The organism is Streptacidiphilus pinicola (assembly GCF_003258295.1).
Taxonomy (GTDB): domain Bacteria; phylum Actinomycetota; class Actinomycetes; order Streptomycetales; family Streptomycetaceae; genus Streptacidiphilus; species Streptacidiphilus pinicola.
Map to the genome: position 1 here is coordinate 1 of NZ_QKYN01000059.1, position 56,434 is coordinate 56,434.

Genomic DNA, 56,434 nt, shown 5'->3' on the forward strand with positions numbered 1-56,434 from the left:
GCGCGCGGCGGCGCTGGCGGCCCGTCTCGAGGAGCGCGCTCGGGAGCAGGACGACGGCGGTGGTGCCGCCGTACGCGGAGGGCCGCAGCGAGACGCGGACGCCGTGGCGTCGGGCCAGACGGCTGACCACGAAGAGGCCGAGCCGGTCGCTGTCGAAGAGATCCGCCTGCTGCGCGTCGGCGATGCGGCGGTTGGCCTCGGCGATGGCCTCCTTGCCCATGCCGAGCCCGCGGTCCTCGATCTCCACCGCGTAGCCCGCGCCGACCTGCTCGCCCGCGACCAGCACCTTGGTGTGCGGGGGCGAGAACGCCGTGGCGTTCTCGACCAGCTCGGCGAGCAGGTGGGTGAGGTCGGCGACGGCCGCGCCGACGACGGAGACGCCGGGCAGCCGGCGCACGTCGACGCGGGAGTAGTCCTCGACCTCGGCGACCGCCGAACGCACCACGTCCAGCAGCGGCACCGGCTTGCGCCAGGCGCGGCCGGGCGCGGCACCGGAGAGGATGATCAGGCCCTCGGCGTGGCGACGCATCCGCGTCGTGAGGTGGTCGAGCCGGAAGAGGTCGTCCAGCTCGGCCGGGTCCTCGGTGCGGCGCTCCATCGCGTCCAGCAGGGTGAGCTGACGGTGCACCAGCACCTGGCTGCGGCGGGCGAGGTTGACGAAGACGCCGGAAACGCCGGACAGCACCTCGGCGCGTTCCACGGCCGCGGTGAGCGCGGCACGCTGCACCGTGTTGAGGGCCTCGCCCACCTGGCCGAGCTCGTCGTCGCCCGCCTCCACGACGGGCGCCTCGGCCTCGATGTCGATCTCCTCCCCGGCGCGCAGCCGCCGCATCGCGGCGGGCAGCCGGCGACCGGCCAGCTCCAGCGCGGAGTTGCGCAGGTCGACCAGCTCGACGACGAGCCCGCGGCCGATCCGCACGGAGATCAGCAGGGAGAGGACGACCGCGGCCAGACCGAAGAGGACGGCGGCGCCGTTCTTGGTCAGCACGCCGAGGCTGTAGGGGTCGGCGTTGGCGCCCGCGGCGGTGCCGGCCGCGGTCAGCACGGTGTCGAGCTGCTGCTGCACCGCGCCCGCGGTCGAGGTCCAGTCGGGTCCGGCCGCCATGACGGCGCGGGCGCCCCCGTCGGAGGCGCGCACCGCGCTCTCCAGCCGTCCGAGCGCGACGACCTGCTGACCGCCCGTCACCTGCTGGTAGGCGGTGAGGTCGCCGGGACGCAGGTCGGGCGCGGCGGACGCCTGGAAGGCCTGGCGGGCGTAGAGCGCGCCGGTGAACTCCTGGAACTGGTCCGGCGTCATCCGGCCGCCGGCCTGCCCGGCCTGCACCGCCGCGTCCTCGCGGGCGAGCATCTCGCGGGCCTGGGAGAGCTCCAGCAGCACCCGCGCGTCGGAGGCGACGGCGCTGTTCTGCACGCCGGCCAGCGCGCCGACGACGCCGAAGCCGCTGTCGACCGCTCCGGCGTAGGCCGTCGCGGCGTCGGCCCAGCCGAGCTGCCGTCCTTCGACGCGGGTGCGCAGCCCGCGCAACGAGCCGGTGGCCGTGTCGAGGGCGCTGATCCGGCCCGGCAGCGCGGCGGCGAGGCCGACCGCGTCGGGTTCGCCGCGCAGGACGTTCTGACCCATGGTGGCGACGGCCGCGTCGGTGGCCTTGGTCCGGGTGTCGTAGGCGTCCAGCCGGGCCGCGCTGGGCGCGGCCAGGTAGGAGAGGGCGGCGGTGCGTTCGGCCTGGAGGGCGGAGAGGGTCGCGTCGATCGGCTGCAGCAGGGTCTGGTCGACGTGCTTGAGCCGCACCAGCGAGTCGATCTGCTGGGCCGTGGTGACGGTGGCGAAGCCCCACAGCGCGAGCAGCGAGATGACCGGCACCATCAGCAGCGAGACGATGCGCGCGCGGACGGTGCGGGGACGCAGCCGCGTGCGCAGCGCGAGCGGGCGAATGGGGTAGGCGGTGGGCCGCCCCTCGTCGGCGGGGGGTCCGGCGTGCGCGGGACGCGGCCGCGGGGTGAGCCCGGCGGTGGTCCCGGTGGCGGCGGTGGTCTCGGCGCGGGTCGGCGCGCCGGAACCGGACGAGGTGGTCGCGGTGGTCGACGTGGGGGCCGTCACTGCGGCACCGCCGGCAGGTGACGCAGCCCCTCGGCGCTGGCGTTCGCGGCCCGCTGCTGCGCGGTGGGCGAGAGTGCGACGAACGCCGAGGTGAGGAAGAGGTAGGAACCCAGCCCGACCGCGAGCGGGAAGATGAACTGCATCAGCGTCGCGCCGTGCAGTGGCGTGTCGGCGGGCTGGACCTGCACGGACACCGCGTCCATGCCGGTGTAGTGCATGGAGCTGACGGCCAGGCCCATCACGAGCGAGGCCCCGGCAGCCGCGATCGGACCGGAGATGTTCAACCCGGCCCAGAGCGCGGCGGTCGAGGCCGCGATCGCGATGACGACGGAGAGCGCCACCGCGGCCGGCGAGTAGCCGATCCGGCCGTGCAGGTTGAGCGCGAGCATGCCGATGTAGTGCATGGCCGCGACGCCGAGGCCGGTCGTGGTGCCGCCCAGCAGCAGCGAGCGGTACCGGTGCTTGCCGTAGCCGACCGCGAACGCGCCGAGCCCGACGCAGACCATCGCGCCCAGCAGGCTCAGCACCGTCAGCGGCACGTTGTAGCGGATCTCGGTCCCCGTGACGGTGAAGCCGAGCATCGCCACGAAGTGCATGGTCCAGATGCCGGAACCGATCGCCGAGGCGCCGGTGATCAGCCAGTTGCGTTTGGCGCGCCCGGTCGAGCCGACCGCACGCACCATGCAGCGCAGCCCTAAGCCCGACCCGAGGACGGCCATCAGATACGACAGGATCGGCGTCAGCCAGCCGTATCCCAGCTCGGTCATGCTCCCCATGGCGCCCATGCGGCGTCCCCTCCGTAACGCGTGTGGCAGAACGGACTGGGACGCTACTGAGCGGATTCACCCGATTACGCGGACTCTCGCAAAAGCGCCGCATCGGTGAACGAGGTGTGCTGAACTAATGAGGCATATGCCTCGGGGTGCGGACCTACTGGAGCACGCCGACGGCGCGGGCGATGACGAGCGCGAGCGTCAGCAGCGAGATCGTCGACTGGGAGAGCATCAGCATCTTCGCCCAGCGCGAGAGCGGCATGGTGTCCGTCGGGCTGAACGAGGTGGCGTTGGTGAAGGCCACGTAGAGGTAGTCGATGTAGTACGGCTCCCAGTCCGGCCGGGCGATCCCCTCCTGCTGCATCTGCGGGAAGAGGAAGTCCGGGTGCTTGTGCACGCCGTCCGCGCGGGCGATCGGGCCGCCCCGGTCCCACTCCCAGTACCAGAGGCTGAAGGCGATGATGTTGGTCAGCCAGATCCCGCCGCCGGTCAGCAGCAGCTGGACGGGCGTGATGCCCTGGGATCCGTGCAACAGGTCGCGCACCAGCAGCACCGCGGACCAGCCGTTGGCGAGGCTGACGGCGGCGGCCAGCAGCAGGCCGAGCACGCGGACCCGGTTGCCCGACTTGGCGATGTGCCGGTGCGGGTTGGCAACCACCAGCGCGGCCATCAGCAGCAGTTCGAGCGCGGGCATCAGCCAGCGCGGGTGGATGCTGAGGCGCTCGGGCAGGAACCACTGGATGACGACGGCGACGAGCAGCGCGGCCGTCACCGACCAGCGCTGCTCGCCCTCCGTCCGCCGGAGCCACGCGGGGAGCAGCGACTCCTCGTCTTCCTCGGTCTGACTGTCGTTGTTGACGTTCTCCTGGTCGTTCACGGCGCACATTGTGCACGGTGCGCGCATGAATCCGGTCAGGGGGCGTCCACGCGGAACGGGTCGTGTTCGGAGAGCAGCTTGTCCAGGCGGGCCTGGTCGACGCGGTTGGCGTACCGGTCCTCCTCCTGGCGGTCGCGGACGACCTTGGCCAGCGTGAAGGCGGAGGTGACCAGGTACAGCATGCCGAGCCCGAGGAAGGCCCGGATCCAGCCGTCGGCATGGAGGTAGGCGATGCCCACGACCATGGCGCTGACGGCGACGGCGAACGAGATGACCGCCTGGGCGAAGTACGCCCCGGTGGTCCGCTGTCTGACGGGTGGAGTGTTGGCCATGTCGGCAGGATGCGCGCGGCCGCCCGGCCCCGCATGAGTACGGGTACTCAGATCGGCCACCCGGATCCGGCGATCGCTTCGATCGCTAGGCTCGACGTGTGAACGACAGCAGCACCCCGGCCGGGGCCCGCGAGTACCGCACCGAGGAGCTGGCCCGCGCGGCCGGCATCCCGGTGCGCACCCTGCGCTTCTACCGGGAGCGGCGGCTGCTCCCGCCGCCGCGCCGGGAGGGCCGGATCGCCTGGTACAGCGAGGAGCACCTCGCGCGCCTGCGCGTCATCGCCGACCTGCTGGAACGAGGTCACACCCTGGGCGGCATCGCCGAGCTCCTCGCCGCGTGGGAGTCCGGCCAGGACGTCGCCGAGCTGCTCGGCCTGGAGGCCGCGATCGGCGCGCCCTGGTCCCAGGAGACGGAGGTCGAGGTCAGCGTCGAGGAGCTGGCGTCGACGTTCCCCGGCGAGGTGGACGCCGACTCACTGGCGGCCTCCCTGGAGCTCGGCTACCTGCGGCACGAGGGCGACAAGCTCGTCCACGTCAGCCGCCGCCTGCTGGACGCCTCCGGCGCGCTGGTCGCGGAGGGCGTACCGCTCGCGGCGGTCCTCGCCACCGCGCGCGGCGTCCGCGCCAGCGCGGACGCGCTGGCGGACCAGTTCGTCGAACTGATCGTGGATCAGCTCCTCCCGGACCTCGACGAGCCGCTCCCCCCGGGCGAACCCACCCGCCTGGCCGAGGCCCTGGACCGCCTCCGCGACGTGGCGCGCACGGTCGTCGACGTCGAGTTCGCCCTCGCCATGGACCGCCGCGTCCAACGCGAGGTCAAACGCATCGGCACCGCCCGCCACTCGCGCTGACCGCGCGGGAGGCCGGCCGTCAGGCCGGGATGCGGTGGAGGCGTTCCGGGGTGGCGTCCGGGCGGGACTTGTGGAGGAAGGCACGGCGGAGGGCGTGGTACGGGGAGCCAGGGCCGTAGAAGTTGCGGTGCATCAGGGCGAGTTCCTCCGCGCGGTACCAGGCGAGCGGTCGGCGGACCTCGGCGCGGCGGAGGGCGACGCGCTTCGCGGCGAGGCGGCGCGGCAGGTGTGGGTCCTCGGCCACCTCCTGGGCGAGTTCGGCCACGTGGTCGGGCACGTGCTCCGGCGGGCAGGCCAGGACGCGATCGACCAGGCCGAGGTCGAGCGCGCGCTGCGTGCCGATCGGCAGCGCGTCCGCGGTGAGCCGCCGCGCCGCCTCCCGGCCGACGCGGCGCGGGAGTGTGTAGGTCCAGAACTCCGAACCGTGCAGGCCCATCAGCCGGTAGTGCGGGTTCAGCACCGCGCCGCCGCGCACCCACACCTCGTCGGCGGCGAGCGCCAGCATCAGCCCGCCCGCGGCCGCGTTGCCGCCGAGCGCGGCGACGGTGAGCTTGTCACGGGTGGTCAGGATCGCCTCGACGAGGTCGTCCATGGCGTTGATGTTGGCCCAGGACTCACGCGCGGGGTCGGCCGCGGCCTCGATCGCGCCGAGGTGGATCCCGTGGGAGAACACGTCGCGGTGCGCGCCGAGCACCAGCAGCCGGGTCGGGCGGGCGGCCGCGTGGCGGTACGCGGCCAGGAGCCGGCGGCAGTCCGTGGTGCTCATCGCACCGCCCGGGAAGGAGAACCGCAGCATCCCGACGCTGCCCTGCTCGTGGTAGCGGATCGTGGCCCAGGTCTGCCGCTTGTGGTGCGACCGCAGTGGCGCGGCGATCTCCGGCACCCCGTGCAGCAGGCCCGTCGGCGCGAGCACCGTCGCCGCCGGGGCCTTGGCCGTCGGCGGCCCGTCCGGCGCGCGGCGCGGGCGGGCCGCGCCGAGCCACACCGCGCCGTCGACCGTGGCGCGGCAGACGGCGCCGTCCCGCGTCGCGAGCAGAGTGCCCGGCACGCCGCGCAGTTCGTCCTCGGGCTGGCCGCCGTAGAGGTAGTACTCGCGGCCGTCGAGCGTGTCCAGCACGCCGGGACTGGAGTCGGCGGCGCGGAGCTTGCGGGCGACGGTGTCGGTCCCCTCCGCGGTCCAGTCGATCGCGCGCCGCTCCTGGCGGAAGTACGGCCGGGCCACCGTGGCCGCCGGGGCGGACCCCGGCACGAACCGGTGCGAGGCGAAACGTTCCACCGCACGCCGGACCGCCGCTGACGCGGCGTCGGCCAGCTCGTTGCGGTACAGGTCGCTCTTGGCTATGCCGCCGGCCTCGGCGTGCTCGGGGATGTCGAACGCCTCGGAGGCCCAGACCGGCCCCGCGTCCAGCTCGGCGACGGCCTGCAGCACCGTCACGCCCCAGCGGCGCCGACCCTCCGCCAGCGCCCAGTCCAGCGCGGACGGCCCGCGGTCCCCGGGCGGCCCGGGGTGCACGATCAGGCACGTGTACTGCGACCAGACGTCCTGCGGGACGCGGCTGGTGAGCATGGGCGCGACGATCAGCTCGGGTCTGTGTCTGTGGATCGCCTGCCGCAGTTCTTCGTCCCCTCTCGGACCGCCGCCGAGGTCGAGCGAGACGGCGATCCGGTGGCCCTGGTAGGCGAGTTCGACCGTGAGGCGCTGGGTCAGGCTGTTGAAGGCGCTGGCGTGCAGGAGGATGCGCATGGTTCCCTCCGAGTCGGACGGGGCGACGCGGCACGGACCCGCGTCCCGGATATGCCGCCGTCCCTACCCGTGCCCCGGGATCGACACGCCCCCTCCGCGCACGCGCCTGGCCGCGCGCGACCACGGCCCCGCGCTCCCACGCGCCCCCTGGCGCCGCCTTGACGTCACGCCAGGGGTGGGGAGAACAGGCCCGAGCGGTCAGGCCGTCGGGTACGGCTCCGGCTGGTAGCCACGGAGGAAACGCTCCGCGATCGCCGTGCTCCAGGGGAGGACCAGGTCGTAGAGACGGCGGGTGCGGGGCTCGCCCAGGGCGCGCCAGGGGGCGAGGGCGAGGCGGTCCGTCAGGTCCTCGATCTCCTCGCGGAGTTCGCGCCCGCGCAGGGTGAGGCCGCCGTCCTCGGTGAGCAGGTGGCGGTCGTGGAGGCGCTGCTCCGCGGCCTCCCACTCGGCGTCGGACCAGCCGCGCCGCGGCTGGATGGAGGAGCGGCGCTCGTGGCCGGTGGCGACCGCGTTGACCAGGACCTCGACCGCGTCCAGGCCGGAGGCCAGCAGCGCGGTGTTGTGGCCGTCGCCGCGCCACTCGCGCAGCGTGGTGACCGCCTGCCAGAGCTTGAGGTGGGGCGCCTCGGGGAGCGGCAGCGTGGCGTTGGCCGCGCCGAGGGGACGGCCGGCGGAGGTGCAGGCCGCCGCGGCCTCGGCGGCGAGCTCCGCCGCCTCGGCCATCTCGGCCGAGTCGAGGGCCTCCGCGCCGAGGGTGTCGCGCAGGGCCGCGTCCGCGGCGTCCAGGCGGACCGCGAGCAGCTTCTCGGGGACGCCCGCCGCGCGGACCTTCGCGGTGTTCGCCGCGACCATGCCGGGCTCGAAGTGGAAGAAGACAGCCTCCACCAGACCCTCGGAGGCCTCGCCCAGGGGCGCCGCGCGGCCGGCGAAGTACGCGCTCCAGGGGTCGAGCCCGAGGGAGCCGAAGACACCCACCGCGGCCGGGCTGAACACGAGCACCGCGTAGTAGGGGTCGAGGCCGTCGCGCATCGCGCGCGCGGCCCGCAGGTCGAACGGTCGAGTCGTCATCGCATCAGGGTAGGGGACGGAGACCCCAAGAGGTTGACTTACTAAACCTTTCTTGTCTAAAGTTTCAACACGAAACTTCAGGTACTGAAATATCTAGCCCCAGAAGGACCCAGCTCGATGAGCACCTCCCTGTCCGCGAGCGCCCCCGCGTCCACCGCGCGGCGCGGCAGCACGCCCCTGATCCTGGCCCTGGGCCTCGCGGCGATGGTCGTGTCGATGGCCCAGACCCAGGTCGTCCCGATCCTGTCGCTGCTCGCGCACGACCTGCACGCGAGCAGCTCCGGCGTGAGCTGGGTGACCACCGCCACCCTGCTCTCCGCCGCGGTCTTCACCCCGCTGCTGGGCCGCGTCGGCGACCTCTACGGCAAGAAGCAGACGCTGATCGCCGTCCTCGCGGTCATGGTCGCGGGCTCGCTGCTCGCCGCCACCACGACCTCGCTGACCCTGCTGATCGTCGGCCGGGTGCTGCAGGGCTCCGCCACCGCGATCTTCCCGCTGGCCCTGTCGATCATTCGCGACCAGGTCGCCCACGAGAAGCTGCACGGCGCGATGGCGCTGGTCAGCAGCACCCTGGCGTTCGGCTCCGGCCTCTCGCTGGTGATCACCGGCCTGCTCACCCAGGGCTCGAACCCCAACTACCACTCGGTCTTCTGGGTCTCCACCGCGCTCTCGCTGCTGGCGCTCGTCGCCGTCGTCCTCCTGGTCCCCAACCGCGGCCACGCCGCGGGCGGCCGGATCGACTACCTCGGCACCCTGACCATGGCCGGCTTCCTGGTCCTGCTGCTGCTCGGCATCTCCCAGGGTCACGACTGGGGCTGGGGCTCCGGCAAGACCCTCGGCTGCTTCGCCGGTGCCGTGGTCGTCGCGGTCGTCTGGGTGCTGGTCGAGCGCAAGGTCGCATCGCCGCTGGTGGACATGAAGATGTTCACCCACCGGCAGGTCGCCTTCACCAACCTCTCCGGGCTGTTCATCGGCTTCGCGTCGTTCGCGCAGTTCATCGGCATCTCCTACCTGGTCCAGATGCCCAAGATGCTGACCGGCTACGGCTTCACCGCCTCGGTGCTGCGCGCCTCCGTCGAGTACCTGCTGCCGAGCTCGCTGATCGCGCTGATCGCCGCTCCCGTCGGCGGCATCCTGGTCCGCCGGATCAGCGCCCGCCACACGCTGGCACTCGGCGCGGTCATCGGCGCGGCCGGCTTCGCCTGGCTGGCCTTCTCGCACGGCAACAGCCTCGGCGTGATCCTGGCCGGCCTGCTGACCGGCACCTCGATCGCCTTCGGCTACGCCTCGATGCCCGCCCTGATCGCCGCCAGCGTTCCGCTCGAGCAGACCGGCATCGCCAACGGCATCAACTCGATCTCCCGTTCGGTCGGCAGCTCGGTCGCCTCGGCGGTGGTCACCACGCTGCTGGCCTCCAAGCTGATCCACGGCCTGCCGGCCGGGGTCCCGCCGCTGCCGCAGCAGAGCCAGTTCACGCTGAGCTTCGTGATCGGCATGTGCGCCCTGCTGCTCACCGTCCCGGTCGCGCTGCTCGGCCTGACCCGCGCCCCCAAGGCGTCGTCCGCGCCGGTCGCCTCCGGTGGCGGCTCGGCCGCCGCCGAGCCGGTCCTGGACGAGCCGGTCCTGGCGGCCGAGGTCGTCGAGGCCGTCGAGGAGGCCGCGGAGGCGGAGGCGGCAGCCGTCGCCGAGCACTCGATCAAGAGCTGACGAAGAAGAACAGATCGCGTCCGAATGGCCCGTGCGGCCCCGAACTTCCAGGTCGGGGCCGCACGGGCCATTCGCACGGCACATGAATGCTTGGTGATATGCCCACGCCATATCACCCCGCCTCTTACTTGGCGATCATCCGATGAGTAGCCTCTCCCCCGTGCCATCAACCTCAGACGTCCCGGCCGCGGTCGGAAGCTTCGCGGCCATCTGGAGCCGCGCGCTCTTCCCGGTGACCCGGACCGATCTGACGCGCGATCAGCTCACCGAGCTGCTCACTCCCATGGCCGGGCAGCTGCGCGACGCCCTGCACCAGGACCGGTTCGACCCGCGACCGGCCCGCGCGATAGGCAACCAGCTGGTCCGGGGTCACTCCGACGAACCGGACGCGCTGGCCCAGACGCTCGGGGTCATGGACGCCTATCTGCTGCTCTACTTCCCACCGCCCAAACCGCTCTCCGGACCGATCGCCCGCGCCCGTTCGGCGCGCCTGCAGCACGCGGTGGCGGCCGGATTCGTGGAGGCATTGCGCGAAGCCTGAACGGGAGCCGGGCGGAAGCTGGGAGAAGCCTGAGCGGACAGATTGAACGGGGGGTTGCAATTCGCTGTCAGTGGCAGCGGTTACTGTCGTGAGCCATGCGCTTCCTGCACACCTCCGACTGGCATCTGGGCCGTTCGCTCCACCGCGAGAACCTGCTCCCGGCCCAACGCGCCTTTCTGCGGCACCTCGTGCAGACCGCGGCGGACGAGCGGGTCGACGCCGTGCTCGTCGCCGGGGACGTCTACGACCGCGCCGTGCCCAGCCTCGGGGCCGTGGAGCTGTTCGACGAGGCACTGCACGCGCTCGCCGAGCTCGCCGTCCCGGTCGTGCTGATCAGCGGCAACCACGACAGCGCGCAGCGGCTCGGGGTCGGCGCGGGGCTGGTCGCGCGCGCCGGGGTGCACCTGCGCACGGCGCCGGACCCGGCCGCCGTCGCGGAGCCGGTCGTCCTGGCGGACGCGGACGGGCCGGTCGCGGTCTACGGGCTGCCCTACCTGGAGCCCGCGCTGGTGCGGCAGCGGCTCGGCGCGCCGGAGGCGAGCCACACGGCCGTGCTGACCGCCGCGATGGACGCCGTCCGGGCGGATCTCGCGGAGCGGCGGGCGGACGGCGCGAGCGTGCGCTCGATCGTGCTCGCGCACGCCTTCGTCATCGGCGGCGAGGCCTGCGACAGCGAACGCGACATCGCGGTCGGCGGGGTGCCCAGCGTGCCGGCGTCGGTCTTCGAGGGCGTGGACTACGCCGCCCTCGGCCATCTGCACGGGTGTCAGACGATCAACGAGCGGGTCCGCTACAGCGGCTCGCCGCTCGCGTACTCCTTCTCCGAGGCCGACCACCGCAAGTCGATGTGGCTGGTCGAGCTGGGCCCGCAGGGCGAGTTGAGCGCCGAGCGGGTGGACTGCCCGGTGCCGCGCCGCCTCACCCGCATCCGCGGGGAGCTGGAGCGGCTGCTGACGGCGGACGAGTTCGACGCGGCCGAGGAGTGCTGGGTGCAGGTCACCCTGACGGACGCGGCGCGTCCGCCGCAGGCCATGGAGCGGCTGCGGGTGCGGTTCCCGCACACGCTGCAGCTGGCCTTCGAGCCGCAGGGCCGCGAGGACGACGGCCTGAGCAGCTACGGCGAGCGGGTCCGCGGGCGGGACGACGGCGCGGTGGCGCTCGGCTTCGTCCGGCACGTGCGCGGGGCGGCGGCCACCCAGGCGGAGTCGACGCTGCTGGTCGCGGCGGTGGAGGCGGCGGCGCGCGCCGCGGGCGGGGAGATCTGATGCGGCTGCACAAGCTGACCGTCACGGCCTTCGGCCCGTTCCGCGACCGGGAGCGCGTCGACTTCGACGCGCTCGCCTCCGGCGGTCTCTTCCTGCTCACCGGGCCGACGGGCGCGGGCAAGACCAGCGTCCTGGACGCCGTCTGCTTCGCGCTCTACGGCTCGGTGCCGGGCAGCCGCGGCCGGGCCGGACGCGGGCTGCGCAGCGACCACGCGGACGCGTCCGTGCTGACCAGGGTGGAGTTGGAGCTCACCCTCGGGGGCCGCCGGCTGCTGGTCCAGCGCAGCCCCGAGCAGCTGCGCCCCAAGCAGCGCGGGGCGGGCCTGACCCCCGTCAAGGCGCAGACGCTGCTGAGCGAGTGGTCGGCCGAGGACGACGCCTGGCGGCCGCGCAGCGGCTCGCACCAGGAGATCGGCCAGGAGCTGCTCGATCTCGTCGGCATGAGCCGGGACCAGTTCACCCAGGTCGTGCTGCTCCCCCAGGGCGATTTCGCCCGCTTCCTGCAGTCCGGCGCGCAGGAGCGCCGCGAGCTGCTGGGCCGGCTGTTCGACACCCGCCGCTTCGGGGACGTCGAGGCGTGGCTGGCCGAACACCGGCAGCGCTGCGAGAAGGAGACGCAGTCGGTCCGCGCCGACATCGCCGCGTCGGTGGAGCGCCTGCACGAGGCGGCCGGGGCCCCGGATCTCCCCACCCCCGAGCCGGAGACGCCGGCTGACGCCGTGTCGGCCTGGGCCGCGGCCCTGCGGGAGCAGGCCGTGCTGCGGCACGAGGTCACCGTGGTGCGGTACGGGCTCGTCAGCGAGCGGCGCGCGGCCCTCCAGTCCCGCCTCCGCGCGGTGGAGGCCCTCTCCGCCCGGCAGGAGGAACACCGCCACGCCGTCGAGGCCCTCGCCCGCCTGGCGGCGGCCGAACCCGAGCAGCGGGACCGCGAGTCCCGCCTCAAGCGCGCCGACCACGCCGCCTCGGTCGCCCCGGTGCTGCGCCAGTACGCGGAGGCGAGCCACGACGCGTCCCGCGCGGCGTCCGAACGCGAGCACGCGTTGGCGGCACTGGGTGGGCCGCCACTGGACGCCGAGGCGCTGCGCGCCGCCGAGCGGGAGGCGCTGGGGGCGGTGGGCGAGTTGCGCGCGCTGGTGGAGGCTGAGCGGCGGTTCGAGGTTGCCGGGGAGGAGGCCGCGCGGGCGGAGCGCCGGTTCGGGGCGGCCGAGGAGGCGCGGGAGGAGGCCGCCGCGTGGCTGGCCGACTGGCCCGGGGTGAGGGCCGAGGCACAGCAGGCCGTGGACGCGGCGCGGGACGTCGCCGCGAAGCGGGAGGGGCTGGACGAGAAGCTGCACGCGGCCGAGGAGCGGGCCGACGCCGCCGCGCGGCGGGACGCGTTGCGTGCGCGGCACGAGGAGGCGCAGGAGCGCCATCTGGCGCTGCGTACCCGCGCCGCCGAGGCGCAGGAGAGATGGCTCGACCTCAAGCAGCGCCGGATCGAGGGCATGGCCGCCGAGTTGGCGGCGTGGCTGCGGCCCGGCACCGCCTGCGAGGTCTGTGGCGCGACGGAGCACCCCGCCCCGGCCGTCGCCGCGCCGGACCAGGTGACGCCGGACCAGGAACGGGTGGCCGAGCAGGCGTTCCGTGCGATCGAACGTCAGGTCGCGGACGCGGGCGCCGAACTCGCCCGGCTCGCCACCGAGTCCTCCGCCGCCGAGGCGCGCGCGGGCGTCGGCTCCCGGGCCGAGCTGCTCGCCGAGGCGGCAGGCCTGCGCGCCGAGCGTGAGACGGCCGAGCGTGCCGAGGCCGCCGCGTTGGACGCCGCCCAGCGGCTGGACCGGCTGGAGCGGGAGCACGAGCGGCGCGGGCAGCAACTCGCCGCGGCGCAGACGGCCGCCGCGACGGCGGAGGAGGTGCTGGTGCGGCTCGCCGCCGAGCGCGCCGAGTTGGACTCCCGGTTGGCCCGGGCCCGCGCGGGAGCACCCTCGATCGCGGCGCGCATCGCGCAGCTGGAGCGGGAGGCGGGCGCGCTGGGCCGGGCCGCCGACGCGGTGCGGGCCTCGGCGGCTGCCACGCGCGCGGCGGAGGCGGCGCGGACCACCGCCGAGCGCGAGTGCGCGGCGGCCGGCTTCGCCGATCCGGCCGAGGCGCACGAGGCCGCGCTCTCCCCCGCGCAGACGCAGGCGCTGCGGGCCACGGTGGAGGCCCACGCCGCGCGCCTGGCCCGCGCCCGCGAGCAGGTGGGCGACCCGGAGCTCACGGCGGCGGCCGCGCTCCCCGCCGCGGACGTCGCGGCGGCACGCGCCGCCGACCGGGCGGCCGAGCGCACCCTGCTGGACGCCCACGCCGCGGAGCGCGGTGCCTCGGCGCGTCTCGCCGACCTCGCCCGCCTCGGCGCACGCCTGGCGGACGACCTCCGGCGCCTGCGTCCGTACGCGGTCGAGCTGGCCACGGCGACGGAGCTGTCGCAGCTCGTCGCCGGCACCAGCAAGAGCAACGAGCTGCGCATGTCGCTGGAGAACTACGTGCTCGCCGCCCGCCTGGAGCAGGTCGCGGCCGCGGCGGGCGCCCGGCTGCGGATCATGTCGGGCGGCCGCTACACGCTGGAGCACACCGACGCCCGGGTCCGCGGCAACGCCCGCTCGGGTCTTGGCCTCCAGGTGCTGGACGCCTGGACCGGCCAGTACCGCGACACCTCCACCCTCTCGGGCGGCGAGAGCTTCTTCGCCTCCCTCGCGCTGGCCCTCGGCCTCGCGGACGTCGTCACGGACGAGGCGGGCGGCATGCCACTGGACACCCTCTTCATCGACGAGGGCTTCGGCGCGCTCGACCCGGACACCCTGGAGGAGGTCATGTCCGTGCTGGACTCGCTGCGCGAGCGGGACCGCGCGGTCGGCATCGTGAGCCACGTCGCGGAGCTGCGGGACCGCATCCCGCAGCAGCTGGCGGTCCGCAAGGCCCGTTCAGGCTCGACGCTGAGCCAGGAGCAGGCCTAGAGTCTGCTCACCTGATACGGGGGCAACGGGGGGATCATGGACGCGATCAGCATCGCGGTCGTCGTGATGGCGGGCGGGTACGCCGTCAACGGGGCACTGGACCGGGTCCGGCGGCTGCGGAAGGACCGGCGCGAGGAGCAGGAGAAGGCGCTGCGCGGCCCGGAACCGGTCTGCGGCTGCGGGCACCACCTCGCCTACCACGACCTGCACGACGGCCGCTGCTACGCCGAGGTCAAGCGCAAGGGTGGAACCGACGGCGAGGGCAGGCCGAAGGGCCAGGCACCGGCCCAGTGCACCTGCCGCCGCTACGCGGGCCCCGAGCCGCTGGCCACTCTCTACGCCCCCGAACTGACCGCGGACGCACGCCCACCGTTGGAACCGCCGACCGCGTAGCGGGCGCGGGTCAGGATCAACATCCTCAACGCCCCCGACGGCGCCTGGGGCATCGGCGGGCGCGCGCTGACCGGTGGCGAACTGGTCTCCGTGATCACTTCCGGCGCCTGAGAAGGGGCTGTTCCCGCCGGGGCGGGTGATGCATGGTGGGTGGGTGCCGACTTCCGAGGATGCCCAGGGCCAGGCCACCCCGTGGTGGCGAAGCGCCGTCATCTACCAGGTCTATCCGCGCAGTTTCGCCGACGGGAACGGGGACGGGACCGGCGATGTCGCCGGGCTGCGGTCGCGGCTCGGCCACCTCGCCGGGCTCGGCGTGGACGCGCTGTGGCTGTCGCCGTGGTACGTCTCACCGCTCGCCGACGGCGGCTACGACGTGGCCGACTACCGTGACATCGATCCCGCCTTCGGCACCCTGGACGAGGCCGAGGCGCTGATCCGCGAGGCCCACGGCCTCGGACTGCGGGTGATCGTCGACCTGGTGCCCAACCACTGCTCCGACCAGCACCCGTGGTTCCAGGCCGCGCTGACGGCCGGGCCGGGCGCGCCGGAGAGGGAGCTGTTCCACTTCCGCGCCGGGCGCGGCGCGGACGGGGAGCTACCGCCGAACGACTGGCCCTCGCACTTCGGCGGTCCGGCCTGGAGCCGGACCGCCGACGGGTCCTGGTACCTGCACATGTTCGCGCCGGAGCAGCCGGACTGGAACTGGGAGCACCCGGAGGTCCGCGCCGAGTTCCTGAGCATCCTGCGCTTCTGGCTGGACCTCGGCGTGGACGGCTTCCGGATCGACGTGACCGACCACCTGATCAAGGAGGACGGCCTGCCCGACACGGCGGGCCACCACCACGACCCGCACCCGTGGCGGGACCAGGAGGGTGTGCACGAGATCTACCGCTCCTGGCGCAAGCTGCTCGACTCCTACCCGGGCGAGCGCGCCTTCGTCGCCGAGCTGTGGGAGCAGGACCCGGAGCGCTTCGCCCGCTACCTGCGCCAGGACGAGCTGCACACCGCCTTCAACTTCCCGCTGCTGCGCTCCCCCTGGGACGCGGGCTCGTTCCGCGAGGTGATCGACGCGACGCTGCACGCGCACGCGCTGGTCGACGCGCCGGCCACCTGGGTGCTGTCCAACCACGACACGACCCGTCATGTGACGCGCTACGGCCGCACCGACACCTCGTACGACTTCGACCGGGCCACGCGCCACGGGCTGCCGGTCGACCTGGCCCTCGGCACGCGCCGCGCGCGGGCGGCCGCCCTGCTGATGCTGGCCCTGCCGGGCAGCGCGTACGTGTACCAGGGCGACGAGCTGGGCCTGTGGGAGGTCGAGGACATCCCGGACGGGCTTCGCCAGGACCCGACCTGGCTGCGCAGTGGCGGCGTCGACCGGGGCCGCGACGGCTGCCGGGTGCCGCTGCCCTGGGAGGGCGAGGAGCAGCCCTTCGGCTTCAGCCCCACCCGCGCCTCCGCCGCGCCCTGGCTGGACGTCCAGCCGGACGGCTGGCGGGAGTTGTCGGTCGCGGCCCAGAGCGGCGACCCCGCCTCCCACCTGGAGCTCTACCGGGAGGCGCTGCGGCTGCGCCGCGCGCTGCCGGGCCTGGGCGACGGCCCACTGGAGTGGCGCCCCAGCGCGCCCAAGGTGCTGGAATTCGCCCGGACGGACGGCTTCCGCTGCGTCGCCAACCTCGGCGCGGAGCCGGTGACGCTGCCTCAGGATGCGGAGGTGCTGCTGGCGAGCGTGGATCTCACCGACGGCCTGCTGCCGCCGGACGCGGCGGCGTGGCTGCGCGAAGCTTAGACACCATTCAGGCGAGCGCTGCGCGAAGCGTAGGCCGTTCATGCAAGGAGGCCCCTGCCGCACGGGGGGACGGGAGGGGCCTCGCGCATCATCCTACGAGCTGGAGGACCGTCAATCCGCCAAATCGCCACCAGGGATCAATGAGCCATCGATCGCTGGCAAGGTTGACGGTCCCATCCAACCCGCGCTGAACTGCTACTTCGCCAGCCCCGCGCGACGCAGCGCGTCAGCCATGGCGCTGTTGATCGCGCCGCCGCCGTCACGCGGCGCCGGGGGACGACGGTCGCCGCCACCCCGCTGGCCGCCGCCACCGCCCTGGCCACCACGCTGGCCGCCCTGGCCGCCCTGGCCGCCCCGCTGACCCTGGCCACCACGCTGGCCGCCCTGGCCGCCCTGGCCGCCGCCACGCTGCTGCCCGCCGCGGTCACCACGCTCGCCCCGGTCGGCCCGCTCACCGCGCTCACGGCGCTGGCCGCCGCGCTCGGAACCGCCGCCCGACGCGCCCGTCTGCGCGTCGTCGTCCAGACGCAGCGTCAGCGAGATGCGCTTGCGCGGGATGTCCACATCCAGCACCTTCACCCGAACGATGTCGCCGGACTTCACGACCTCGCGCGGGTCCTTGACGAAGGTCTTCGACAGCGCCGAGACGTGGACCAGACCGTCCTGGTGCACGCCGATGTCGACGAACGCGCCGAACGCGGCCACGTTGGTGACCGTGCCCTCCAGCACCATGCCGGGCTCCAGGTCGCCGAGCTTCTCGACGCCCTCCTTGAACTCCGCCGTGCGGAACGCCGGACGCGGGTCGCGGCCCGGCTTCTCGAGCTCGGCCAGGATGTCCTGCACCGTCGGCACGCCGAAGGTGTCGTCGGCGAAGTCGGACGGCTTGAGCGTGCGCAGCCTGCCGCCGTCACCGATCAGCGTCTTCAGCTCGCCGCCCGTGCTGGCCAGGATCCGGCGCACGACCGGGTAGGCCTCGGGGTGGACGCTGGAGGCGTCCAGCGGGTCGTCGCCGCCGGGGATGCGGAGGAAGCCCGCGCACTGCTCGAAGGCCTTCGGGCCGAGCCGCGCGACGCTCTTCAGCTCCTTGCGGCTGCGGAACGGGCCGTTGGCGTCGCGGTGGGCGACGATGTTGTCGGCCAGCCCGGCGCCGATGCCGGAGACCCGGGTCAGCAGCGGGGCCGAGGCGGTGTTCACGTCCACGCCGACGCCGTTGACACAGTCCTCGACCACCGCGTCGAGCGAGCGCGACAGCTTGGTCTCGGAGACGTCGTGCTGGTACTGGCCCACCCCGATCGACTTCGGGTCGATCTTGACGAGCTCGGCCAGCGGGTCCTGGAGCCGACGGGCGATGGAGACCGCGCCGCGGATCACGACGTTGAGCTCCGGCAGCTCCTGCGAGGCGAACGCGGAGGCCGAGTAGACCGAGGCGCCGGCCTCCGAGACGACGGCCTTGGTGAGCTTCAGCTCGGGGTGACGCTTGATCAGGTCCAGGGCCAGCTTGTCCGTCTCGCGCGACGCGGTGCCGTTGCCGATGGCGATCAGGTCGACCTTGTGCGCGGCGCAGAGCTTGGCGAGCGTCGCGATCGACTCGTCCCACTTGTTGGCCGGGACGTGCGGGTGGATCGTGTCGTGGGCGACGACCTTGCCGGTCGCGTCGACGACGGCCACCTTGACGCCGGTGCGGTAGCCCGGGTCCAGACCGAGCGTGGCGCGGGCGCCGGCGGGCGCGGCCAGCAGCAGGTCGCGCAGGTTCGCGGCGAAGACGCGGACCGCCTCCTCCTCGGCCTCGGTGCGCAGACGCAGCCGCAGGTCGATGCCGAGGTGGACCAGGATCCGGGTACGCCACGCCCAACGGACGGTGTCCTGCAGCCACTTGTCGGCCGGGCGGCCGCGGTCGGCGACCTCGAACCGGTTGGCGATCCTGGCCTCGTAGCCGCCCGGCGCCTCCGCGTCCGCCTCGTCGGCGTAGGGCTCCATGGTCAGCTCGAGCACGTCCTCCTTCTCGCCGCGCAGCATCGCGAGGACGCGGTGGGAGGGGAGCTTGACGTAGGGCTCGGCGAAGTCGAAGTAGTCGGCGAACTTGGCGCCGTCCTGCTCCTTGCCGTCGCGCACCTTCGCCACGAGACGGCCGCGGCCCCACATGCGCTCGCGCAGCGCGCCGATCAGGTCGGCGTCCTCGGCGAAGCGCTCGACCAGGATCGAGCGGGCGCCGTCCAGCGCGGCGGCGGCGTCGGCGACGTTCTCCCCGAGATACGCGGCGGCCTCCGCCTGCGGGTCACGGGTCGGGTCGGCGAGCAGCGCCTCGGCGAGCGGCTCCAGGCCGTTCTCGCGGGCGATCTGCGCCTTGGTGCGGCGCTTGGGCTTGAACGGGAGGTAGATGTCCTCCAGCCGCGCCTTGGAGTCCGCCGCGCGGATCTGCGCCTCCAGCGCGTCGTCCAGCTTGCCCTGGCTGCGGATCGACTCCAGGATCGCGGCGCGGCGCTCCTCCATCTCCCGCAGGTAGCGCAGGCGCTCCTCCAGGGTGCGCAACTGGGCGTCGTCCAGGGACCCCGTCGCCTCCTTGCGGTACCGGGCGATGAAGGGGACGGTCGCCCCTCCGTCGAGCAGTTCCACGGCGGACTGCACCTGTGCGGGACGGACGCCGAGCTCCTCGGCGATGGTCTGCTCAATCGACAGTGTCACTCTTGGTTACCGCTCTCTCGCTGGATACGTGCGGCGCCATTCTGTCCCGGCGGGAGCGGGGAGGAAAACCACCGCGCGCCCGGGCGGGTCGCGGTGGCAGGATCGCGCCATGCAGATCCGCGAAGCGACGGACGCCGACTGGGCGTCCATCTGGCCGTTCTTCCACGAGATCACGGCGGCCGGCGAGACCTTCACCTACCCGACCGACCTCGACGAGGCCACCGGCCGCCCGATGTGGATGGTCCGCCCTCCGGGCCACGTCGTGGTGGCCGTGAACCGGTCCGGCCTGGTGCTGGGCACCGCGAACATGTACGCCAACAAGATGGGCCCGGGCGCCCATATCGCCAGCGGCAGCTTCATGGTCGACCCCGCCCACCACCACCGCGGCGTCGGCGGGGCCCTCTGCCGCTACCTCCTCGGCTGGTCCCGCGAGCAGGGCTTCCGCGGCGTCCAGTTCAACGCGGTGGCGGCCACCAACGTCCATGCGGTCCACCTGTACGAGTCCCTCGGCTTCGAGATCATGACGACGATCCCGGAGGGCTTCCACCACCCGACGCAGGGCTACGTCGGGCTGCACATCATGTACACCAAGCTGTAGGGCAGGGAGGCCTTTCCGTTCCGCGCGGCGGTCAGTCCTCATACCTCCGCAGGCCCGAGGTGTCGATGCTCCACGGGCCCACGGCGATGCGGTCGCCGAAGGCGAAGGGCACGGCCTTGCGGTACCGCACGCCGTCGGGCCCCTGCGACGGGTCGGAGTAGACCGTTCCGGCGCCTTTCCGGGGATCGACGACGAGGTAGCACGGCACGCCCATCACCGGATAGTCCCGGGCCTTGACCTCGAGGTCATTGCGCGGGTTGCCCGGGGAGACGACTTCGACGGCGAGCAGCACGACGCGACTGCTCACCCGCGCTCCGACGGAGTCGACCTCTGACTCGGGCACGACCATCAGGTCCGGCACCTTGCGGAGGCCCGTCACCGGATCCTCGGTGTCCGTGTCGGAGAACGCCGCCACGCCGGGGTCCTGCTGCTCGATCTGGCGGCGGAGCCGGATCACGTTGGCCCCGTGCTGCCCGCTGGGACTCATCATCATGACGGTGACCTGACCGTCGGTGATCTCGACCTTCCAGTGCTCCTGCTGGCGCGCGGCGACCTCGGACAACTCGTCCGCGACGGCACGCAGCCGGGAGATCTCCTCCGGGGCCAGCTGGGGACGGTCATCGGTCATGACCCAAAACTACAGAATCCGCAGAGTGGTGTCCGATCGGAGCGGGGGCGTTCGTAGTAAGGGTGAGAGGTCGCCTGCGAGGGGCGTCCCCAACAGTGCGGGAGATGAGTCGAGATGCAGTACCTGCTCAACGTGATCCACGACAGCGGCGAGAACGCCACCGAGGCCGAGCAGGCCGCGATCGTCGTGTTCAACCAGCAGATGAAGGCCGACGGGTACTGGGTCTTCGCCGGTGGCCTGGGGGTGACCGACAACGCCACCGTGGTCGACAACCGCAGTGGCGGGGAGCCGCTGGTCACCGACGGGCCGTTCGTGGAGTCGAAGGAGTACGTCGTCGGGTTCTGGATCATCGAGGCGCCGGACCTCGACGTCGCCCTCAAGCTCGCCGCCGGTGGCTCGAAGGCCTGCAACCGCAAGGTCGAGGTGCGACCGTTCCTGTGAACGTCGAGGAGGCGCTGGCCCGGGCCCAACGGGAGGAGTGGGCTCGGGTCGTTGCCGCGCTGGCCCGGCGATTCGGGGATCTCGACGTTGCCGAGGAGGCGTCCGCCGAGGCGTTCGCCGTCGCCGTCGAACGGTGGCCGGTGGACGGCGTGCCGCCCAACCCCGGGGCCTGGCTGACGACCACGGCCCAGCGTAAGGCGATCGACCGGATCCGGCGCGAGGACAAGCGGGACGCCAAACAACGGGAGGCCCGGATGTGGCAGGACGAGGCGCCCGAACCGCTCGGTGCCGTCGAGGACGAGCGGCTCCGACTGGTCTTCACCTGCTGCCACCCGGCGCTGGCCGCGGACGCCCGGGTCGCGCTGACGCTGCGGTTGCTCGGCGGGCTGACCGTGGCCGAGATCGCCCGCGCGTTCCTCGTCCAGGAGGGCGCGATGGCGCGCCGGATCACCCGGGCGAAGGACAAGATCAAGGCGGCCCGGATCCCCTATCGGGTGCCGGCCGCGGCGGATCTCCCGGGACGGGTCTCGGGGGTTCTCGCCGTCCTCTACCTCGTCTTCAACGAGGGGTACCTCGCGACCGGCCCCGGCACCGATCCCGTCCGACAGGACCTGACCGCCGAGGCGATCCGACTCACGCGCCTGCTCCGCACACTGCTCCCCGAGGACGGCGAGGTCGCGGGCCTGCTCGCGCTGATGCTGATGAGTGAGGCGCGCCGGACCGCCCGAGTCTCCGCGAGCGGCGAGTTGGTTGCCCTTGGCGAGCAGGATCGCGGGGCCTGGGACGCGGCGCTGATCACGGAGGGGCACCGGCTGGTCCGCGAGCGCCTGGCGTCCGGCGAGGCGCCGGGCCGGTACCAGCTCCTCGCCGCGATCAACGCCGTGCACACCGACGCGCGCGACGTGCGGGACACCGACTGGTCGCAGGTGGTCGCCCTCTACGACCAGCTCGTCCGCATCGACCCCTCGCCCGTCGTCGCCCTGAACCGGGCCATCGCCGTGGCCGAGCTCGACGGCCCGGAGGTGGCCATGGCCGCCGTCGACCGCCTGGACGACGCACTGACGGGCTATCACGCCTACCACGCCACCCGCGCCGACCTGCTGCGGCGGCTGGGCCGCAGCGGGGAGTCCCGCGCGGCCTACGACCGGGCGATCGAACTGGCGGGCAACACCGCCGAGGTCGCCGCGCTCACCCGCCGCCGCGACCAGCTGCCGTGAATCAGCGCGGCACGACCGCGAGCTGGCGGGACTGGGCGACCAGGCGGTCGTTGGAATCCCAGATCTCGCAGTCCTCCTCCAGGAAGCCCCCGGCGAGGTTGCGGGTGGCGTGGACGACGCGCAGCCAGCCCGGGGCGGGGACGGCGCGGACGTGGACGGTGAGTTCGACCGTGGGCGTCCAGCCGAAGAGGCCGAGGTCGAAGGTGACCGGCGGCAGCGCGTCGACGGCGAAGAGGAGCAGCAGCGGGTCGGGCGCGTGGCCGTCGGCCATCCGGAGCCAGCCCTGGATGCGGCCCTCCCCGGAGGGCTTGCCGAGCGCCCAGCCCACGTAGGCCGGGTCGAGGCGCAGGTCCAGGCGGCGCAGCAGGTCCGCGGAGGCGAGGAACTCCGGCGGGGCGGAGTCGCTGCCGATGCACTGCTCGACCGGCGGCAGCTGCGGCGGCTTCGCGCTGGTGCGCACGGACTCGTCGGCCCGCGACAGGTCGCCATAGCTCGCGAGGACCCGCAGGCGCTCGACGGTGCTGCCGTCGTCCGCGCGCTGGCGCAGCGAGGCGCTGCCGGTGGAGAGGGTGCGGCCGCTGCGGATCGCCTCGACGTGTACCTCGGCCGGGCCGGGGCGGGACGGGGAGATGTAGTAGCCGCTGAGCGAGACGGGCTGCGGGTGGCTGCCGACCTCGCCGAGGCGGTCGCCGAGGGCGCGGCCGGCGAGGGCGAGCAGCAGGCCGCCGTTGATGCCGCCGCCGATGCGCCAGCCGGCGCCCAGCTCGGCGTCGTAGACGCCGGGCCGGCCCGCACGTCTGGCGACCGCGGTGCCCTGCTCGAACTCGGTCATGCTGCGCCCCACATTCTGACCAGTGTCATAAGTTACTTAACAGTAGTTAAGCGCAACGGCTCTTCCAACGTCAAGACGGTTCTGCTACCACCTCGGCATGGTGGATATCAGCGCATACGCACTGGACAAGCGGGTCGCGGTCGTCACCGGCGCGGGCAGCGGCATCGGGCGGGCCACCGCCCGCCTGCTGGCCGCAGCGGGCGCGCACGTCGTCTGCGCGGACGTGGACGGCGTCGCCGCCGAGCGGACCGCCGCCGAGTTCGGGGGTGTCCCGGCCGAGGTCGACGTGGCGCTGCGCGAGCAGGTGGCCGAGTTGATCGAGGGCACGGCCCGGCGGTTCGGCCGCCTCGACATCCTCTGCAACATCGCCGGGATCATCCGCACCGGGCTGGTCGTGGACGTGCCGGAGGAGGACCTGGACGCCGTCTGGGCGGTCAACTTCAAGGGCACCTTCCACACCTGCCAGACGGCGGCGCGGATCATGTGCGCGCAGGGCAGCGGAGCCATCGTCAACACCGCCTCCGGCGCGGTGGACAGCGCGACGCCGGAGATCATGAGCTACAGCGTCTCGAAGGCCGCGGTGGTGCAGCTGACCAAGAACCTCGCCGCCGAGGTCGGCCGCTTCGGGGTGCGGGTCAACGCGGTGGCACCGGGTCTGGTGCGCACCGCGATGACCTCGCGTCACTACCTGCGGCCCGACGGCAGCATCGACGAGGACGCCCGCGCGGCGGCGGAGAAGCCACTGCGGCGGATGTCCCCGCTCGGCATGATCGGCGAGCCGGAGGACATCGCGCACGCCGTCCACTACCTGGTCAGCGATGCCGCCCGGTTCGTGACCGGGCAGATCCTGCGTCCCAACGGCGGCGTGGCGATGCCCTGGTGAGCCCGCGTCCGGACTACCGGCCGCGCAGCTCGCGGTAGCGGGTGGCCAGACCTGCGGTGGAGGAGTCCAACGCGTCGATCCCGGTGCCCTCGACGAGCGACGGCTCGATCCGCTTGGCCAGCACCTTGCCGAGCTCGACGCCCCACTGGTCGAAGGAGTCGATGTTCCAGATCGCGCCCTGCACGAACACCTTGTGCTCGTAGAGCGCGACCAGCTGGCCCAGCACCGACGGAGTCAGCTCGCCGGCCAGGATCGTCGTCGTGGGGTGGTTGCCGCGGAAGGTCTTGTGCGGCACCAGCTCCTCGGCGACGCCCTCGGCGCGCACCTCCTCCGGCGTCTTGCCGAAGGCCAGGGCCTGGCCCTGGGCGAAGAGGTTGGCCATCAGCAGGTCGTGCTGCGCGACCAGGCCCGGCGCCAGGTCGGCGACCGGGCGGGCGAAGCCGATCAGGTCCGCCGGGATCACCTTGGTGCCCTGGTGCAGCAGCTGGTAGTAGGCGTGCTGCCCGTTGGTGCCCGGGGTGCCCCAGACGACCGGACCGGTCTGCCACGCGACGGGCTGCCCGTCGCGCTGCACCGACTTGCCGTTGGACTCCATGTCCAGCTGCTGCAGGTACGCGGTGAACTTGGACAGGTAGTGCGAGTACGGCAGCACGGCGTGCGCCTGCGCGTCGAAGAACGCGCCGTACCAGACGCCCAGGAGGCCGAGCAGCAGCGGCACGTTCTGCTCCGGCGGAGCGGTACGGAAGTGCTCGTCGACCAGGCGGAAGCCGGCCAGCATCTCCTCGAACGCCTCCGGGCCGATGGCGATCATCAGCGAGAGGCCGATCGCGGAGTCGTAGGAGTAGCGCCCGCCGACCCAGTCCCAGAACTCGAACATATTGGCCACGTCGATGCCGAACTTCGCCACCTCGGTGGCGTTCGTCGACAGCGCGACGAAGTGCTTGGCCACGGCGTCGGTGTCGGCGTGCAGCTCGGTGAGCAGCCAGTCGCGGGCGCTGGTGGCGTTGGTGACGGTCTCGATGGTGGTGAAGGTCTTCGAGGCGACGATGAACAGCGTCTCGGCGGCGTCCAGGTCGCGCACGGCCTCGTGCAGGTCCGCGCCGTCCACGTTGGAGACGAAACGCACCGTCAGATCGCGGTCGGTGAAGCTGCGCAGCACCTCGTAGGCCATCGCCGGGCCGAGGTCCGAGCCGCCGATGCCGATGTTGACGATGTTGCGGATCCGCCGGCCGGTGTGACCGGTCCACTCCCCCGAACGGATCCGGCGGGCGAAGCCCGCCATCTTGTCCAGCACCGCGTGCACCTCGGGCACGACGTTCACGCCGTCCACCTCGACGACCGCGCCGCGCGGCGCGCGCAGCGCGGTGTGCAGAACGGCGCGGTTCTCGGTGATGTTGATCTTCTCACCCCGGAACATGGCGTCCCGGAGGGCCGCCACCTGGCGCGTCCGTGCGAGCTCGCGCAGCAGGGTCAGCGTCTCGTCGGTGACGAGGTGCTTGGAGTAGTCGACGTACAGGTCACCCACCTGGAGGGTGTACGACTCCCCGCGCTTGGGGTCCTCCGCGAAGAGCGAGCGCAGGTGCGTCTCCCCGAAGTCCGCACGGTGCGCGGCGAGGGCCGCCCACTCGGGCAGCTGGTCCAGACGGGTTCCTTCAGTCATCACGCGTCCTTCCTACGACGGGCCCGCCCTCACGGGCCCTTTCGTCCTGGACGAGCCTATGCCCTCCGAGGAAACGGAAGGTTGCGGAACGTCAGCGACGCGGGGACTTGTGCAGGTGAGACGTTGCACTACCTCAGGAGGCGCAGCCTCCAGGGGCGCGAGGAACTGCGCCCCTGGATGGTGCAATTACCGCGCCGCGGCAGTGAGCGGAAGGCTGAGGCGGATCTTGAAGCCGCCGTCTGCCGTGGGGCCCGCGGCGAGGGTGCCGCCGAGGAGCGCGGCGCGTTCGCGGAGGCCGACGATGCCGTGGCCGCCGCCAGGCAACTGGAGTTGGTCGTTGAAGGCGATCGGGCCCGCCGGAGGCGCGGTGTTGGTGACGGCCACCCGCAGGCAGTCGTCGCGCAGCTCCACGGCCACGGTCGTCGCCGCGCCGGGCGCATGCTTGCGGGCGTTGGTGAGCGCCTCCTGAACCGTCCGGTACGCCGCGCGTTCGATCGGTTCCGGCAGCAGCGGGAGGGCGTCGGAGCCGTAACCGGCGAGCTCCAGGGTCGCGCCGGCCTCGGACTCCGCGACCAGGCGCGGCAGATCGGCGAGGCGGGGCTGGGGCGCGAGCTCGGTGGGGCCCGCGCCGGCCGCCCGCAGGACGAGGATCATGCTGCGCAGTTCCTCGAGCGTGGCGACGGCCAGGCCGCGCAGCGTGCCCGCGACCTCGCGGACGCCCTCGTCCTTCGCGGTGACCTGGAGCGCGCCGGCCTGGACGGCTATCAGCCCGGCCTGGTGGGAGACCACATCGTGCATCTCACGGGCGATCCGCGCCCGCTCGCGCGCGATCACCGTCTGCGCGTGCAGCTCGCGCTCGTGGTCGCGCAGCGTGGCCAGCTCGACGATGCGGGCCTGCAGCGCCTCGCGCGTCTGCAGCAGCAACGCGAGGGCCGCGGGACCGATGGAGAGCATGACGGCATAGATCACCCGTTGGATGTGGTCGCTGGCGGACTCGGTCAGCTCCTTGCTGATCGGCCACGGCAGGTAGAGGCCCACGCCGACGACCGCCGCCGCGAACCACGCCTGCCAGGCGACGCGGCGCGAACGCGCGACGGTGTAGAGGGCGACCATCGAGGCGACCAGCGCCGTGCCCGCGTAGAGGCCGGGCAGCGTGCCGACCAGGACCAGCCGGGGGTAGCGGCGGCGGGCCAGCAGGACGGCGCAGGAGACCATCGAGGCCCAGAAGGTCCAGTCCTTCTTGCCCGGGTAGTTCAGGCCGGCGTCCAGGAAGGCCGCGGCCGTCAGGATCAGGGTGATCGCGGCGCTGCGGACGGGCTGCGGCAGGCGCATGACACGAGCCTTCACCCGCTGGCAGAACCTGGTGGCGCGGCTGCCGAAGGCGTGCCCGACCCGCTGACCGATCCCCCGCCCCGGCCAGTTCCTCACAGCTCGCTCTCCTCCAGCAGCCCCGCGCGCTCGGCCAGCACGGCGGCCTGGATGCGGTTGGTGACGCCCAGCTTGGTCAGCACGGCGCTGACGTAGTCCTTGACCGTCGCGGCGCCCAGGTGCATGCGCGCGCCGATCTCGACGTTGGACAGGCCGCGGCCCAGGAAGGCGAGCACCTGCCGCTCCCGCTCGGTGAGCGTGTCGACGGCGGCCGCGGCCGGGTGGCCGCCGTTGCGGCGGCTCTGGCCGAGGCGGCGCAGCACGGGCGTGGACAGGCAGCCGGCACCGGTGGAGACGGCGCGTACGGAGCGGGCGAGCACGTCCGGCTCGGTGTCCTTGAGCAGGAAGCCGCTGGCGCCCAGGCGCAGCGCCTGGTCGAGGTACTCGTCGGTGTCGAAGGTGGTGAGCATGGCGACGTAGGGCGGGTCGGGCAGCTCACGGATGCGGCGCAGCAGGGTCAGCCCGTCGACGTCGGGCATGCGGATGTCCAGCAGGACGACGTTCGGGCGCAGGCGGCGCACCTCGGCGACGGCCTCCACCCCGGAACAGGTGCCGACCACGTCGATATCGGGAGCGTTCCCGAGAATCATGGCCAGGCCGGACCTGATCAGCGCCTCGTCGTCGACGATCACGGCTCGGATGGGACCACTCGCTTGCGTTGGAACCACGCGCCTGTTTCCTACCTGTGTGTTCCGGCATGCGCCGACAGCGCACCTCGCGCGACCGTACCTCAGGGCACAACCTTATGAAAATCGAACCCCCGATCGGCGGTGCACCAACCGCCTGCTGGGGGTGCCGACCCCGGCTCGACCCCGACCATGATGGCCGGACCGCACGGCAACGTGCCTGGTGGCGGGCACTACGGGGGGGTGCCCGTCCATCACGGGCCGACCGTCCGCCGACGCGGAGGCGATTTCTCCGGATTCTCATTGTTCTGCCCGGATCGCCCGACCGCGCCCCGCCTTCGCGATCTTCGCAGCAGGTTCCCCGCCCACACCAGCAGCGCCCCGACGGCCAGGAACGCGAGCGTGATCAGCACCGACGAGACGACGACGTGCCCGTACCCCTTTCCGCGCGGGTCGAGGAACGGGTACGGGTACCAGTCGACGATCGGGCCGCGGATCAGCGTGTAGGGCAGGTACAGCAACGGGAAGGCCAGCCACCACAGCGCGTCCGCCCACGGCAGCGGCCGGCGCGGCGGCACGGCGAGCCAGTCGACGACGATCACCAGCGGCATCAGCCGGTGCACCACGTCGTTGACCCAGGGGATCGTGCCCAGCGCCTCGTACTGCGCGAGCGCGATGGCGTAGACGAGGCCGGTGATCGCCATGTAGAGCGTCACCGCCCCGCGCAGCAGGTCCGGCACGCCACGGCGGCCCGCCATCCCGAGGACGCCGCCGGCCAGCAGCACGAGGGTCATCGAGCAGTTGCTCAGGATGGTGAAGTAGCTGAAGAAGTTGGCCAGTGACCGGCCCGCGGTCGCCGAGTGGTAGGCCTGCACCCCGAGGGCGACGGCCGTGAAGGCGCCGAAGGCGAAGCGGATCCCGCCGACGATCCCGGGCGTCGCCCGGCCGAGTGACTGCTCCTCCACCGCTGCGCACCCCTTACTCCGCCCCCACGGGTGGGAACCGTTCGTGATCTTCGGATCATCATGTCCGACGAGCGGGTCGATTCCGGTGAAGGGAGCAGCCGACATGCGGTGGTTTCGCTGGGCCGCGCGGCGCGCCGTGCTGCCGCTGCTGGCACTCGCCCTGGCGCTGCTGCCGGTCGGGCAGCTCTGGGCGGCTGCCGCCGGGCCGGAATCGGCGGGCCGCACCCAGGGCCGCGACGCGGTCTGGCTCGGGCACGCCTGGGTCGACGGCCGCCGCACCGAGGCCGACGCGGCCGCCCTGCTCGCCCGCCTCGGCGGCGCGGGCACCGGCCACGGCGTGGGCGACCTCTACGTCCACGTCGGGCCCACCGGTGACGACGGCACGCTCGATCCGGCGCTCGCGCCGAAGGCCCGCTGGGTGATCGCGACGTTCCACCGGCTCGCCCCGGGCGTGCGGGTACAGGCCTGGCTGGGCGACGTCGTCGCCTCGGAGGGCCCCACCGGCCTCGACCTCTCCCGCGCGACCACGCGCGCCCACCTGCTCGCCGCAGCCTCCTCGCTGCTGGCCCTCGGCTTCGAAGGGATCAACCTCGACGTCGAGCCGGTCCACTCCGGCGATCCGGGGTTCCTCGCCCTGCTCGACGGCCTGCACGCGCTGACCCGCGCGCACGGGCGCGTCCTGTCCGTCGCCGTCCCGCAGACCGACCCCCTGCCGCCGCTGCGCCTCCTCGCCGGATCGCTGACGGGCCATCCGAAGTGGTGGTCCGGCGCCTACCTGGCGGCGGTGGGCCGCCGCGTCGACCAGGTGGACGTCATGGCCTACGACAGCGGCATGCCGCTGGGCTCCCTCTTCTCCGGCTACCTCGCCCAGCAGACCACCCTCGCCCTCGCCGCCGTCCCACCCTCCGTCGAGGTCCTCATCGGCCTGCCTGCCTACCGCGAGGACAACCTCGGTCACCACGCCTCCGCCGAGACCGTCCCCGCCGCCCTCCACGGCATCCGCTCCGGCCTTGCCGCCTTCCCCCTGCACGGACGCGCCTTCGGCGTCGCCCTCTACGCCGACTTCTCGGCCTCCGAGGCCGACTGGACCGCCTACCGGGAGGGTTGGGGCAGCTGAGGGGTCATCCGCTCACGCCGGAAGGTCGGCCAGGAAGTCCAGCAGCGCCTCGTTGACCTCGGCCGGGCGCTCCTGCTGGGTCCAGTGACCGCAGCCCGGGAGCACCAGGTGCGGCTTGAGGGTCGGGTAGAGCTGCGGGAGGGCGTCGATGACGCCCTCCATGCCGGGGAAGCTGCCGACGAGGTCGCGGTCGCCGTAGACGTAGAGGCCGGGAACCAGCAGCGGGAGGCGGTCCCAGGCGGCGGAGAGCTCCCAGTTCCGGTCGATGTTGCGGTAGAGGTTCAGGCCGCCGGTGAAGCCGTTCTTGGCGTACTCCTCCGCGAAGACGGCGATGTCGGCCGCCGTGGCCCAGGAGGGCAGCTGGCCGGTGTCGTCGAGGGCGCCGAGGAAGCTGCCGTCGGCGGGGAGCAGCGGCTGGGGAGGCTGCGGGTCGTTGCGCGGGTTGTCACCGCTCGCGCCGTAGAGGAAGGCGCGGAAGGTGCGCTCCGGGTCGGCGGCGAACTCGGCGTCGGCGACGCCGGGGCGGTTGAAGTAGTTCCAGTAGAAGCGGCCCTGGAACAGGGCGTCCATCACGGCCAGCGGCGGGGTCGCGCCCTGCCGCGGGAGCGGCGGCGTCACGCTCATGCCGACCACGCCGCGCACCAGGTCCGGGCGGAACAGCGCGGTCTGCCAGGCGACCGGGGCGCCCCAGTCGTGGCCGACGACGGCGAAGCGCTCCGCGCCCAGCTCGCGGGCCAGCATGACGACATCGCCGACCAGGTGCGGCAGCGCGTACGCCTCGACGGCCTCCGGCCGCTCGCTGCGGGCGAAGCCACGCTGGTCGGGGGCGACGGCGCGGTAGCCGGCGGCAGCCAGGGCCGGGAGCTGGTGGCGCCAGGAGTACCAGCACTCCGGGAAGCCGTGCAGCAGCACGACCAGCGGCGCGTCGGGATCGCCCGCCGCCGCGTAGTGCAGGTTGACGCCGTTGACCTGGACATCGTGGTGCTCGATCGCGAACAAGGCCCCGCCCCTCGTTGATGCTCCGTCAATCCGCTCCACCATAAGCGGATTGACGAAGCATGAGAACCGCGTCCAGAACCGGGGGCCGGAAGCGTGGCTCAGGCCTGCCAACCGTAGAGGCGCATCAACTTGGCGGCGACGAGCGTGAACCGGTCGAGGTCGAGGGAGGACGCCTCGCGGCGCATGCCGCCGGGGTGGACCCGGAAGACGCGTTCGAGGTTGACCCAGGAGTCACGGGCGTCGCGGTCCCAGGGGCCCTGGCCGAGGGCGACCCACTCGGCGACGTCGTCGCCGGTGCTGCGGTCGTGGCGCTTGCTGGTGAGCTCGACGGCGAGCAGCGTACCCGCGTGCTCGCGGGCGACGATCAGCACCGGGCGGTCCTTGCCACGCCCGTCGCGCTCCTCGAACGGCACCCAGGTCCAGACGATCTCGCCGGGATCCGGGTCGCCGTCGTGCCGCGGCGCGTAGCTCATGTGCACGACGCGCAGGCCGCGCGGCTCCACCTCGATCGTGGCGGTGGAGCCGTGGCGGCCGGGATTCTCTTCGTGTTCGCTGTGGTGAGAGTCAGTCAGACCGATCATCCGGACAGGCTAGCGCTCACAAGCGGAGCGGGGCCTCAGGCCTCGGCGCTGTCGGCGTTCTTGACCAGGGAGATCTCGAACTCGAGCACGATCTTGTCGCTGACCAGGACGCCACCGGTCTCCAGCGCGGCGTTCCAGGTGATGCCGTAGTCCTTGCGGCTGATCGTCTGCTGGCCCTCGAAGCCGAGACGCTGGTTGCCGAACGGGTCGGTGGCCGCGCCCTCGAAGGAGAACGGAATGGTGACCTTCTGCGTCACGCCGCGCACGGTCAGGTCGCCGGTCAGCTCCAGGGACTCGCCGTCGAAGCTCGCCTCGGTGGAGTTGAAGGTGATCGTCGGGTGGTTGGCGACGTCGAGGAAGTCGTTGTTGCGCAGGTGGCCGTCACGGTCGGCGTTGCGGGTGTCGATGCTGTCGACGTCGATCGTGAGGTTCACGGTCGAGTCGTGCGGCTTCTCGGCATCCACCGCGACCGCGCCGTCGAAGCGGTTGAAGGAACCGCGCACCTTGGTGACCATGGCGTGGCGAGCGACGAACCCGATACGACTGTGGGCCGGGTCGATGGTGTAGCTGCCGGTCAGCTCGGGCGTGATGGTGGTGGCGCTCATGATGGCCTCCTAGTCGAAAGTGGTTGAACCGTCATCTACAGAGTGCACCCGCCCTGGGTGACATGTCAACCAACGGGGGTAGAATTTGTCACATGACCACGACTCCCCAGACCGAGCCCCGCTGGCTCAGCCCCGCCGAGCAGCACCTGTGGCGCACGTTCCTGCGCATGCGACAGCAGCTCGACGCGCAGCTCGCCCGACATATACAACTCGAGTCCGACATCTCCATCGCTGACTTCTCCGTGCTGGTCGTCCTCACCGACGTGCCCGAGGGCCGGGTGCGGGTGCTGGAGCTGGCGCGCGGCCTGCAGTGGGAGAAGAGCCGCCTCTCCCACCACCTGGCCAGGATGGTGAAGCGCGGCCTGATCGAGCGCGCCGAGTGCAGTGAGGACGGCCGCGGCTCCTTCGTGCTTATCACCGACGCCGGACGCCGAGCCATCGAGGCGGCGGCACCTCGTCATGTCGAACTGGTCCGTACGCTCTTCTTCGACCCGCTCTCGGAGGAGCAGGTCACCCAGCTGACGCAGATCTCCGAACGGATTCTCGGTGCCATGGAGGGTTGCCCGGAGGCCCTGCCGGAAAGCTGAACAGGAAACCGCACGGCGGACGGACGGGACACGCGTGACCTGTGCCTCGACCGGGAAGATCCTGGAAGGGAGCGCGCAGGATGGCGAGGAAGTCGACAGCGCAGCAGACGGCCACCGGGCACGTCGAGCGCGAGCGCAAGTACGAGGGGGACGCGGCAGCGGCCCTCCCGTCGCTGACCGACGCCCCGCCACCGTCCGGCAGAGCCGGCAAGGCCGTCAAGGTAGGCAAGGTAGGCAAGCCGCAGAAGGCGCTGGCCGCGCTGCGTGCCGTCGCCGCCGACACCGAGAGCCTGCGGGCCGTCTACTACGACACCCCTGACCTGCGCCTGCTGGCGCACCGGATCACGCTGCGCCGCCGCACCGGCGGCCACGACGCCGGCTGGCACCTCAAGCTCCCCACCGCGGACGGCGCCCGACTGGAGCTGGGCCTCCCCCTCGACGCCGAGACGGACCGCGCACCGAAGATCCCCGCAGACCTCCTCGCCCGCGTCCGCGCCTACACCCGCGAGGCCCGCGTCGTGCCGGTCGCCCTCCTCGCGACCGAGCGGCGCCGCACCCTGCTGCAGGACACGGACGGCCGCGTCCTGGTCGAGCTCGCCGACGACTCGGTGACAGCGCAGGCCTTGGACCCGGCCGGAGCGGTGCTGCACGAGGAGAGCTGGCACGAGGTCGAGGCCGAACTCGTCGACGGTCTCCCCGACCTCCTCGACGCCGTCGAACACCGCCTCCTCTCCGCCGGCCTCCACCCCAGCGCCAGCCCCTCCAAACTCGCCCGCGCCCTCGGCCCTCTCCAACCCGGAGGCCCAGCGCCGACCGGGCCGCAGGCCGTCGGCGACGCCGAGGCCGGAGGTCCTGAGGGCGCCGCCGAGCGGGCCCGCCGGCCGAAGGCCGGGCGCGAGGCCGAGGCCGGGCGCGAGGCCGAGGCCCAGGCCGGGTCCCCTCAGTCCGGGCCGGAGGCCGAGTCCGGACGCGAGCCCGTGCCGGGGAGCATCGGGGCGCTGCTCGCCGCGCTGCTGCGGCAGCAGGTGGGGCAGTTGCTGGCGCAGGATGGGGAGGTGCGGCGGGATGTGCCCGATGCCGTGCATCAGATGCGGGTCTGTGCGCGGCGGCTGCGCAGCACGCTGCGGGTGCACGAGCGGCTGCTGAGGGTGGACGAGATCGCCGGGCTCGAAGAGGAACTGCGCCGGCTCGGGCACGCGCTCGGCACCGCCCGCGACCGCGAGGTCCTCGGTGAGCGTCTGCTGCGCGACCTCGACACGCTCGACCGCATCGAACGGCCCGGACCGATGCGCCGGCGGCTGCGCACCTGGTCGCGCCAGGGCTACCGGACGGCCTGGCGGCAGACCGTGCGGGAGCTGGACGGCGCACGTTACTTCGCCCTGCTCGACGCCCTCGAGGCGCTGGCCGCCGCCCCGCCGCTGCGCGGCCGGGCCGCGCGACCCGTCGCCGTGGAGGTTCGGCGACTGCTCTCCCGCGAGCAGCACCGCACCTGCCACCGGGTCGCCGAGGCGCTGGCGCTCGCGCCCGGTCACGAGCGGGACGAGGCCATGCACGCCGCCCGCCGCGCGGCCAAGCGGGCCCGCTACGCCGGGGAGGGCGCGGCGCAGCCCGGCTTCGCGGCGGCGATGAAGGCGCTGCAAGGCGTGCTCGGCGAACGCCAGGACGCCCTGATGGCCGCGCAGGCCCTCCCCTCGCTGGCCGACGCCGCCCACCGCGCCGGAGAGCCGGGCTTCGGCTACGGCGTGCTCTACGCCCGGCAGCGGGACGCGATCACCGCCGCGGACGCTGAGGTTCCGGCGCACCAGGCAGCGGCGAGTGCCCTACGGGTGAAGTGACGGGAACCGAGCTTGACCGTGACCCACCATCCGTGGAACGGCTGGTGAACTCGGGCCCGATCGGGGCATTTCTGGCTTACTGTCGCGTCACAGGCGGCGCACAACGTGCGCCACGACGAGACACGGGAGCCTCCCATGCTGGTGGATTCCTTCTCCTTCACCCACGACGAAACGGCCGCCTCGGTCGACTCCCAGGCCCAGCTGCTGGTCGAGGCGGGCTGGCGGCTGCCGCGTCCGCGGCAGCAGGACGTGAAGCCCTGCACCGGCCCGCTCAGCTGCGGCATGGCGCACGACGAGCCCGAGGACGACGACGAGCTCTTCTTCGACGCCCAGCGCGAGCGGTACTGAAGGCAGGCCCGACACCTCAACCCCTGCACAGGGGCGCGTCTGCGTGCCGGTACGCCATGGGCTCGGCCCGGTTGTGGCGTACACGCACATGTCGGCGGTCCGCGTTCCGCTCCTAGGTTCCGGGTGGCCACTCCCCCACCCCAGGAGCCCGACATGCCAACCCTCGCACCCGCCCTCAGGTCGGTCCTGCGCCGACAGAGAGCCCTCCTCGCCACCGTCAGCGCCGCCGCGCTCGCCGTCGTCGGCCTGATCGCCCTGCCGGGCGCCGCGACCGCGAACACCGGCTCGCTCACCCAGGTCAGCTCGTTCGGCAGTAACCCGGGCAACCTCGCCATGTACGAGTACGCCCCGGCCGGGCTCGCGAGCGGCGCCCCGCTCGTCGTCGCCCTGCACGGCTGCACCCAGACGGCGACCGACTACTACAACGACTCCGGCTGGGCGCAGCTCGCCGACCAGTACGGCTTCGCCGTCGTCTTCCCGCAGACGAGCAGCGCCAACAACGCCCTGTCCTGCTTCTCCTGGTTCGACTCGACCAGGGACACCCGGGGCAACGGGGAGGCCGCGTCGGTCAAGGCGATGGTCGACTACGCCACCGGCCAGTACCACTCCGACAGCAAGCGGGTCTTCGTCACCGGCCTCTCCGCAGGCGCGGGCATGACCGCGGACCTGCTGGCCGACTACCCTGACGTCTTCGCCGGCGGCTCGATCGACTCCGGTCTGCCCGCCCAGTGCGCCACCTCGCAGAGCGCGGCCTCGGGCTGCCAGCAGAACAACCAGAACCTCACGCCCGCCCAGTGGGGCGACAAGGTCCGCGGCTCGGACCCCGGCTGGACCGGCCCGTGGCCGCGCGTCGCGATCTGGCAGGGCACGGCCGACTACACCGTCTACCCCGTCAACGCGACGGAGCTGCGCGACCAGTGGACGAACGTCTGGGGCATCTCCCAGACGGCCTCCGGCACGCAGTCGCTGACCGGCGGCACCACCGAGAGCGTCTACGACGACGCGAGCGGCAACCCGGCGGTGGAGCTGTACAGCATCTCCGGCATGGGCCACGCCCTGGCCGTCAACCCCGGCTCGGCCAGCACGCAGTGCGGGCAGACGGGCGCGTACTTCCTCAACTACATCTGCTCGTCGTACTACACGGCGCAGTTCTGGGGGATCACCGGCGCGAGCCCGTCCCCGTCCCCGTCGGCGTCGGCCTCCGCGTCCGCCTCGCCGTCCCCCTCGGCCTCCGCCAGCCCCACCTACACGCCGAGCTGCTACACCGCGTCGAACTACGCCCAGGTGACCGCCGGGCGCGCGCACGACGTGGGCGGAATCGCGTACGCGAACGGCTCGAACGCCGGCCTCGGCCTGGACAACCTCTTCTACACCCACACGCTGGAGGAGACCGCGCCCGGCTACTACGTCATCGCCGACTCCGGCTGCCCCGCCTGACGGCGCCCTTCAGGGGCTCGCCGGCCTCCTTGACCGTCAGGCCGAGCGCGGCGGCCAGCGCCGGGGCGAGCTCCAGCAGCTGCATCGGCGTGACGGCGGCCCCGCGCAGCGCGTCGACACCGTCGGCCGGCTCGATCGCCGTGGCCTCGCGCAGGTCCACCTCCGTCAGCTTCGCCTGATGGAGGTGGACCTGCTCCAGCCGCGAGCCGGGGAACGCGCATTCGGTGAGCGCGGCGCCGGAGAAGTCCACCTCCCGCAGCACGCAGTCGTGGAAGACCACCTCGTGCAGCTTGGCTCCGCGCAGGTTCACCGAGTCGAACTTGCACCCGTGGAACGTGACCCGGCGCAGCCCCGCGCCGTGCGCCTCCAGCCCGGCGAAGACGCCACGCGCCGCCTCCACGTCCAGCCAGCTGCTCTCCGCGAGGTCGCAGCCGACCATCCGCACGCCCTGCAGCCACACGTCGTTGAGCCGCGCCCGTCGCATCCGCACCCGCTCGAAGGAGACGGCCGACAGGGCGGCCTCGACGAAGCTCGTCTCCTCCACCCGCTCGTCGGCGAAGTCGACTCCGTCGATGTGCACGGTGTCGAACATCCCGCCGCGCAGGCTGTCGCCCGAGAAGCGCCGCAGGTGCGGGGCGAAGGCCAGCTCGTCGAGCTCACGCGGAGAGGGGACCTGGTTTGCCATACCCGCAGGCTAACGCCGAGGACTGACAGTCGCGCCGCTGAAGGCGGCGTCAGCCGTCGCTGCGGCGGCGGTGCAGGACGAAGGACTCCAGCGGGGTGATCTCGCCCGTGGGCTGGCCGACGTTGTAGTAGGTCACGTGCATGCGGGTGGTGTCACCCGCGTGGCGGCCCGGGTCGACGGTGAAGGCGGCGAAGCCGTAGGCGTGGTCCGCGTCGCGGAAGGCGGACCAGGGGGTCTGCTCGAAGACGTAGACCGGCGGGCGCTTGCCGTTGGAGCCGACGGGGCCGACGCCGGTGACGACCTTGGCCTTGCCGGGGGCGAACAGCTTGCCGTTGGAGGGCGCGGACGTGCCGCCGCCGCCCAGGACCATGTGGACGGTGCCGAGCGAGGTGTCGATCGAGTCCGTGGCGTCCGAGACGGGGTTGGGCGTCAGGGTCTCGGCGCCGCTGACGACGCCGCGCACCGCCAGCGAGCGCTCGTAGTGGTGCTCGTGGCCGCAGAGCACGAGGTCGACGCCGTAGCGGTCGAACAGCGGGCCCCAGAGTTGACGCAGGCCCAGATCCGCACCGTTGGCGTCGGCGGAGCTGACCATCACCTGGTGCATGCAGACGACGACCCAGTCGACGTCGCGGTCGGCGCGGGCGCGGCGCAGGTCCGCCTCCAGCCAGGCGGCCTGCGCGCCACCGCTGTAGCCGTGCACGTAGTTGTCGCCGGCGTCCTGGTAGGCGACGTCGTCGTTCTGCAGCACGACGACGTGCACGGAGCCGGCGGTGAAGGAGTACCAGAGCCCGGCCGTCTCCGGGTCGGTGCTCCCGTTGCCCGGCAGCGCGAACCGCGCCTGGTAGCCGGAGAAGCCGATCGGGCCGTTGCCGTGCTCGTCCTCGTGGTTGCCCGCGGCGGGCATCCACGCGCGGTAGCGCGCGGAGCGGGAGTTGTTGGCGTGGAAGCCCTTCCAGGTCTTCAGCCGGTCGGCGCTGATGTTGGCGTAGCAGAGGTCGCCGTTGAGGAGGTGGAAGAGCGGGTCGACCTGCTCCACGCCGCCGACGATGTCGGCGGACGCGGGCGAGCCGATGCCGGCGTCGACGACGTTGAAGCCGCCCTTTCCGTCCGGCTGCCAGACGGTGTTGGGGACGGCCTGGTCGCCGAAGCTGGTGAAGGTGAGCGGGCGTCGGCCGCGCGGCGCGGTGCGGAAGGTGCCGGAGTCGGGGCGGGCGCCCGCGTGCGCGGCGGCGTAGGTGTAGAAGCTGTCGGGCCGCAGGCCGTCGAGGCGGGCGTGGTGGACGTACACCGTGCGGCCGCTGACGCCGTCGACGTAGGTGACCGTCTCGGCGCCGACGCTGCGGCCGTAGCCGCCCTCGAATGTGCCGTATCTCACGTGCGGCTCGCGCACGGGTGCCTCGCTGGTCCAACTGACCGTCATCTGCGTGGCGGGGTCCTCGCCGAAGGTCAGGTGCAGGCCCTCGACCGGCGGCGCGCCGAGCGCCTCGGGTGCGGTCAGCAGCAGCGGCGCTCCCCCGGCAGGCGCGTCGGCGGTCGCGGCGCGCGCGGCCGGCGCGCCGAGGAAACTCGCGCCGACGGCGAGCGCGCCACCCGCGCCCGCCAGGCGCAGAGCGGTGCGGCGGTCAACGACCGTTGACGAAACGTCATCTTGAGTTGACGATTCGTCGGCCGTACGGGGCATGGACGGTGTGGCGTCGTTCACCGGGACTCCTGTGGGCTGCGTGGACCGGCAGGACCCGCCCACGCTAGGGGCGGCACGTGCCCGAACCGGGGGCGCCGAGGCGACGCGCCGGTGAACGGGGGATGGCGCAAGACGCCCGCGCGGCAGGGCCATACCGGCTCGCCGGGGCCGCGCGCAACCCCTGACACGCCGCGCCGAATGATGATCCGCGAGGTGGTACGTTGACGTTCTGCCTGACACTCCAAGCGCTTTGCCCGTTGTGTCCAATTCGCTTGATTCGCCTGATATATTCCTCAGCGAGTTGAACGACGACACGGGCGGCCCTCGGGTGACGCGGAAGGTCAAGGCCGGTGCCGAACAACGGGGGTGGACCGCCCGCCCCACGCTGTTCGCGACGCCTTCGGTGCCTCGCGATCACCGCAGCTCCCGCAGGCCGCCCGATGTCGTCCTCGGCCCCGCCCGACTCTCCGGCGGCCCGACTCCCCGGCCCGACGGCCGCCGAGCGCTCCGGCTGACCTGGGACGATAGTCTGACCGCATGCGACGCAGGCACTCCGCGCCACCCTCGCCGCTGCCGCAGCGCCTGGGCATCGACCCGGTCCGGCTGCGGCTGCCGCTCGACGGCGCCTGGCCGACCGTCCGCGCCTACCTGGCCGAACGCCTGCCCACCGTGCCCGCGAGCCACTTGGACGCCATACTGGCAGGCGGCGAGATCCACGGCGAGGACGGCCCGCTCGGGCCCGACGCGCCCTACCGGCCCGGCGCCTGGCTCTGGTTCCACCGCGAACTCGCCCCCGAGACCCCGGTGCCCTTCGCCCTCGAGGTGCTCCACCGCGACGAGCGGCTGCTCGTCGTCGACAAACCGCACTTCCTCGCCACCACCCCGCGCGGCAGCCACGTCACCGAGACGGCCCTCGCCCGGCTCCGGCACGAGCTGGACCTGCCCGAACTCAGCCCCGCGCACCGACTGGACCGGCTGACGGCGGGGCTCGCGCTCTTCGTCGTCCAGCCCCGCCACCGCGGTGTCTACCAAGGCCTCTTCGCCGACCGGTTGGTCCACAAGGAGTACCAGGCGGTGGCTCCCTACCGGCCCGAGCTGGCGCTCCCGACAACCGTCCGTAGTCATATCGTCAAGGAACGCGGCATCATCGCCGCCTACGAACTGACGGATGCCGAACCGAATGCGGAAAGCCGGATCGAACTGCTGGAGCACCGGGGCGGGCTCGGCCGGTACCGGCTGCTGCCGGCCACCGGCCGCACCCACCAGCTGCGCCTGCACATGAGCGGGCTGGGCGTCCCGATCCTGGGAGACCCGGTCTACCCCGTCGTGCTGCCCGATCCCGCTCCGGACGACTTCTCCGACCCGCTGCAACTCCTCGCCTCGGTGCTGGCGTTCACCGATCCCGTCAGCGGGGAGGAGCTGCGCTTCACGACCCGCCGGACGCTGGCGGCGTGGCCGGCTCACGACTCGCCGTAGAGCTCCTCGATCTCGCGGGCGTACGCGGCGGCCACCGCATGGCGCTTGACCTTGAGCGAGGGGGTCAGCAGGCCGTTCTCCTCGCTGAACTCCCCCTCGACGAGGACGAACCTGCGGATCGACTCCGCGCGCGAGACCGCCGCGTTGGCGTGGTCGACGGCGGCCTGCACGTCGGCCAGCAGCTCCGGGTCCTCGCGCAGCCGCGCGAACGGGGTGTCCAGCGGCCGCTTGCGCACGCCGAGCCAGTGCTGCATCGCCTCCGGGTCCAGCGTCACCAGTGCGGCCACATAGTGGCGTCCGTCGCCGACGACCATGCACTGCCCGACCGGCGGGCGGCTGCGCAGCCGGTCCTCCAACTGGCTCGGCGAGACGTTCTTGCCGCCGCTGGTGACCAGGATGTCCTTCTTGCGGCCCACGATGGTGAGGAACCCGTCGCCGTCCAGCGCGCCGAGGTCGCCGGTGGCCAGCCACGCGTCCGGCAGCGCGGCCTCGGTGGCCGCCGCGTTGTTCCAGTACCCGGAGAAGACGCTGCCGCCGCGCAGCAGCACCTCGCCGTCCTCGGCGATGCGGATCGTCGCCCCCGGCACCGGCCGCCCGACGCTGGCCGGCCGGGGATCCAGCGGCGGCGTGACGGTGGTGGCCGCGCTGGTCTCGGTGAGGCCGTAGCCCTGGTAGATGACGATGCCGCAGCCGAAGAAGAACATCGCCAGTCGCGTGTCGAGCGCCGAGCCGCCACTGATCGCGTACCGGACCGAGCCACCGAGCGCCTTGCGCACCCGCCGGTAGACCAGCAGGTCGTAGAGCGCGTGCGCGGCGCGGAGGCCTACGCCCGGCCCGGGGCCCTGGCCGAGCAGCCGCGCCATCTCCGCCTCCCCGTACGCCACCGCGATCCGGTCCGCCCGCACGAAGGACGCGCCGCGTCCCATCCGCTCCGCCATCGCCCGCGCGGTGTCGTGGACCTTCTCGAAGAAGTACGGCACCGCGACCAGGAAGCTCGGCCCGAACCGCTCCAACTCAGGGCGCAGCTCGTCGGGTTTGATGCTGGGGAACAGCCCGATGGTGATCCGCCCGATCAGGCACGCCAGTTGCAGCATCCGCCCGAGGACGTGGGCGAGCGGCAGGAACATCAGCGTGGTGGGCTGCTGGTGCGTGGCCTCGACGAAGACGGGCTGCAGCAGCTCGACCAGGTTGGCCGACCCCGCGTGCAGGTTGGCGTGCGTCAGCACGCAGCCCTTGGGCCGGCCGGTGGTGCCGGAGGTGTGGACGAGCGTCGCGATCGTGTCGGGGGTGAGTCCCGCGCGGCGGCGCTCCAACTCCGCGTGGGACACCTCGTGCCCGAGGTCGGTGAGGAACCCGAGCAGGTCCTCGTCGATCGACGGGACGGCGAGGCGGAGCGGGCGGTCCAGCCTGTCGACGACGGGCGCGGCGAGCGCGGCCAGTCCCGGGGTCTCGACGAGCAGCAGGACCGCGCCGGCGTCGCGGAGGATCCAGTCGAGTTGCTCGGCGGAACTGGTCGGGAAGACCGGCACGGTCTGTCCGCCCGCCGTCCAGACGGCGAAGTCCAGTACCGTCCACTCGTAGCGCGTGCGCGCCATCAGCGCGACCCGCTCGCCCGGCTCGACGCCGGCCGCGACCAGCCCCCTGGCCGCGGCGGCGACGTCGGCCGCGAATTGACCGGCCGTCACCGGGTGCCATCTCCCGTCGTGCAGGCGTCGCAGGGCGACTGCGTCGGGCGCGGCGACGGCGTTGTCGAACGGCACGTCCGCGAGACTCCCCTGCGCGAGCGCGGGCACCAGCGCTGAGGCGCTCACTTCGCGCACGGTGCCTGAGGCGTCCCTGACGACGTCCAGCCTCACCCGCTCCGTGAGATCGGGCCTGGCCCGAGCGGCTCTGAGGTCCGAGAAGAAGCTGGTACTCATACGCGGCTCCGATAAGGCAGTAGGGACGTTGCACTCCCCTCAGGGGCGCGGGGAACTGCGCGAGCAACCCACCCGCATGGGGGCACCCCCGGCCGAAGGCTGGGGGAGGATGGCCCTGTCCGCTCGGGATCTCAATGACCTGGGTGGCTTGTCGCGCAGTTCCTCGCGCCCCTGGGGGTGCAACTCAGGGTGCTTCCAAAAGTGCTGTGACTCCCTGGCCGCCCGCGGCGCAGACGGAGATGAGGGCACGGCCGCCGCCGCGCAGCGAAAGCAGCTTCGCCGCCGTGGCGAGGATGCGGCCGCCCGTGGCGGCGAAGGGGTGGCCGGTGGCCAGGGAGGAACCCGCCACGTTCAGGCGTTCGCGGTCCACCACACCCAGTGGCCCGTCCAGGCCCAGCCTGGACTTGCAGAAGTCCGCGCTCTCCCACGCCGCCAACGTGGCCAAGACCTGTGAGGCAAAGGCCTCGTGGATCTCGAACAGGTCGATGTCCGCGAAGGTCAGCCCCGCGGCGCGCAGCAGCTCGGGGACCGCGAAGGCGGGGGCCATCAGCAGGCCGTCCTCGCCCGGGACGAAGTCGACAGCCGCCGTACGCGCGCGCGTCAGGTACGCCAGCACCGGCAGGTCCCGCGCCGCCGCCCATTCCTCGCTCGCGAGCAGGACCGTCGCTGCGCCGTCCGTCAGCGGCGTGGAGTTGCCCGCCGTCATCGTGCCGTCCGCGCCGCCGAAGACGGGCTTGAGCCGGGACAGCTTCTCCGCGCTGCTGTCGGGGCGCAGGTTCTGGTCGCGGTCCAGGCCGAGATGCGGCGTCAGCAGGTCGGCGAAGAAGCCGTCCTCGTAGGCCCGCGCCAGGCGCCGGTGGCTTGTCGCGGCGAGCTCGTCCTGGGCCGCGCGCGGGATGCCCCACTGCGCGGCGGTGCGCGCGGCATGCTCGCCCATGGAGAGGCCGGTGCGGGGTTCCGCGTTGCGCGGGATGTCGGGGACGAGGTGCTGCGGGCGGACGCCCGCGAGCGCACGCACCCGGGCGCCGAGACCCCGCGCCCGTCGCGCGGCCAGCAGGGTGCGGCGCAGTTCGTCGTTGACGCCCAGCGGGGCGTCGCTCGCGGTGTCGACGCCGCCGGCGACGCCGCAGTCGAGCTGCCCGAGGGCGATCTTGTTGGCGACCAGGACCGCCGCCTCCAGGCCGGTGCCGCAGGCCTGCTGGACGTCGTAGGCGGGCGTACGCCGGTCGAGCGCGCTGCCGAGGACGACCTCGCGGGCGAGGTTGAAGTCGCGGCTGTGCTTGAGCACGGCGCCTGCCACGAACTCGCCCAGCCGCTCGCCGCCCAGGTCGAAGCGGTCGACGAGACCGGCCAGGGCCGCGCCCAGCATCTGCTGGTTGGACGCCGTCGCGTAGGGTCCGTCGGCCCGGGCGAAGGGGATCCGGTTGCCGCCCAGGACGGCCACGCGGCGCACGGTCGGGGGTGGTGAGGGCGGCACGACGTCGGCTCCTTGTGCGAAGGGCTGGGCTGTACTTACTATCCAGTAAACTTACTCACCCGTAAGGAGAAATCAAGATGCCGGACCACTACCTCTCCTGGACCGCGAGCGGCCCGGGACGGTTCGTGGCCGCACGCCTGGGCCTGCCCCGCCCCGAGCCCTTGAAGCGCCGTCAGGACGGCGGGCCGGACGTCCCCGGCCCGGTGCTGGTCGGCGCCGCCGAGGGAGGCCGGCTGCACAAGCCGGTCCGCGCGCTGCTCGCGGAGTGGTCGGTGGCGACGCCGGACACCCACGCCTCCCCCGCCGCGCTCGTCCTGGACGCGACCGGCATCACCACCAGCGAGCGCCTGCGCGAGCTCCACGCGTTCCTGCACCCGCGCATCCGCTCGCTCGCGCCCTGCGGCCGCGTCGTCGTCCTCGGCACTCTCCCGGAGCAGGCGGCCGACGCCCGCGAAGCAGCGGCCCAGCGCGCGCTGGAGGGCTTCGCGCGCTCCGTCGGCAAGGAGCTGAAGCGCGGCGCGACCGCGCACCTCCTGCAGGTCGCGCCGGGGGCGGAGGAGCAGTTGGCCGGCCCGTTGCGCTTCGCGCTGTCGCCGCGCAGCGCCTACGTCTCGGGACAGGTGCTGCGCGTCGCGCCGGCGCCGAACGCCGCACCCACCACCTTCGAACGCCCGCTGGCGGGCAAGGTCGCGCTGGTCACCGGCGCCTCGCGCGGCATCGGCGCGACCGTCGCCGCCACCCTCGCCACCGACGGCGCGCACGTCGTCTGCCTGGACGTCCCGGCACAGGGCGCGGACCTGCGCGCGACGGCAGAACACATCGCCGGAGAGGCGTTGGAGGCCGACCTCACGGACGCCGACGCGCCGCAGCGCGTCGTGGATCTTCTGACGCAGCATCATGGTGGCGTGGACATCGTGGTGCACAACGCGGGCATCACCCGCGACCGGACGCTGGGCCGGATGGAGCCGGGCCAGTGGGACGCGGTCGTCGCGGTCAACCTCACGGCCGTGGAGCGGCTGAACGAGGCGCTGCTGGCCGGGTCGCCCGACGACGGACGTGGCCCGGTGCTGCGCGACGGCGGCCGGATCGTCTGCACCTCCTCGATCAGCGGCATCGCCGGGAACGTCGGGCAGACCAACTACGCGGCCAGCAAGGCAGGCCTGATCGGCCTGGTGCAGGCCGTCGCACGGGACGGCCAACTGACCGCCCGCGGCGTCACCGTCAACGCGGTCGCGCCCGGGTTCATCGAGACGCGGATGACGGCCGCCGTGCCGCTCGTCATCCGCGAGGCGGGCCGCCGGCTCAACAGCCTGAAGCAGGGCGGCCAGCCGGTGGACGTGGCCGAGGCCGTCGCCTTCCTCGCCTCGCCCGGCGCGGCCGGGGTCACCGGCCAGGTGCTGCGTGTCTGCGGCCAGGCCCTGCTGGGAGCGTGACCCGATGACCGACGTCCAGCCCGCCCCCGAGCCCGCCTCGGTCCGCGAACTGACGGACCTGCCGGATCTGGTGGGCCTCTACGCGCGCGCCGTACTGCCCAAGCCGCGCCACCGCGCGCCCTTCGCGGGCGAGAGCGCCGTCGCCCTGCGCGCCGTCGCCGCCGATCCGGAGCGGCTGCGCCGCTACCGCGAGGTCTGCGGATACGGGGACGCCGCGAGCGACCGGCTCCCTGCGGCCTACCCGCACCTGACGGCCTTTCCGCTGAGCATGCAGCTGATGACGGCACGGGATTTCCCCCTGCCGGTCCTCGGCCTGGTCCATCTGGCCAACCGGATCAGGCAGTTGAGCCCGATCGCGCCGGACGCCGTGCTGGACCACGTGGTGCGGGCGAGCGCACCGCGCCAGCACAGCAAGGGCGAGGTCTTCGAGATCGTCGCCGAGGCGCGCGGGACGGCCTCCGGCGAGCTGCTCTGGCGGTCCGTCAGCACCTATCTCCACCGGGGCTCCGGCGGCGGTCCGGCCGCCCGCGCCGTGGACGAGGATCTGCCGCGGTCGCCGCAGCTCGACGAGGAGTGGGAGCTGCCGGGCGACCTCGGCCGCCGCTACGGCGCCGTCTCGGGCGACCGCAACCCGATCCACCTGCACCCGCTGACCGCCCGGCTGTTCGGCTTCCGCCGCGCCATCGCCCACGGCATGTGGAGCAAGGCACGGGCGCTGGCCGCGCTGGACCGGCACGCCGGTCTGCCGGACGGGTTCACCGTCGGCGTCGACTTCCGCCGTCCCGTGCTGCTGCCCGGTACCGCCCGCTTCGCCGCCGCACGCCTCGGCGAGGACGGCTGGGCGTTCCAACTCACCGACCGCGACGGCGAACAGCGCCACCTGCTCGGCCGCCTCAACCGGCACTGACCCCCACCCGCACACCGTTCAGGAGCCCGCCACCATGACCGACACCACCGGCATCGCCGACCTCGACTTCACGTCCGTCACCCCGCAGGAGTTCGCCCGCATCGTCAAGGGCCTGTCCGGCAAGGAGATGAAGGAGATCGTCCAGGACGGCGCACTGCGGCTGCGCATCCTGCGCGAGGTCTTCGCCCGGATGGAGAGCCAGTTCCGCCCCGAGAACGCCGGCCAGACCTCCGCCGTGATCCGCTGGAAGGTCGGCCAGGACGGCGAGACCGTCTTCGAGACCGCCATCGACAAGGGCTCCTGCACCGTCACCGAGGGCCGCAGCGAGGAGACCCCCAAGGTGACGCTGGTGCTGGGCGACACGGAGTTCCTCAACCTGGTCTCCGGCAACGCCAATCCGATCACGCTCTTCTTCTCCCGCAAGCTCAAGGTCGTCGGCGACCTCACCCTCGCGGCACGGCTGACGCACTACTTCGCCATCCCGAAGGCCTAGCCCGGAGGCCTGGTCCGAGAGCCTGGCTGGTCCGCCCGCCCGGCGCGCAGCGCGCGGAGCTCGGTCTTGAGGATCTTGCCCGCGGCCGAGACCGGGAGGGACGGGAGGAAGTGCAGCTCGCGGACCCGCTGGTAGGGCGCGACGCGGGCAGCCACGAAGTCGAGCAGCTCGGGCGCGGAGGCGTCCGCGCCGGGCCGTGGGACGACGTAGGCGACCGGGATCTCGCCTGCGTCCGGATCCGGGGCACCGATGACGGCGACCTGGGCCACGGCCGGGTGCGCGGCCAGCACCTCCTCCAGCTGGGTCGGGTAGACGTTGTAGCCCTTGTAGATCAGCATGTCCTTCGCCCGGCCGGAGAGGAACAGCCGCCCGTCCTCGTCGAGCCGGCCGATGTCGCCGGTGGAGAGCCAACCGTCGGCCCACTGCTGGGCGGTGAGCTCCGGACGACCGAAGTAGCCGTCGGTGACCTGCGGTCCGCGTGCGAAGACCAGGCCGGTCTCACCGGTCGGCAGCGATTTGCCGGGGTCGCCCAGGTCCCGGATCTCCAGCTCGGTGTCGAAGAGCGGCACGCCGACGCAGCCGGGCGGGGCCGGGTGGTCCCGGTCGGGAGTGACGAAGGTGAGCGCCATGGTCGCCTCGGTCAGGCCATACCCCTCGGCGATGGCCGCGTTGGGGTAGGCGGCGGCCATCCGCGCGATCGTGGGCGAGTCGAGCGGCGCCGCACCGGAGTTGACGAGCCGCACGGCGCGCAGGTCGTAGCAGCCGGCGTCGGCGGCGGCCAGCAGGGCGTGGTGCATGGCCGGTGAGCCCGTCAGGCCGGTCGCGCCGTGGCGGACCAGCTGCGCCAGGAACTCGCGCGGGTCGAACCTCCCGTGGGCGACGACGGTGACCCCGCCCAGCAGCGCGATGTTGTGGCTGACCAGTCCCATGGCGTGGAACAGCGGCACCACGTTGACGGCGGTGTCCTCACCGGGCGTCGGGGTCCACGGCGTGACCGCCTCGGGGACCCGACGCAACGTCACCAGCCCGTCGGCGTCGTACTGCGGCAGCACGGCGCTGCGCGCGCACAGCCCCTGCAGCGCGTTGGCCCACAGGTGCCGGTCGCGGACCCGCACCGCCTTCGAGCGACCGGTGGTGCCGCCGGTGAACGCCAGGTGCGCGAGGTCGTCGGGCGAGCGGGTCGTGGCGGGGGCGGGCTCGGCGGCGAGCAGCTCGGCGAGCGGGGTGATCCGGTCGTCCCCCTCCCCGTCCGCTCCCACGTCGCCGGGGGCGGGTGCGGTCGCGGTGGGCGGCACGACGACGGCGAGCAGCGCGGGGTTCGCGTCGAGCAGCGGCCGCAGCGCGGGCAGGCAGGCGGGGTGGGTGACGACGGCGCTCGCGCCGACCTCCTCCAGCGCGGCGCCGAGGGCCTCGGTCGGCTGGGTGGGGTTGATCGCGGAAACGGTCGCCCCGGCGAGCAGCGCGCCGTGGTAGCCGACCGGGAACCAGATGCTGTTGGGCTGCAGCAGTGCGACGACGTCGCCGGGCCCGATCCCCCGCTCGCGCAGCCCCTGCGCGAAGCGCAACGCGTTCTCGTGCAGCGCGGCGAAGCTGAGGCGGAGGTCGCCGTCGAGCAGCGCGTCGCGGGCGCCGTAGGCGCGGGCGGCGGAGGCGAGCAGCGTGTGCAGTCCGGTGCGGGGGTAGTCGAGCGTGCGGGGCAGGCCGACAGGCCAGAGCGCGCGGTTCAACCCACGTCTCCCTTCGGGCGGTTGTCGCCAAGCTAGGCGCATGCAGACGGTCTGACAATGCAACCGACAGAACGCGGCCGGCAGAACGGACGGCGGCCGCCGCTCTCTAGATAGATGTATGGCACACGTATATAGTTGCCCCATGCAACAGCACGCCGAGGCGCACGGCAGCGCCAGTCCGTTCAAGCAGCCGAAGGCCGTCTTCGCCGTTGCCTTCGCCTGCGTCGTCTCCTTCATGGGCATCGGGCTGGTCGACCCGATCCTGCCCGCGATCTCCAGCCGGCTGAACGCCACGCCGAGCCAGGTGACCCTGCTCTTCACCAGCTACCTCGTCGTCACCGCCGTGGCGATGCTGGTCACCGGCTGGGTCTCCAGCCGGATCGGCGCCAAGAAGACGCTGATCGTCGGCCTGGCGATCATCGTGGTCTTCGCCGCGCTCGCCGGCGCCTCGCACAGCATCGGCCAGATCGTCGGCTTCCGGGCCGGCTGGGGCGTCGGCAACGCCCTGTTCATCGCGACCTCGCTCGCCGTGATCATCGCCAGCGCCAGCGGCGGATTCGTCGGCGCGATCATCCTCTACGAGTCCGCGCTCGGCCTCGGCATCGCCGTCGGCCCGTTGCTCGGCGGCCTGCTCGGCCAGGTCAGCTGGCGCGGACCCTTCTACGGCGTCGCCGTGCTGATGGCGATCGCCCTGATCGCCACCGTCACGCTGGTCCGGCCGCTGCCCCTGCCCGAGCGGCGCACCGGCCTGCTGGAGCCGCTCAAGGCGCTGCGCCACCGCGGCCTGCTCACCCTCTCGCTCGCCGCGCTCTGCTACAACTGGGCGTTCTTCACCGTGCTGGGCTACGCGCCGTTCCCGATGCGCCTGGGCGCGATCCAGCTCGGCTTGGTCTTCACCGGCTGGGGCGTCCTCGTCGCGGTCTTCGCCGTCTTCGGCGCCCCGTGGGTGGAGCGCCGCCTCGGCACCGCCCGGACCCTCTACGCCAACCTCGCCTTCTTCGCCCTCATCGTGCTCGCCATCGGCGTCTGGACGGACCATCCGAACGTGCTGATCGTCGCCGTCATCGCGGCGGGCATCCCGATCGGCATCAACAACACCGTCACCACCCAGGCCGTCATGAGCGTCTCCCCCGTGGAGCGCCCGATCGCCTCGGCGGCCTACGGCTTCGTCCGCTTCATCGGCGGCGGCCTCGCCCCGTTCGCGGCGGGCAAGCTGGTCGAGCACTACGACGTGCACGTGCCGTTCTACCTGGGCGCCGGCGTCCTGGTGCTGGGCATCGTGATCCTGTCCACCGCGCACGGCCTGCTCGACCGGGCCACCGCCGGTGAGCTGGAGGGCACGTCCGACGGCGACTTCGGCCTGACCCACCCCGCCGAGGTCGACGCGTAGCGGGACCGGCGGGTCACCGATACTGGACCGGTGAGCAGCGAAACGACCCCCGCCGAGACCCCCTTCGCCGACCGCGCGGACGACCGCGACAGCGCACCGCAGTTCGTGCTGCCGCTGGTCGTCCGCATCGAGCGCGCCGAGCCGCCCGGCCACACCGACGCGCTGGAGACCGCCGCGCGGGCCGTGCTGAGCTTCCTGAGCGACGAGCGCGTCACCGAGCCGGAGGGCGAGTGGGCGGCGGCCGTCGCCGCCTGGGAGGACGCCCGGATCCGCAAGGTCGTCCGCCGGGCGCGCGGCGGTGAGTGGCGCAAGGCCGCCGAGCTGCCCGGCCTGACGACGACCGGCAAGACGGCCGAGGTGCGGGTTTTCCCGCCGATCCCCCTGGACGGGTGGCCCAAGGAGCTCGCCAAGCTCCAGGTCTCCGGCACCGAGCTGAGCGACGAGACGCCGCCCGCGCCCGCCGACCCCGGCACCCCGGTGCTCTGGCTCAACCCCGAGCTGGACATGTCCACCGGCAAGTCCATGGCCCAGGTGGGCCACGCCGCCCAGCTGGCCTGGTGGGCGCTGGACGCCCACGCGCGCACGGCGTGGCGGGCGGAAGGCTTCCCGCTGGCCGTCCGCACGCCGTCGGACGCCTCCGCGTGGGCGGCGCTGACCTCCGCCGGTCTGCCGCTGGTCCGCGACGCGGGCTTCACCGAGATCGCGCCCGGCTCCTGCACCGTCGTCGCGGACCACCCGGCGCTGCGCCGGTAGGGCCTCAGCCGGGCAGGGAGTCCATGAAGGAGCTCACCGAGAACACCGCCTTGCCCGGACCGGGCGGGCCGTAGCCGGGCGGCGAGGAGAGGCCGAACTCCTCCAACGTCGCCCGGTAGGTCTGCAGCAGCCGGATGTGGTACTCCAGCGGCGCTCCGTCCGGATTCTCCTTGCCCAGCGGGGTGGTGGGCTCCGGGCACCAGGTGGTGAACCGGGGCACGATGCCGTGCGACATGAAGAAGCGCAGCCCCTCGTGCGTGGAGGCGATGGCCTCGTCCACCGTGGCGAAGCCGAACGGCTGCGCCATCTCCACGCCCGCGACGAAGTTGGGGATCACGTGGGACGGCCCGAACACCTCGGCGGAGTCGAGGATCCGGCGGTGCCACTCCGCCCGGCCGACGTAGCGCTCCTTGCCCGGGCAGTAGAGCTCGAACAGCCGCTTGTCCCACACCTCGAAGTTGGGGTGGTAGATCTTCACCCCGTAGTCGTGGAAGCGCTGCACGTCCGCCTTGGGCAGCGCCTGAGCGACGACCTTGCCGATCCACCGGCCAGGGAACCGCTCCTCGATCGCCTTGGCGTACTGGCCGTAGAAGTCCGCCTCGTCCCGGCCGCCGACGTGCGAGGTGATCGCGCCGCCCGTCAGGGTGTAGGCCCTGGAGGTGCCGGCCGTGTCATGACGGTCGATCAACTCCAGTGCCTCCAACACCTCCTCGACCGGCTTGACCCCGGTGTAGGGGCGGCCGGCCGCCTTGTGCTGGCGCCAGTTGTGGTTGATGTCGCAGTACTGGCACTCCTCCTTGGCGCCGAAGTACTGGCAGACCCGGAAGACCGTCAGGTAGATCAGGTAGCCCCACTGGATCGTGGGCGCGACCTCCATCACCGACTTGCCGTTGGCGAGCGTGTGCCGGTAGTAGTCCGGCATCGGCGGCACGCCCACGTCCGCGATCCGCACGCCGTCCAGGTAGAGGCCCAGCGTGCCGTCCTCACCCGCCCGCACCCGGTACGGCGAGGACGGGTTGAGCCGCACCGACACCACCGTGCGCCGCAGTTCGTAGGGTCCGCCGGTGAGCACGATCTCCTCCGGCGGCCGGTTGAGTGCGGCGGCGCCGAGCTCCGGCAGCGTGCGGTGGTCGAAGGAGAAGATGAAGTACGACTTCGGCTTGACGTCGCCGCCACCGCTCAGCGCCGACTCGTCGAACGCCATCCCGCCGCGCAGCAGGTCCTCCTTGATCACCGCCTCGCGCGGCACCTCGGGGAAGCGCTCCATCAAGTCCTCGACGAGCGCCGTGCGGTTCACACCGTCTGTGCCTGGCATACCGGTTCTCCCTCCCCCGGACGGGACGACCACCGTGCACGACGAGCCTAGTGCGCCCCCGCACCTTTCCGGCGTCGTTCAGCGCGGCTCGCCGGGGTAGGTTCCGAAGGACCAGCGGTTCCCCTCGGGATCGCGGGCGGCGAAGTCGCGCGAGCCGTAGTCGGTCTCGTGCAGCTCGGTGGTGATCTCCGCGCCCGCCGCCTTCGCGCGGGCGTGGACGGCGTCCGGGTCGGCCGTGACGACGTACGCGCCGAAGCTGCCGGGGCGCAGCGGCCAGAGGTCCTTCCCGTCGGTCTCGCGCACCGAGCCGAGCATGATGCCGCCGCCCTCCGGCCAGGACAGCTGGGCGTGGTGGACCGTCTCGCCCTCCCCGTAGACGACCGTCTCCTCGAAGCCGAAGGCCTCGACCAGGAAGCGGATCAGCGCGCGGGCGTCCTGCGCCCGCAGTGTGGGCCAGACCTGCGGCGCGGGCGGGGCCTTCTGGACCTTGGATTCGGTGCTCATCACTGACGCTCCTCGCTCGATTCGGGCTGCTGACCCCACCCTCCGCCCGTCGGATGGTGACCGGCTTGGATGTTTCGGAACTCCTCCGCCAGCCAGGCGCTGGGCGAGCAACCGGCCAGGGCGGTGAACTCGCGGTCGAGGTGCGACTGGTCGGCGTATCCGTGGTCCGCGGCGAGACCCGCGAGATCGGGGGCGGTGGGGCGCGACGCGAGCCGGCGCCGGGCCACGTCGAAGCGGACCACGCGTGCCGCGGCCTTGGGCGTGAGGCCGATCTCGGCCAGGAACCTGTTGCGCAGGTGGCGCTCGCTCCAGCCGACCTCCTCGGCCAGCGCCGAGACGCGGAGCAGCCCGCCGGAGGCGAGCAGCAGCCGCCACGCCTCGCACACCTCGGGCGGCAGGTCCGCCTCCCGCAGCCGACCCAGCAGCCAGGTGTCCACGACCCGGAAGCGCCCCGGCCAGTCCGCCGCCTCGCGGAGCTTCTCCTGCGCGTCCCGCGCGTCCGCGCCGAGGACGTCGTCCGCGTGCACGTCGATCCCGGCCAGGCCGCCCGCCGGAAGGCCCAGCAGGGCCCGCGCGCCGAGCGGACCGAGGGCCACCTGGACGCCGGACTGCCGGCCCGGCACGTCGATGACGGCGGGCGTGGTGTGCAGGCCGCCGAGCAGCGTGACGTAGTCACCGGGGGCGTCGTGAGGCCCAGGGTGAGCGGCGACGGTCAGCGGCTCGTCGAGGGTCAGGATCAGCGTCAGGTACGGCGACGGCAGGCCCCGGTGACGGCACGGTTCCACGCCGCGCTGACGGTAGCCGGAGTACCAGCCCACCAGCCCGCGCAGCGGCGGCGCCGGGCGGCCGCGCACGGCCTCGTCGACCACGGCGGTGGGGCGCTCCACGCTGGTCGTCACGGTTCACATTCTCGCGTCCTTGCCGGGGCCCGTCACCCGGGAGAGGCTGTCCGCGACAACCGCAGCAGGAGGCGATCCACCCGATGAGCCAGCAGTTCGGCGACTACCAGAACGAGATCTACTTCAACGGCCTGTTCGGGCGGCTGCCCGCCCTGCCCATGGACTTCGCCGAGCTCGCGCGCCGGGCCGAGGCCGCGCTGCCGCCGTCGATCTGGTCGTACGTCGCGGGCGGCGCGGGCGACGAGCGGACCCAGGACGCGAACGTCACCGCGTTCGAAGGCTGGGGGCTGGTCCCGCGGATGCTCGTCGGGGCGACGCGGCGGGACCTGGGTGTGGACCTGTTCGGCCTGCGCCTCCCCACACCGCTGTTCCTGGCGCCGGTCGGCGTGATCGGGCTGTGCGCGCAGGACGGGCACGGCGACGTCGCCACCGCCCGCGCCTCCGCGCGCACGGGCGTCCCGATGGTCGCCTCGACGCTGACGGTCGACCCGATGGAGGAGGTGGCCAAGGAGTCCGGCGACACCCCCGGCTTCTTCCAGCTCTACACCCCCACCGACCGCGAGCTCGCCGCGAGCCTGGTGCGGCGCGCGGAGGCGGCCGGCTACGCCGGGATCGTGGTCACCCTGGACACCTGGGTGACCGGCTGGCGTCCGCGCGACCTGGCCTCCGGCAACTTCCCGCAGCTGCGTGGCCACTGCCTGGCCAACTACTTCTCCGACCCGGTCTTCCGCTCCCGTCTGGCCAAGACCCCGGAGGAGGACCCGACCAGCGCGGTGCTGACCTGGACCCAGCTCTTCGGCAACCCGCTGACCTGGGACGACCTGGAGTGGCTGCGCTCGCTCACCACACTGCCGCTGATCCTCAAGGGCATCTGCCACCCCGACGACGCCCGCCGCGCGGTCGACGCGGGCGCCGACGGCCTCTACTGCTCCAACCACGGCGGCCGCCAGGCCAACGGCGGCCTGCCCGCCCTCGACTGCCTCCCCGGCGTCGTCGAGGCCGCGGACGGCCGGGCCGTCCTCTTCGACTCCGGTGTCCGCTCCGGCGCGGACGTCGTCAAGGCCCTGGCCCTGGGCGCGACGGCCGTCGGCATCGGCCGCCCGTACGCCTACGGCCTGGCGTTGGGCGGCGCCGACGGCATCGTCCACGTGCTGCGCACGCTGCTCGCCGAGGCCGACCTGATCATGGCTGTGGACGGCTATCCGACCCTGGCCGACCTCCGCCGCGAGGGCGCGCTGCGCCGGGTGCAACGGTGACCGTCGCGGTGGCCCTAACCGTTCCCGCGGCAGTGGGCACGCACGCTCGGGAACCATGCGAGCACGGAGAGCGTCGGACAAGTGTCAGCAGCGGAGCCGGTCCGGTCCGTCGTCACGGGGGTGGACGACGGCCCGGACCGGCCACGTTGACGCTCCGTCAGAACCAGGCGTAGCCCGGGAGGGTGTGCAGGCCCAGGGACGCGCCGAGGGCGCGGGTGAGGTGGTCGGTGCCCAGCTCCTCGCGGGTGCCGACCAGCGCGGCCTCCGGCCGGTGCGCGGCACGGGCCTGGGCGAGGCGTTCCCGGCCGTCCGCGATGCCGTGCTCGATGGCCAGCTCGGCCCCCGCCGGGAGGTCTCCGGGCTCGAACTCGCCGGGTTTCACACCGATGCCGATGGCGGCGAGCCGCTCGCGCAGCACGGCCTCCATCGGCAGGACCGGGCAGAAGGCCAGCAGGAAGTCGAGGACGGCGAAGAACTCGATCGTGTCCAGGTACTCCTCGCGCCACACCGGCCAGGTCGGCTCCGGTGCGGCGTCGGGTCTGCCCCGGCCGAGGTAGTCGCTGAGCGGGCGCAGCCCGAAGCCGCCGCGGAACGCGGCGAAGACCGTCTCGGTGCCCGCCTCGACGGGCGCGGTGCGGCCGGTCAGCCCGACCAGCGAGGTGTCGGCGCGCTGCACGTCGGCGATCCCGTCCGGGACACGGCCTTGCCAGCCCGGCGCGCTGATCAGGTGGTGCCCCGCCTGCCCGCCGGTGGTGCGGGAGCCGACGAAACCCACGTAGCTGGTGTCCAGGTCGTGCACGGCGATGACGTAGGGGCGTTCGGTGCTCGGCACGCTCAGCACCCAGGGCTCCGCCCGCAGGTCCAGCCACGCCCACGCCGAAGGCGGGCCCTTCGGGCCCGCCGGCGCCTCACCGAACTGGAACGCGCCGAACCGCGCGTCCCCGTCGATGACCTGGTCGTACAGCACGTGGTAGTTCTGCAGCAGGGCGTAGCCCCAGATCCAGCCCTCCGCGGCGGTCCGGCGGATCTCCTCGACGGGCGGGAATGCCATGGCGCCCCTCTCCTCGACGGCCCCGCAAACGCGGACCTGAAACGAGGGTGCTGCACCCTCGCCCGAAGCGCTACCCGGGCGAGCCGCCCGGGGGGAAGTTGCAGCACGCCAAGGGGCGCGAGGCTCCACCAATCCGCGCCTCCGGCGCGCGGGCGCGACCTGGGTCGGGCAGGATCCAGCCCGGAAGTTGCAGCACACCAAGGGGCGCGAGGCTCCACCGATCCGCGCCTCCGGCGCGCGGGCGCGACCTGGGCCCCGAGCTGACAGGGCCATCCGCCTCGGGTGGGTTGCTCGCGCCCCCGGAGGTAGGGCAGCTAACTCCTGGCGGGCAGGACCCGGCCGGTCACCTCGCCGAAGCCGAGGCGGCGGCCGTTCGGGCCGGGGGCCGTGGCCGTGATGGTGACCTCGTCGCCGTCCTCCAGGAAGCCGCGGCTGGTGCCGTCACCGAGCTCGGTGGGGCGCTCGCCGTTCCAGGTGAGTTCGATCAGCGCGCCCTCGGTGCCGCGGTCCGGGCCGCTGACCGTGCCGGAGGCGTACAGGTCGCCGGGGCGGACGCTCGCGCCGTTGACGGTCATGTGCGCCAGCATCTGGGCCGGCGTCCAGTACATGCCCGCGAACGGCGGGCGCGAGATGACGGTGCCGTTGAGGCGGACCTCCAGGGCCAGGTCGAGGCCCCACGGCTCCTTGGCGTCGCGGTCGTCGAGGTACGGCAGCGGCTCGACGTCCCGGGCCGGCGGAGCCACCCGCGCCGCGGGCGCGAGGGCGTCCAGCGGGACCACCCACGGGGAGACCGACGTGGCGAAGGACTTCCCGAGGAACGGGCCGAGCGGCACGTACTCCCAGCCCTGGATGTCGCGCGCGGACCAGTCGTTGACGAGGCAGACGCCGAAGACGTGCTCGGCGAAGTCCGCCATCGGCACGGCCGTGCCCAGCTCCGAGCCGGCGCCCACCACGAAGCCGACCTCGGCTTCGATGTCGAGGCGGCGGCTCGGCCCGAAGCTGGGCACCGCCTCGGTCGGCGCCTTGCGCTGGCCGTTCGGGCGGACGATCGGCGTGCCGGAGACGACGACGGTGCCGGAGCGGCCGTGGTAACCGATGGGCAGGTGCTTCCAGTTGGGCGTCAGCGGCTCGCTGTCGGGGCGGAACAGGCGGCCCAGGTTGGTCGCGTGGTGCTCGGAGGCGTAGAAGTCGACGTAGTCGCCGACCGTGAACGGCAGGTGCAGGGCGACGTCGGCGCGCGGCACCAGGCACGGCTCGACCACGGCGCGGAACGCCGGCTCGCTCAGCCAGCGGGTGAGCGCGTCGCGGACGCGGGTCCACGCGGCGCGGCCGGCGGCCAGCAGCGGGTCGAGGCTCGCGGCCTCCAGCAGCGGGTCGGGCGAGCCCACGGCGCGGGCCGCGGCGCCCGCGTCGAGCACCCACGGGCCGATCGCGACGCCGAGCCGGCGCCGCTGCGGGTCGTCGGCGGTCGAGAAGACGCCGTAGGGCAGGTTGTCGATGCCGAAGAGGGTGTCCTCGGGCAGGTCCAGCCAGGTCGTCACAGGTGCTCCATCAACGTCGTTCGCGAGGTGCCGGGTGAGGGG

Annotated in this window: 49 protein-coding genes; 23 read left to right on the forward strand and 26 right to left on the reverse strand. The window is 73.1% G+C overall.

Features of this window, described 5'->3' with window-relative positions:
- The 4 genes from DN069_RS15030 to DN069_RS15045 form a co-directional block, all read right to left on the reverse strand.
- Positions 1 to 2,098: sensor histidine kinase (locus DN069_RS15030; protein ID WP_111501484.1), on the reverse strand; the 2,098-nt coding region annotated here is incomplete at its 3' end.
- Positions 2,095 to 2,874, reverse strand: coding sequence for an MHYT domain-containing protein (locus DN069_RS15035; protein WP_111501540.1), 780 nt, complete (start codon positions 2,872 to 2,874; stop codon positions 2,095 to 2,097). The genes DN069_RS15035 and DN069_RS15030, both read right to left, overlap by 4 nt.
- Positions 2,875 to 3,028: 154 nt before the next feature.
- Entirely contained in the window at positions 3,029 to 3,757 is a 729-nt protein-coding gene (locus DN069_RS15040; protein WP_424556286.1) for a hypothetical protein, read from the reverse strand.
- A gap of 26 nt (positions 3,758 to 3,783) precedes the next feature.
- Positions 3,784 to 4,080, reverse strand: coding sequence for a YiaA/YiaB family inner membrane protein (locus DN069_RS15045; RefSeq protein ID WP_111501486.1), 297 nt, complete (start codon positions 4,078 to 4,080; stop codon positions 3,784 to 3,786).
- Between the two features lie 98 nt (positions 4,081 to 4,178).
- Here DN069_RS15045 and DN069_RS15050 point away from each other — a divergent pair, with 98 nt between their 5' ends.
- Positions 4,179 to 4,931 carry a MerR family transcriptional regulator gene (locus tag DN069_RS15050; RefSeq protein ID WP_111501487.1) on the forward strand — a complete coding sequence of 251 codons (753 nt, stop codon included), beginning with the start codon at positions 4,179 to 4,181 and terminating at the stop codon, positions 4,929 to 4,931.
- A 19-nt stretch (positions 4,932 to 4,950) separates the two neighbouring features.
- Here DN069_RS15050 and DN069_RS15055 read toward each other — a convergent pair whose 3' ends face one another.
- Both DN069_RS15055 and DN069_RS15060 read right to left on the reverse strand, forming a co-directional pair.
- On the reverse strand, positions 4,951 to 6,675 hold the full coding sequence (locus DN069_RS15055) for an enoyl-CoA hydratase-related protein (RefSeq protein WP_111501488.1): 1,725 nt from the start codon (positions 6,673 to 6,675) through the stop codon (positions 4,951 to 4,953).
- A 198-nt stretch (positions 6,676 to 6,873) separates the two neighbouring features.
- Positions 6,874 to 7,743 (reverse strand): SCO6745 family protein, encoded by an 870-nt coding sequence (locus tag DN069_RS15060; protein ID WP_111501489.1) that lies wholly within the window; start codon positions 7,741 to 7,743, stop codon positions 6,874 to 6,876.
- A 117-nt stretch (positions 7,744 to 7,860) separates the two neighbouring features.
- Here DN069_RS15060 and DN069_RS15065 point away from each other — a divergent pair, with 117 nt between their 5' ends.
- From DN069_RS15065 to DN069_RS15090, 6 genes are all read left to right on the forward strand, one after another.
- Complete coding sequence (locus DN069_RS15065; RefSeq protein ID WP_111501490.1) at positions 7,861 to 9,450, forward strand: MFS transporter; 1,590 nt, start codon at positions 7,861 to 7,863, stop codon at positions 9,448 to 9,450.
- Positions 9,451 to 9,610: 160 nt separating this feature from the next.
- On the forward strand, positions 9,611 to 9,991 hold the full coding sequence (locus DN069_RS15070; RefSeq protein WP_111501491.1) for a hypothetical protein: 381 nt from the start codon (positions 9,611 to 9,613) through the stop codon (positions 9,989 to 9,991).
- Positions 9,992 to 10,086: 95 nt separating this feature from the next.
- Entirely contained in the window at positions 10,087 to 11,256 is a 1,170-nt protein-coding gene (locus DN069_RS15075) for an exonuclease SbcCD subunit D (RefSeq protein WP_111501492.1), read from the forward strand.
- Positions 11,256 to 14,231 carry an AAA family ATPase gene (locus DN069_RS15080; protein ID WP_111501493.1) on the forward strand — a complete coding sequence of 992 codons (2,976 nt, stop codon included), beginning with the start codon at positions 11,256 to 11,258 and terminating at the stop codon, positions 14,229 to 14,231. The genes DN069_RS15075 and DN069_RS15080 overlap by 1 nt, the downstream gene beginning before the upstream one ends.
- Before the next feature lie 36 nt (positions 14,232 to 14,267).
- Complete coding sequence (locus DN069_RS15085; RefSeq protein ID WP_111501494.1) at positions 14,268 to 14,624, forward strand: hypothetical protein; 357 nt, start codon at positions 14,268 to 14,270, stop codon at positions 14,622 to 14,624.
- A 154-nt stretch (positions 14,625 to 14,778) separates the two neighbouring features.
- Positions 14,779 to 16,416 (forward strand): glycoside hydrolase family 13 protein, encoded by a 1,638-nt coding sequence (locus DN069_RS15090; RefSeq protein ID WP_243639250.1) that lies wholly within the window; start codon positions 14,779 to 14,781, stop codon positions 16,414 to 16,416.
- Positions 16,417 to 16,611: 195 nt separating this feature from the next.
- On the opposite strand, the gene DN069_RS15095 is transcribed toward DN069_RS15090, so the two are convergent.
- Complete coding sequence (locus DN069_RS15095; protein ID WP_111501496.1) at positions 16,612 to 19,098, reverse strand: Tex family protein; 2,487 nt, start codon at positions 19,096 to 19,098, stop codon at positions 16,612 to 16,614.
- A 109-nt stretch (positions 19,099 to 19,207) separates the two neighbouring features.
- Between DN069_RS15095 and DN069_RS15100 the strand changes: the two genes are divergently transcribed.
- Positions 19,208 to 19,696 (forward strand): GNAT family N-acetyltransferase, encoded by a 489-nt coding sequence (locus DN069_RS15100; RefSeq protein ID WP_111501497.1) that lies wholly within the window; start codon positions 19,208 to 19,210, stop codon positions 19,694 to 19,696.
- Between the two features lie 31 nt (positions 19,697 to 19,727).
- Here DN069_RS15100 and DN069_RS15105 read toward each other — a convergent pair whose 3' ends face one another.
- The gene (locus DN069_RS15105; protein WP_111501498.1) at positions 19,728 to 20,324 is read right to left on the reverse strand and encodes a Uma2 family endonuclease; all 597 of its coding nucleotides are present in this window, start codon (positions 20,322 to 20,324) and stop codon (positions 19,728 to 19,730) included.
- A 114-nt stretch (positions 20,325 to 20,438) separates the two neighbouring features.
- Here DN069_RS15105 and DN069_RS15110 point away from each other — a divergent pair, with 114 nt between their 5' ends.
- Together DN069_RS15110 and DN069_RS15115 are read left to right on the forward strand one after the other, a co-directional pair.
- Entirely contained in the window at positions 20,439 to 20,765 is a 327-nt protein-coding gene (locus DN069_RS15110) for a YciI family protein (RefSeq protein ID WP_111501499.1), read from the forward strand.
- Complete coding sequence (locus tag DN069_RS15115; protein ID WP_111501500.1) at positions 20,762 to 21,982, forward strand: RNA polymerase sigma factor; 1,221 nt, start codon at positions 20,762 to 20,764, stop codon at positions 21,980 to 21,982. Before DN069_RS15110 ends, DN069_RS15115 begins: the two co-directional genes overlap by 4 nt.
- A gap of 1 nt (position 21,983) precedes the next feature.
- Here DN069_RS15115 and DN069_RS15120 read toward each other — a convergent pair whose 3' ends face one another.
- Positions 21,984 to 22,814 carry a thioesterase family protein gene (locus DN069_RS15120; protein ID WP_111501501.1) on the reverse strand — a complete coding sequence of 277 codons (831 nt, stop codon included), beginning with the start codon at positions 22,812 to 22,814 and terminating at the stop codon, positions 21,984 to 21,986.
- 97 nt (positions 22,815 to 22,911) lie between these two features.
- Between DN069_RS15120 and DN069_RS15125 the strand changes: the two genes are divergently transcribed.
- On the forward strand, positions 22,912 to 23,697 hold the full coding sequence (locus DN069_RS15125; RefSeq protein WP_111501502.1) for an SDR family NAD(P)-dependent oxidoreductase: 786 nt from the start codon (positions 22,912 to 22,914) through the stop codon (positions 23,695 to 23,697).
- 13 nt (positions 23,698 to 23,710) lie between these two features.
- Here DN069_RS15125 and pgi read toward each other — a convergent pair whose 3' ends face one another.
- From pgi to DN069_RS15145, 4 genes are all read right to left on the reverse strand, one after another.
- Positions 23,711 to 25,357, reverse strand: coding sequence for a glucose-6-phosphate isomerase (pgi, locus tag DN069_RS15130; protein WP_111501503.1), 1,647 nt, complete (start codon positions 25,355 to 25,357; stop codon positions 23,711 to 23,713).
- A 186-nt stretch (positions 25,358 to 25,543) separates the two neighbouring features.
- A complete protein-coding gene (locus DN069_RS15135) occupies positions 25,544 to 26,689 on the reverse strand; it encodes a sensor histidine kinase (RefSeq protein ID WP_133259931.1) in 1,146 nt (381 codons plus the stop codon).
- Between the two features lie 92 nt (positions 26,690 to 26,781).
- Positions 26,782 to 27,417: a response regulator gene (locus tag DN069_RS15140; RefSeq protein WP_243639251.1), complete on the reverse strand. Its 636-nt coding sequence runs from the start codon at positions 27,415 to 27,417 to the stop codon at positions 26,782 to 26,784.
- 248 nt (positions 27,418 to 27,665) lie between these two features.
- Positions 27,666 to 28,376, reverse strand: a complete 711-nt coding sequence (locus DN069_RS15145) for a Pr6Pr family membrane protein (RefSeq protein WP_111501505.1) — start codon at positions 28,374 to 28,376, stop codon at positions 27,666 to 27,668.
- Between the two features lie 103 nt (positions 28,377 to 28,479).
- Between DN069_RS15145 and DN069_RS15150 the strand changes: the two genes are divergently transcribed.
- A complete protein-coding gene (locus tag DN069_RS15150; protein ID WP_111501506.1) occupies positions 28,480 to 29,493 on the forward strand; it encodes a glycoside hydrolase family 18 protein in 1,014 nt (337 codons plus the stop codon).
- Between the two features lie 12 nt (positions 29,494 to 29,505).
- On the opposite strand, the gene DN069_RS15155 is transcribed toward DN069_RS15150, so the two are convergent.
- Genes DN069_RS15155 through DN069_RS15165 form a run of 3 tightly spaced genes read right to left on the reverse strand, consistent with a single transcriptional unit; the run spans position 29,506 to position 31,678 of the window.
- The gene (locus tag DN069_RS15155; protein ID WP_111501507.1) at positions 29,506 to 30,534 is read right to left on the reverse strand and encodes an alpha/beta fold hydrolase; all 1,029 of its coding nucleotides are present in this window, start codon (positions 30,532 to 30,534) and stop codon (positions 29,506 to 29,508) included.
- Positions 30,535 to 30,590: 56 nt separating this feature from the next.
- Positions 30,591 to 31,073 carry a type II toxin-antitoxin system PemK/MazF family toxin gene (locus DN069_RS15160; RefSeq protein WP_111501508.1) on the reverse strand — a complete coding sequence of 161 codons (483 nt, stop codon included), beginning with the start codon at positions 31,071 to 31,073 and terminating at the stop codon, positions 30,591 to 30,593.
- A gap of 35 nt (positions 31,074 to 31,108) precedes the next feature.
- Positions 31,109 to 31,678 (reverse strand): YceI family protein, encoded by a 570-nt coding sequence (locus DN069_RS15165; protein ID WP_111501509.1) that lies wholly within the window; start codon positions 31,676 to 31,678, stop codon positions 31,109 to 31,111.
- Positions 31,679 to 31,770: 92 nt separating this feature from the next.
- Here DN069_RS15165 and DN069_RS15170 point away from each other — a divergent pair, with 92 nt between their 5' ends.
- The 4 genes from DN069_RS15170 (at position 31,771) to DN069_RS15185 (ending at position 35,885) form a co-directional block, all read left to right on the forward strand.
- Positions 31,771 to 32,265 (forward strand): MarR family winged helix-turn-helix transcriptional regulator, encoded by a 495-nt coding sequence (locus DN069_RS15170; RefSeq protein WP_111501510.1) that lies wholly within the window; start codon positions 31,771 to 31,773, stop codon positions 32,263 to 32,265.
- A gap of 80 nt (positions 32,266 to 32,345) precedes the next feature.
- Positions 32,346 to 34,100: a CYTH and CHAD domain-containing protein gene (locus DN069_RS15175; protein WP_111501511.1), complete on the forward strand. Its 1,755-nt coding sequence runs from the start codon at positions 32,346 to 32,348 to the stop codon at positions 34,098 to 34,100.
- Positions 34,101 to 34,235: 135 nt separating this feature from the next.
- A complete protein-coding gene (locus tag DN069_RS15180) occupies positions 34,236 to 34,448 on the forward strand; it encodes a hypothetical protein (protein ID WP_111501512.1) in 213 nt (70 codons plus the stop codon).
- Positions 34,449 to 34,601: 153 nt separating this feature from the next.
- Positions 34,602 to 35,885: an extracellular catalytic domain type 1 short-chain-length polyhydroxyalkanoate depolymerase gene (locus DN069_RS15185; RefSeq protein WP_111501513.1), complete on the forward strand. Its 1,284-nt coding sequence runs from the start codon at positions 34,602 to 34,604 to the stop codon at positions 35,883 to 35,885.
- Here the strand turns inward: DN069_RS15185 and DN069_RS15190 are convergent.
- Both DN069_RS15190 and DN069_RS15195 read right to left on the reverse strand, forming a co-directional pair.
- The gene (locus DN069_RS15190) at positions 35,857 to 36,570 is read right to left on the reverse strand and encodes a pentapeptide repeat-containing protein (RefSeq protein ID WP_111501514.1); all 714 of its coding nucleotides are present in this window, start codon (positions 36,568 to 36,570) and stop codon (positions 35,857 to 35,859) included. The two genes, DN069_RS15185 and DN069_RS15190, sit on opposite strands and share 29 nt — an antisense overlap.
- Before the next feature lie 49 nt (positions 36,571 to 36,619).
- The gene (locus tag DN069_RS15195; RefSeq protein WP_341538473.1) at positions 36,620 to 38,272 is read right to left on the reverse strand and encodes a purple acid phosphatase family protein; all 1,653 of its coding nucleotides are present in this window, start codon (positions 38,270 to 38,272) and stop codon (positions 36,620 to 36,622) included.
- Between the two features lie 516 nt (positions 38,273 to 38,788).
- Between DN069_RS15195 and DN069_RS15200 the strand changes: the two genes are divergently transcribed.
- On the forward strand, positions 38,789 to 39,727 hold the full coding sequence (locus DN069_RS15200) for a pseudouridine synthase (RefSeq protein ID WP_111501515.1): 939 nt from the start codon (positions 38,789 to 38,791) through the stop codon (positions 39,725 to 39,727).
- On the opposite strand, the gene DN069_RS15205 is transcribed toward DN069_RS15200, so the two are convergent.
- Together DN069_RS15205 and DN069_RS15210 are read right to left on the reverse strand one after the other, a co-directional pair.
- The gene (locus tag DN069_RS15205; protein WP_111501516.1) at positions 39,712 to 41,646 is read right to left on the reverse strand and encodes an AMP-dependent synthetase/ligase; all 1,935 of its coding nucleotides are present in this window, start codon (positions 41,644 to 41,646) and stop codon (positions 39,712 to 39,714) included. The genes DN069_RS15200 and DN069_RS15205 overlap by 16 nt on opposite strands.
- A 184-nt stretch (positions 41,647 to 41,830) precedes the next feature.
- Positions 41,831 to 43,123, reverse strand: a complete 1,293-nt coding sequence (locus DN069_RS15210) for an acetyl-CoA C-acetyltransferase (protein ID WP_111501517.1) — start codon at positions 43,121 to 43,123, stop codon at positions 41,831 to 41,833.
- A 77-nt stretch (positions 43,124 to 43,200) separates the two neighbouring features.
- Between DN069_RS15210 and DN069_RS15215 the strand changes: the two genes are divergently transcribed.
- The 3 genes from DN069_RS15215 to DN069_RS15225 are packed head-to-tail and all read left to right on the forward strand — an operon-like array spanning position 43,201 to position 45,956.
- Positions 43,201 to 44,556 carry a 3-oxoacyl-ACP reductase gene (locus tag DN069_RS15215; protein WP_111501518.1) on the forward strand — a complete coding sequence of 452 codons (1,356 nt, stop codon included), beginning with the start codon at positions 43,201 to 43,203 and terminating at the stop codon, positions 44,554 to 44,556.
- Positions 44,557 to 44,560: 4 nt separating this feature from the next.
- Positions 44,561 to 45,463 (forward strand): MaoC/PaaZ C-terminal domain-containing protein, encoded by a 903-nt coding sequence (locus tag DN069_RS15220; RefSeq protein WP_111501519.1) that lies wholly within the window; start codon positions 44,561 to 44,563, stop codon positions 45,461 to 45,463.
- A 34-nt stretch (positions 45,464 to 45,497) separates the two neighbouring features.
- Positions 45,498 to 45,956, forward strand: coding sequence for an SCP2 sterol-binding domain-containing protein (locus tag DN069_RS15225; RefSeq protein WP_111501520.1), 459 nt, complete (start codon positions 45,498 to 45,500; stop codon positions 45,954 to 45,956).
- Here the strand turns inward: DN069_RS15225 and DN069_RS15230 are convergent.
- Positions 45,953 to 47,683 (reverse strand): class I adenylate-forming enzyme family protein, encoded by a 1,731-nt coding sequence (locus DN069_RS15230; protein ID WP_207892159.1) that lies wholly within the window; start codon positions 47,681 to 47,683, stop codon positions 45,953 to 45,955. The genes DN069_RS15225 and DN069_RS15230 overlap by 4 nt on opposite strands.
- A 142-nt stretch (positions 47,684 to 47,825) precedes the next feature.
- Between DN069_RS15230 and DN069_RS15235 the strand changes: the two genes are divergently transcribed.
- Both DN069_RS15235 and DN069_RS15240 read left to right on the forward strand, forming a co-directional pair.
- Positions 47,826 to 49,073: an MFS transporter gene (locus tag DN069_RS15235; protein WP_111501522.1), complete on the forward strand. Its 1,248-nt coding sequence runs from the start codon at positions 47,826 to 47,828 to the stop codon at positions 49,071 to 49,073.
- Positions 49,074 to 49,103: 30 nt separating this feature from the next.
- Entirely contained in the window at positions 49,104 to 49,826 is a 723-nt protein-coding gene (locus DN069_RS15240) for an aminoacyl-tRNA hydrolase (protein WP_111501523.1), read from the forward strand.
- Positions 49,827 to 49,830: 4 nt separating this feature from the next.
- Here the strand turns inward: DN069_RS15240 and DN069_RS15245 are convergent, their stop codons facing one another.
- From DN069_RS15245 to DN069_RS15255, 3 genes are all read right to left on the reverse strand, one after another.
- Complete coding sequence (locus tag DN069_RS15245) at positions 49,831 to 51,141, reverse strand: radical SAM protein (protein WP_111501524.1); 1,311 nt, start codon at positions 51,139 to 51,141, stop codon at positions 49,831 to 49,833.
- 78 nt (positions 51,142 to 51,219) lie between these two features.
- Positions 51,220 to 51,645 carry a VOC family protein gene (locus DN069_RS15250; protein WP_111501525.1) on the reverse strand — a complete coding sequence of 142 codons (426 nt, stop codon included), beginning with the start codon at positions 51,643 to 51,645 and terminating at the stop codon, positions 51,220 to 51,222.
- Positions 51,645 to 52,544, reverse strand: coding sequence for a helix-turn-helix domain-containing protein (locus tag DN069_RS15255; RefSeq protein WP_243639253.1), 900 nt, complete (start codon positions 52,542 to 52,544; stop codon positions 51,645 to 51,647). The genes DN069_RS15250 and DN069_RS15255 overlap by 1 nt, the downstream gene beginning before the upstream one ends.
- A gap of 83 nt (positions 52,545 to 52,627) precedes the next feature.
- On the opposite strand from DN069_RS15255, the gene DN069_RS15260 reads away from it, so the two are divergent.
- Positions 52,628 to 53,800, forward strand: a complete 1,173-nt coding sequence (locus tag DN069_RS15260) for a lactate 2-monooxygenase (protein ID WP_111501526.1) — start codon at positions 52,628 to 52,630, stop codon at positions 53,798 to 53,800.
- A 157-nt stretch (positions 53,801 to 53,957) separates the two neighbouring features.
- On the opposite strand, the gene DN069_RS15265 is transcribed toward DN069_RS15260, so the two are convergent.
- Positions 53,958 to 54,851 carry a DUF1254 domain-containing protein gene (locus DN069_RS15265; protein WP_165845506.1) on the reverse strand — a complete coding sequence of 298 codons (894 nt, stop codon included), beginning with the start codon at positions 54,849 to 54,851 and terminating at the stop codon, positions 53,958 to 53,960.
- Positions 54,852 to 55,165: 314 nt separating this feature from the next.
- Positions 55,166 to 56,392, reverse strand: a complete 1,227-nt coding sequence (gene fahA, locus DN069_RS15270) for a fumarylacetoacetase (protein WP_111501528.1) — start codon at positions 56,390 to 56,392, stop codon at positions 55,166 to 55,168.
- Between the last annotated feature and the right edge of the window lie 42 nt (positions 56,393 to 56,434).

Coding starts and splice junctions, on each gene's coding strand:
- DN069_RS15035 (WP_111501540.1), bottom strand. CDS start 2,874: ATGGGGAGCATGACCGAGCTGGGATACGGCTGGCTGACGCCGATCCTG.
- DN069_RS15040 (WP_424556286.1), bottom strand. CDS start 3,757: ATGTGCGCCGTGAACGACCAGGAGAACGTCAACAACGACAGTCAGACC.
- DN069_RS15045 (WP_111501486.1), bottom strand. CDS start 4,080: ATGGCCAACACTCCACCCGTCAGACAGCGGACCACCGGGGCGTACTTC.
- DN069_RS15055 (WP_111501488.1), bottom strand. CDS start 6,675: ATGCGCATCCTCCTGCACGCCAGCGCCTTCAACAGCCTGACCCAGCGC.
- DN069_RS15060 (WP_111501489.1), bottom strand. CDS start 7,743: ATGACGACTCGACCGTTCGACCTGCGGGCCGCGCGCGCGATGCGCGAC.
- DN069_RS15065 (WP_111501490.1), top strand. CDS start 7,861: ATGAGCACCTCCCTGTCCGCGAGCGCCCCCGCGTCCACCGCGCGGCGC.
- DN069_RS15075 (WP_111501492.1), top strand. CDS start 10,087: ATGCGCTTCCTGCACACCTCCGACTGGCATCTGGGCCGTTCGCTCCAC.
- DN069_RS15080 (WP_111501493.1), top strand. CDS start 11,256: ATGCGGCTGCACAAGCTGACCGTCACGGCCTTCGGCCCGTTCCGCGAC.
- DN069_RS15085 (WP_111501494.1), top strand. CDS start 14,268: ATGGACGCGATCAGCATCGCGGTCGTCGTGATGGCGGGCGGGTACGCC.
- DN069_RS15100 (WP_111501497.1), top strand. CDS start 19,208: ATGCAGATCCGCGAAGCGACGGACGCCGACTGGGCGTCCATCTGGCCG.
- DN069_RS15105 (WP_111501498.1), bottom strand. CDS start 20,324: ATGACCGATGACCGTCCCCAGCTGGCCCCGGAGGAGATCTCCCGGCTG.
- DN069_RS15110 (WP_111501499.1), top strand. CDS start 20,439: ATGCAGTACCTGCTCAACGTGATCCACGACAGCGGCGAGAACGCCACC.
- DN069_RS15120 (WP_111501501.1), bottom strand. CDS start 22,814: ATGACCGAGTTCGAGCAGGGCACCGCGGTCGCCAGACGTGCGGGCCGG.
- DN069_RS15125 (WP_111501502.1), top strand. CDS start 22,912: ATGGTGGATATCAGCGCATACGCACTGGACAAGCGGGTCGCGGTCGTC.
- pgi (WP_111501503.1), bottom strand. CDS start 25,357: ATGACTGAAGGAACCCGTCTGGACCAGCTGCCCGAGTGGGCGGCCCTC.
- DN069_RS15135 (WP_133259931.1), bottom strand. CDS start 26,689: ATGCGCCTGCCGCAGCCCGTCCGCAGCGCCGCGATCACCCTGATCCTG.
- DN069_RS15150 (WP_111501506.1), top strand. CDS start 28,480: ATGCGGTGGTTTCGCTGGGCCGCGCGGCGCGCCGTGCTGCCGCTGCTG.
- DN069_RS15155 (WP_111501507.1), bottom strand. CDS start 30,534: ATGGTGGAGCGGATTGACGGAGCATCAACGAGGGGCGGGGCCTTGTTC.
- DN069_RS15160 (WP_111501508.1), bottom strand. CDS start 31,073: ATGATCGGTCTGACTGACTCTCACCACAGCGAACACGAAGAGAATCCC.
- DN069_RS15165 (WP_111501509.1), bottom strand. CDS start 31,678: ATGAGCGCCACCACCATCACGCCCGAGCTGACCGGCAGCTACACCATC.
- DN069_RS15170 (WP_111501510.1), top strand. CDS start 31,771: ATGACCACGACTCCCCAGACCGAGCCCCGCTGGCTCAGCCCCGCCGAG.
- DN069_RS15175 (WP_111501511.1), top strand. CDS start 32,346: ATGGCGAGGAAGTCGACAGCGCAGCAGACGGCCACCGGGCACGTCGAG.
- DN069_RS15180 (WP_111501512.1), top strand. CDS start 34,236: ATGCTGGTGGATTCCTTCTCCTTCACCCACGACGAAACGGCCGCCTCG.
- DN069_RS15185 (WP_111501513.1), top strand. CDS start 34,602: ATGCCAACCCTCGCACCCGCCCTCAGGTCGGTCCTGCGCCGACAGAGA.
- DN069_RS15190 (WP_111501514.1), bottom strand. CDS start 36,570: ATGGCAAACCAGGTCCCCTCTCCGCGTGAGCTCGACGAGCTGGCCTTC.
- DN069_RS15200 (WP_111501515.1), top strand. CDS start 38,789: ATGCGACGCAGGCACTCCGCGCCACCCTCGCCGCTGCCGCAGCGCCTG.
- DN069_RS15205 (WP_111501516.1), bottom strand. CDS start 41,646: ATGAGTACCAGCTTCTTCTCGGACCTCAGAGCCGCTCGGGCCAGGCCC.
- DN069_RS15215 (WP_111501518.1), top strand. CDS start 43,201: ATGCCGGACCACTACCTCTCCTGGACCGCGAGCGGCCCGGGACGGTTC.
- DN069_RS15220 (WP_111501519.1), top strand. CDS start 44,561: ATGACCGACGTCCAGCCCGCCCCCGAGCCCGCCTCGGTCCGCGAACTG.
- DN069_RS15225 (WP_111501520.1), top strand. CDS start 45,498: ATGACCGACACCACCGGCATCGCCGACCTCGACTTCACGTCCGTCACC.
- DN069_RS15235 (WP_111501522.1), top strand. CDS start 47,826: ATGCAACAGCACGCCGAGGCGCACGGCAGCGCCAGTCCGTTCAAGCAG.
- DN069_RS15245 (WP_111501524.1), bottom strand. CDS start 51,141: ATGCCAGGCACAGACGGTGTGAACCGCACGGCGCTCGTCGAGGACTTG.
- DN069_RS15250 (WP_111501525.1), bottom strand. CDS start 51,645: ATGAGCACCGAATCCAAGGTCCAGAAGGCCCCGCCCGCGCCGCAGGTC.
- DN069_RS15260 (WP_111501526.1), top strand. CDS start 52,628: ATGAGCCAGCAGTTCGGCGACTACCAGAACGAGATCTACTTCAACGGC.
- DN069_RS15265 (WP_165845506.1), bottom strand. CDS start 54,851: ATGGCATTCCCGCCCGTCGAGGAGATCCGCCGGACCGCCGCGGAGGGC.